General features: G+C 70.0%; 52 protein-coding genes and 1 pseudogene (1 of these 53 cut by a window edge). 21 read left to right on the forward strand and 32 right to left on the reverse strand.

Annotation, left to right across the window (positions count from 1 at the left end; all coding sequences use genetic code 11):
- On the reverse strand, window positions 1–272 hold the 5' portion of the coding sequence (locus J2853_RS17680) for a hypothetical protein (RefSeq protein WP_307559283.1). 322 nt of this gene lie to the left of the window's left edge; 272 of the gene's 594 nt are visible here — the first part of the coding sequence; the start codon lies at window positions 270–272; the stop codon falls past the left edge of the window.
- Window positions 273–531: 259 nt separating this feature from the next.
- Here J2853_RS17680 and J2853_RS17685 point away from each other — a divergent pair, with 259 nt between their 5' ends.
- Window positions 532–1,830, forward strand: a complete 1,299-nt coding sequence (locus J2853_RS17685) for an ISAs1 family transposase (protein ID WP_307559285.1) — start codon at window positions 532–534, stop codon at window positions 1,828–1,830.
- 19 nt (window positions 1,831–1,849) lie between these two features.
- On the opposite strand, the gene J2853_RS17690 is transcribed toward J2853_RS17685, so the two are convergent.
- The 4 genes from J2853_RS17690 to J2853_RS17705 all read right to left on the reverse strand — a co-directional run bounded on the left by J2853_RS17690 (window position 1,850) and on the right by J2853_RS17705 (window position 9,089).
- The gene (locus J2853_RS17690; protein ID WP_307559287.1) at window positions 1,850–2,791 is read right to left on the reverse strand and encodes a hypothetical protein; all 942 of its coding nucleotides are present in this window, start codon (window positions 2,789–2,791) and stop codon (window positions 1,850–1,852) included.
- Between the two features lie 787 nt (window positions 2,792–3,578).
- Window positions 3,579–4,322, reverse strand: a complete 744-nt coding sequence (locus J2853_RS17695) for a polyprenol monophosphomannose synthase (protein WP_307559289.1) — start codon at window positions 4,320–4,322, stop codon at window positions 3,579–3,581.
- Window positions 4,322–5,965 (reverse strand): apolipoprotein N-acyltransferase, encoded by a 1,644-nt coding sequence (lnt, locus tag J2853_RS17700; RefSeq protein WP_307559291.1) that lies wholly within the window; start codon window positions 5,963–5,965, stop codon window positions 4,322–4,324. The genes J2853_RS17695 and lnt overlap by 1 nt, the downstream gene beginning before the upstream one ends.
- A 775-nt stretch (window positions 5,966–6,740) precedes the next feature.
- Window positions 6,741–9,089: a HelD family protein gene (locus tag J2853_RS17705; RefSeq protein WP_307559292.1), complete on the reverse strand. Its 2,349-nt coding sequence runs from the start codon at window positions 9,087–9,089 to the stop codon at window positions 6,741–6,743.
- 174 nt (window positions 9,090–9,263) lie between these two features.
- On the opposite strand from J2853_RS17705, the gene J2853_RS17710 reads away from it, so the two are divergent.
- The 5 genes from J2853_RS17710 (at window position 9,264) to J2853_RS17730 (ending at window position 14,429) form a co-directional block, all read left to right on the forward strand.
- On the forward strand, window positions 9,264–10,466 hold the full coding sequence (locus J2853_RS17710; protein ID WP_307559294.1) for an ROK family transcriptional regulator: 1,203 nt from the start codon (window positions 9,264–9,266) through the stop codon (window positions 10,464–10,466).
- Window positions 10,467–10,583: 117 nt separating this feature from the next.
- Window positions 10,584–11,843 (forward strand): 6-phospho-beta-glucosidase, encoded by a 1,260-nt coding sequence (locus J2853_RS17715; RefSeq protein WP_307559296.1) that lies wholly within the window; start codon window positions 10,584–10,586, stop codon window positions 11,841–11,843.
- Window positions 11,840–12,808: an N-acetylglucosamine kinase gene (locus J2853_RS17720; protein WP_307559298.1), complete on the forward strand. Its 969-nt coding sequence runs from the start codon at window positions 11,840–11,842 to the stop codon at window positions 12,806–12,808. Before J2853_RS17715 ends, J2853_RS17720 begins: the two co-directional genes overlap by 4 nt.
- A gap of 185 nt (window positions 12,809–12,993) precedes the next feature.
- A complete protein-coding gene (locus J2853_RS17725; RefSeq protein ID WP_307559300.1) occupies window positions 12,994–13,860 on the forward strand; it encodes an NAD(P)-dependent oxidoreductase in 867 nt (288 codons plus the stop codon).
- 164 nt (window positions 13,861–14,024) lie between these two features.
- Window positions 14,025–14,429, forward strand: coding sequence for a RidA family protein (locus J2853_RS17730; protein ID WP_307559302.1), 405 nt, complete (start codon window positions 14,025–14,027; stop codon window positions 14,427–14,429).
- Between the two features lie 202 nt (window positions 14,430–14,631).
- Here J2853_RS17730 and J2853_RS17735 read toward each other — a convergent pair whose 3' ends face one another.
- The 3 genes from J2853_RS17735 to J2853_RS17745 form a co-directional block, all read right to left on the reverse strand.
- A complete protein-coding gene (locus J2853_RS17735; RefSeq protein WP_307559304.1) occupies window positions 14,632–15,333 on the reverse strand; it encodes an HAD family hydrolase in 702 nt (233 codons plus the stop codon).
- A 54-nt stretch (window positions 15,334–15,387) separates the two neighbouring features.
- Complete coding sequence (locus J2853_RS17740; RefSeq protein ID WP_307559307.1) at window positions 15,388–15,996, reverse strand: HAD-IA family hydrolase; 609 nt, start codon at window positions 15,994–15,996, stop codon at window positions 15,388–15,390.
- A gap of 141 nt (window positions 15,997–16,137) precedes the next feature.
- Entirely contained in the window at window positions 16,138–16,971 is an 834-nt protein-coding gene (locus J2853_RS17745; RefSeq protein ID WP_307559309.1) for a helix-turn-helix domain-containing protein, read from the reverse strand.
- A 119-nt stretch (window positions 16,972–17,090) separates the two neighbouring features.
- On the opposite strand from J2853_RS17745, the gene J2853_RS17750 reads away from it, so the two are divergent.
- From J2853_RS17750 to J2853_RS17760, 3 genes are all read left to right on the forward strand, one after another.
- Window positions 17,091–17,504 carry a Cif family virulence factor gene (locus tag J2853_RS17750; protein WP_307559311.1) on the forward strand — a complete coding sequence of 138 codons (414 nt, stop codon included), beginning with the start codon at window positions 17,091–17,093 and terminating at the stop codon, window positions 17,502–17,504.
- On the forward strand, window positions 17,501–18,559 hold the full coding sequence (locus J2853_RS17755) for a zinc-dependent alcohol dehydrogenase family protein (protein ID WP_307559313.1): 1,059 nt from the start codon (window positions 17,501–17,503) through the stop codon (window positions 18,557–18,559). The genes J2853_RS17750 and J2853_RS17755 overlap by 4 nt, the downstream gene beginning before the upstream one ends.
- Before the next feature lie 524 nt (window positions 18,560–19,083).
- Window positions 19,084–19,545, forward strand: a complete 462-nt coding sequence (locus J2853_RS17760; protein WP_307559314.1) for a nuclear transport factor 2 family protein — start codon at window positions 19,084–19,086, stop codon at window positions 19,543–19,545.
- 115 nt (window positions 19,546–19,660) lie between these two features.
- Here the strand turns inward: J2853_RS17760 and J2853_RS47925 are convergent.
- Window positions 19,661–20,185 (reverse strand): annotated as a pseudogene (locus J2853_RS47925) (DUF6000 family protein); the annotation flags it as partial.
- 502 nt (window positions 20,186–20,687) lie between these two features.
- Here J2853_RS47925 and J2853_RS17770 point away from each other — a divergent pair.
- The 3 genes from J2853_RS17770 to J2853_RS17780 all read left to right on the forward strand — a co-directional run bounded on the left by J2853_RS17770 (window position 20,688) and on the right by J2853_RS17780 (window position 22,822).
- Window positions 20,688–21,380 carry an HAD family hydrolase gene (locus J2853_RS17770; RefSeq protein WP_307559317.1) on the forward strand — a complete coding sequence of 231 codons (693 nt, stop codon included), beginning with the start codon at window positions 20,688–20,690 and terminating at the stop codon, window positions 21,378–21,380.
- Between the two features lie 19 nt (window positions 21,381–21,399).
- Window positions 21,400–21,879 carry an NUDIX domain-containing protein gene (locus J2853_RS17775; RefSeq protein WP_307559319.1) on the forward strand — a complete coding sequence of 160 codons (480 nt, stop codon included), beginning with the start codon at window positions 21,400–21,402 and terminating at the stop codon, window positions 21,877–21,879.
- 235 nt (window positions 21,880–22,114) lie between these two features.
- Entirely contained in the window at window positions 22,115–22,822 is a 708-nt protein-coding gene (locus tag J2853_RS17780) for an HD domain-containing protein (protein ID WP_307559320.1), read from the forward strand.
- A 319-nt stretch (window positions 22,823–23,141) separates the two neighbouring features.
- Here J2853_RS17780 and J2853_RS17785 read toward each other — a convergent pair whose 3' ends face one another.
- Window positions 23,142–23,429: a hypothetical protein gene (locus J2853_RS17785; RefSeq protein WP_307559322.1), complete on the reverse strand. Its 288-nt coding sequence runs from the start codon at window positions 23,427–23,429 to the stop codon at window positions 23,142–23,144.
- 56 nt (window positions 23,430–23,485) lie between these two features.
- Here J2853_RS17785 and J2853_RS17790 point away from each other — a divergent pair, with 56 nt between their 5' ends.
- Window positions 23,486–24,220, forward strand: coding sequence for a MerR family transcriptional regulator (locus tag J2853_RS17790; protein WP_307559324.1), 735 nt, complete (start codon window positions 23,486–23,488; stop codon window positions 24,218–24,220).
- A 136-nt stretch (window positions 24,221–24,356) separates the two neighbouring features.
- Here the strand turns inward: J2853_RS17790 and J2853_RS17795 are convergent, their stop codons facing one another.
- From J2853_RS17795 to J2853_RS17805, 3 genes are all read right to left on the reverse strand, one after another.
- On the reverse strand, window positions 24,357–25,304 hold the full coding sequence (locus J2853_RS17795; protein WP_307559325.1) for a nucleoside hydrolase: 948 nt from the start codon (window positions 25,302–25,304) through the stop codon (window positions 24,357–24,359).
- A 147-nt stretch (window positions 25,305–25,451) separates the two neighbouring features.
- Window positions 25,452–25,928, reverse strand: a complete 477-nt coding sequence (locus J2853_RS17800; RefSeq protein WP_307559327.1) for an Lrp/AsnC family transcriptional regulator — start codon at window positions 25,926–25,928, stop codon at window positions 25,452–25,454.
- A gap of 127 nt (window positions 25,929–26,055) precedes the next feature.
- A complete protein-coding gene (locus J2853_RS17805) occupies window positions 26,056–27,654 on the reverse strand; it encodes a sensor histidine kinase (RefSeq protein WP_307559329.1) in 1,599 nt (532 codons plus the stop codon).
- Between the two features lie 128 nt (window positions 27,655–27,782).
- Between J2853_RS17805 and J2853_RS17810 the strand changes: the two genes are divergently transcribed.
- Entirely contained in the window at window positions 27,783–28,736 is a 954-nt protein-coding gene (locus J2853_RS17810; protein ID WP_307559331.1) for a pirin family protein, read from the forward strand.
- Between the two features lie 45 nt (window positions 28,737–28,781).
- Here the strand turns inward: J2853_RS17810 and J2853_RS17815 are convergent, their stop codons facing one another.
- Window positions 28,782–31,043 (reverse strand): xanthine dehydrogenase family protein molybdopterin-binding subunit, encoded by a 2,262-nt coding sequence (locus J2853_RS17815; RefSeq protein WP_307559333.1) that lies wholly within the window; start codon window positions 31,041–31,043, stop codon window positions 28,782–28,784.
- Between the two features lie 66 nt (window positions 31,044–31,109).
- Here J2853_RS17815 and J2853_RS17820 point away from each other — a divergent pair, with 66 nt between their 5' ends.
- The 3 genes from J2853_RS17820 to J2853_RS17830 all read left to right on the forward strand — a co-directional run bounded on the left by J2853_RS17820 (window position 31,110) and on the right by J2853_RS17830 (window position 34,076).
- Window positions 31,110–32,012, forward strand: coding sequence for an FAD binding domain-containing protein (locus J2853_RS17820; RefSeq protein WP_307559335.1), 903 nt, complete (start codon window positions 31,110–31,112; stop codon window positions 32,010–32,012).
- A gap of 5 nt (window positions 32,013–32,017) precedes the next feature.
- Complete coding sequence (locus J2853_RS17825; protein ID WP_307559337.1) at window positions 32,018–32,515, forward strand: (2Fe-2S)-binding protein; 498 nt, start codon at window positions 32,018–32,020, stop codon at window positions 32,513–32,515.
- A 151-nt stretch (window positions 32,516–32,666) separates the two neighbouring features.
- Window positions 32,667–34,076, forward strand: a complete 1,410-nt coding sequence (locus J2853_RS17830) for a dihydrolipoyl dehydrogenase family protein (RefSeq protein ID WP_307559339.1) — start codon at window positions 32,667–32,669, stop codon at window positions 34,074–34,076.
- A 196-nt stretch (window positions 34,077–34,272) separates the two neighbouring features.
- On the opposite strand, the gene J2853_RS17835 is transcribed toward J2853_RS17830, so the two are convergent.
- Both J2853_RS17835 and J2853_RS17840 read right to left on the reverse strand, forming a co-directional pair.
- On the reverse strand, window positions 34,273–35,418 hold the full coding sequence (locus J2853_RS17835; protein ID WP_307559341.1) for an acyl-CoA dehydrogenase family protein: 1,146 nt from the start codon (window positions 35,416–35,418) through the stop codon (window positions 34,273–34,275).
- A gap of 78 nt (window positions 35,419–35,496) precedes the next feature.
- Window positions 35,497–36,624, reverse strand: coding sequence for a M24 family metallopeptidase (locus J2853_RS17840; protein ID WP_307559343.1), 1,128 nt, complete (start codon window positions 36,622–36,624; stop codon window positions 35,497–35,499).
- Window positions 36,625–36,863: 239 nt separating this feature from the next.
- Here J2853_RS17840 and J2853_RS17845 point away from each other — a divergent pair, with 239 nt between their 5' ends.
- The 3 genes from J2853_RS17845 (at window position 36,864) to J2853_RS17855 (ending at window position 40,716) form a co-directional block, all read left to right on the forward strand.
- Entirely contained in the window at window positions 36,864–38,081 is a 1,218-nt protein-coding gene (locus J2853_RS17845) for a PP2C family protein-serine/threonine phosphatase (protein ID WP_307559345.1), read from the forward strand.
- A gap of 68 nt (window positions 38,082–38,149) precedes the next feature.
- Window positions 38,150–39,055 carry a 5'-3' exonuclease gene (locus J2853_RS17850; protein ID WP_307559347.1) on the forward strand — a complete coding sequence of 302 codons (906 nt, stop codon included), beginning with the start codon at window positions 38,150–38,152 and terminating at the stop codon, window positions 39,053–39,055.
- Between the two features lie 233 nt (window positions 39,056–39,288).
- Complete coding sequence (locus tag J2853_RS17855) at window positions 39,289–40,716, forward strand: RNB domain-containing ribonuclease (protein ID WP_307568711.1); 1,428 nt, start codon at window positions 39,289–39,291, stop codon at window positions 40,714–40,716.
- 85 nt (window positions 40,717–40,801) lie between these two features.
- Here J2853_RS17855 and J2853_RS17860 read toward each other — a convergent pair whose 3' ends face one another.
- From J2853_RS17860 to J2853_RS17895, 8 genes are all read right to left on the reverse strand, one after another.
- On the reverse strand, window positions 40,802–40,969 hold the full coding sequence (locus J2853_RS17860) for a hypothetical protein (RefSeq protein WP_307559349.1): 168 nt from the start codon (window positions 40,967–40,969) through the stop codon (window positions 40,802–40,804).
- A 185-nt stretch (window positions 40,970–41,154) separates the two neighbouring features.
- Window positions 41,155–43,884 (reverse strand): DEAD/DEAH box helicase, encoded by a 2,730-nt coding sequence (locus J2853_RS17865; protein WP_307559351.1) that lies wholly within the window; start codon window positions 43,882–43,884, stop codon window positions 41,155–41,157.
- 117 nt (window positions 43,885–44,001) lie between these two features.
- A complete protein-coding gene (locus J2853_RS17870) occupies window positions 44,002–44,877 on the reverse strand; it encodes a diacylglycerol kinase (RefSeq protein ID WP_307559352.1) in 876 nt (291 codons plus the stop codon).
- Window positions 44,878–44,887: 10 nt separating this feature from the next.
- Window positions 44,888–45,829: a twin-arginine translocase subunit TatC gene (gene tatC, locus J2853_RS17875; protein WP_307559354.1), complete on the reverse strand. Its 942-nt coding sequence runs from the start codon at window positions 45,827–45,829 to the stop codon at window positions 44,888–44,890.
- A 159-nt stretch (window positions 45,830–45,988) separates the two neighbouring features.
- Window positions 45,989–46,924, reverse strand: coding sequence for a twin-arginine translocase subunit TatC (gene tatC / locus J2853_RS17880; RefSeq protein ID WP_307559356.1), 936 nt, complete (start codon window positions 46,922–46,924; stop codon window positions 45,989–45,991).
- Window positions 46,925–46,982: 58 nt separating this feature from the next.
- Window positions 46,983–47,309: a Sec-independent protein translocase subunit TatA gene (gene tatA / locus J2853_RS17885; RefSeq protein ID WP_307559358.1), complete on the reverse strand. Its 327-nt coding sequence runs from the start codon at window positions 47,307–47,309 to the stop codon at window positions 46,983–46,985.
- A gap of 294 nt (window positions 47,310–47,603) precedes the next feature.
- Complete coding sequence (locus J2853_RS17890) at window positions 47,604–48,560, reverse strand: helix-turn-helix transcriptional regulator (RefSeq protein WP_307559360.1); 957 nt, start codon at window positions 48,558–48,560, stop codon at window positions 47,604–47,606.
- On the reverse strand, window positions 48,557–49,516 hold the full coding sequence (locus J2853_RS17895) for a helix-turn-helix transcriptional regulator (protein ID WP_307559362.1): 960 nt from the start codon (window positions 49,514–49,516) through the stop codon (window positions 48,557–48,559). The genes J2853_RS17890 and J2853_RS17895 overlap by 4 nt, the downstream gene beginning before the upstream one ends.
- Before the next feature lie 40 nt (window positions 49,517–49,556).
- On the opposite strand from J2853_RS17895, the gene J2853_RS17900 reads away from it, so the two are divergent.
- The gene (locus tag J2853_RS17900; protein ID WP_307559363.1) at window positions 49,557–50,690 is read left to right on the forward strand and encodes a DUF3866 family protein; all 1,134 of its coding nucleotides are present in this window, start codon (window positions 49,557–49,559) and stop codon (window positions 50,688–50,690) included.
- Here the strand turns inward: J2853_RS17900 and J2853_RS17905 are convergent.
- The 8 genes from J2853_RS17905 to J2853_RS17940 form a co-directional block, all read right to left on the reverse strand.
- Window positions 50,636–51,112, reverse strand: a complete 477-nt coding sequence (locus J2853_RS17905) for a DUF3291 domain-containing protein (RefSeq protein WP_307559365.1) — start codon at window positions 51,110–51,112, stop codon at window positions 50,636–50,638. The genes J2853_RS17900 and J2853_RS17905 overlap by 55 nt on opposite strands.
- A gap of 32 nt (window positions 51,113–51,144) precedes the next feature.
- Window positions 51,145–51,786, reverse strand: a complete 642-nt coding sequence (locus J2853_RS17910) for a helix-turn-helix transcriptional regulator (RefSeq protein WP_307559367.1) — start codon at window positions 51,784–51,786, stop codon at window positions 51,145–51,147.
- Between the two features lie 220 nt (window positions 51,787–52,006).
- The gene (locus J2853_RS17915; protein ID WP_307559369.1) at window positions 52,007–52,978 is read right to left on the reverse strand and encodes an FKBP-type peptidyl-prolyl cis-trans isomerase; all 972 of its coding nucleotides are present in this window, start codon (window positions 52,976–52,978) and stop codon (window positions 52,007–52,009) included.
- 96 nt (window positions 52,979–53,074) lie between these two features.
- Window positions 53,075–54,433, reverse strand: coding sequence for a Pup--protein ligase (gene pafA / locus J2853_RS17920; protein WP_307559372.1), 1,359 nt, complete (start codon window positions 54,431–54,433; stop codon window positions 53,075–53,077).
- Between the two features lie 372 nt (window positions 54,434–54,805).
- A complete protein-coding gene (gene prcA, locus J2853_RS17925; RefSeq protein WP_307568713.1) occupies window positions 54,806–55,606 on the reverse strand; it encodes a proteasome subunit alpha in 801 nt (266 codons plus the stop codon).
- A gap of 25 nt (window positions 55,607–55,631) precedes the next feature.
- Entirely contained in the window at window positions 55,632–56,450 is an 819-nt protein-coding gene (gene prcB / locus J2853_RS17930) for a proteasome subunit beta (RefSeq protein ID WP_307559374.1), read from the reverse strand.
- Window positions 56,451–56,927: 477 nt separating this feature from the next.
- Window positions 56,928–57,191: a hypothetical protein gene (locus J2853_RS17935; protein WP_307559376.1), complete on the reverse strand. Its 264-nt coding sequence runs from the start codon at window positions 57,189–57,191 to the stop codon at window positions 56,928–56,930.
- 5 nt (window positions 57,192–57,196) lie between these two features.
- Window positions 57,197–57,406 carry a ubiquitin-like protein Pup gene (locus tag J2853_RS17940; protein ID WP_307559378.1) on the reverse strand — a complete coding sequence of 70 codons (210 nt, stop codon included), beginning with the start codon at window positions 57,404–57,406 and terminating at the stop codon, window positions 57,197–57,199.
- Window positions 57,407–57,671: the final 265 nt, after the last annotated feature.

A 57,671-nucleotide genomic window follows, 5' to 3' on the forward strand; every position in this document is an offset into this window, starting at 1 on the left:
AGGTATGAGCCGCTGATGCTGAGGACGTGCATCCAGCCGGGGGCGTGCGCGCCAATCCAGACGATCTCGGTCGAGGAATATGGCTGGTACCAGCGCATCGCCGTGGGGAGATCGCACTCCAGCCGGGACTCCGGGTCCGCCCGCAACCGACGAGCGATCTCGTCTGGGTCGTCGCCCTCGACCCACAGTCCGGAGAACCTTGTCCCGAATCCGTGGGAGACCAGCAGGTCCCACTGGTCCTCCGCCGGGGAACCGTGCCCCATGCCGTTCATATCATCACCTTATGGTCATCGTTAGCAGGAGATCCGCACGGCGTGGGCCGCCACGCTCCACTGCGCGGCGGCCCACTGACAGGGCCCCGGCACATCGAGAATTCGTCCGGGTTTGATTTCTTTGGCATAGCCGGGCGTGAGGCGCGGGCCAGGAACGGCGGTACGGGCTGGGTAATGGCTGGCTCAGTTCGCGCATGAGGAAGGGCACGGTCCCTGAAGATCAGCGGTGTCTTACGCCGTGCGATCCTCGGAGGAAACCGTGCCCGTCGCCCCATCATCACTGATCCATACGCCCGGAGAGGGCGAGATTGCCAAGGACACGCGATCGCGGGTCAGGCATCGGCCTGGACTTCTGGCCAGATTCTCCTCGATCGAGGACAACCGGTGCGCGAGCAAGGTCCGGCACACTCTGGAGGCGATCTTGGGGGTGATGGCCTTCGGCTCGGCCACGGTCGGCGGTAACTCGATCACCGCGATCAGTCACTGGGCCCATGAGGCACCCCAGGACGTGCTCGCCGCCTTGGGCTGCTGGCGTGATCCGCTCACCGGCCGGTGTCTGCCGCCCAGCGAACGGACCCTGCGTCGGGTCCTGGCCGACGTCGACGGCAACGAGGTGGACCGGCACGCCGCCGCCTACCTGGCCGAATCGCCCGATGATCGGGAAGGACAACCTGCCGGCGACCCGCCCGGCTCACCAATGCCGCGCGAGCGCGAGGCCCGCCGTGCCGCCCGGCGGCAACGGCGACAGCTCATGCCCGAGGGGCTGTTGCCGTCAGCGGCGTTCGATGGCAAGGTACTGCGCGGTGCGCGGCTGCCCGGCGGGGGGCAGGTCCGCCTGCTATCGCTGTTCGACACCACCGGCGGCACCGTCGTGGCGCAGCGGCAGATCGGGGCCAAGAGCACCGAAGTGCCTGAACTGGCGCCGCTGCTGACCGGACTCGACCTGGCCGGGATGGTCTTGACCGGCGACGCACTGCACACCGTCCGCGAAAGCGCCCGGCATCTGACCGGCGACCACCGCGCCCACTACGTCTTGCTTCTCAAGGACAATCAGCCCACCCTGCTGGCCGCGGCGATCAGGGCACTGAGCGGGACCGACACCGATTTCGCCACGCGTACTCACACGATGACCGATCGCGGCCATGGCCGGACCGAGACCCGCACGATCCGGACCGCGCCCGCTGTCGATGTCGGCTTCCCCGGCGCCGCCCAACTCTTTCGGATCCTGCGTTATCGCGGTGGCCTGGATGGGGTCCGTATCAGCAAGGAGGTCGTGTTCGGGCTCAGCAGCCTGCCCGCCGACCTGGCCGGACCCGAGCACCTCAATCATTACGTCCGATCGCATTGGGGCGTAGAAAATCGCGAGCATTACGTCCGTGATGTCACCTTTGGCGAAGACGCCGGCCAGGTCCGCACCGGACAGCTCCCGCACGTCATGGCCGCGATCCGCAACCTGGTCATCGGCGCGTTCCGGCAACAAGGCCACAGCAATATCGCACACGCCCGCCGCCACTACGGCTACGCCCCACACCGCCTCTTGACCCTGTTCTCCCTATGAACAACCAACCCTCAACGCATCAAATCCTCGATACGCCGGGGCCCTGCTCGTAAACCAGCGTCGAAGTGATGGGGTCCACACTGACGGACGCCTTGCCGACCTTGCCCTCGTCGATGTCGGCCTTCGGGTCGTTCGCCTCCGCGTCCAGGAGCATCGCGGGCGGAAGGTCGGCGACCTTCCTACCGTTCTCGCCGAGCAGCGTGGCCCGCCCCGAGATGTCCTCTCCGAAGGACATGCCGCTCGGCAGGGTCGTCGGCATGCGGAAGCTGACCGGCCCAGCGATTCGCTCGCGAAGGACGATCTCCTGCCGGAATCCGGTGGAGGTGGCGGTGACGACCAAGTCCACGCTGTCGCCGTACACGGACGCGTAGGTGGCCGCACTTCCGCGGAGCTTGGGCTTGGGCAGCTTGTCCGGAGGCGCGATTTCAGCCGTGCCCTTGACGCCCTTGCTCTTCAGCACAAACGAATCATCGCCCGCCGACAGCGTCAGGTCGCCCTTGATGGCTTTGGGCTTGATGACACCGTCTTTCTTCACCAGCGTGGTGTCGACCGGTACGAAGCCGTCACCTTTAGCGTTCTTGACCCGAAGAGGCTCGGTGTGCAGTTCCATCCGTAGGGTCTTGCCGTCAGGGTTGGCGTACAGCGTCGTCGTTTCGCTGTTGTGCTCGGAAATCTCCACCCGCTTGCCGGTCTTGACAGCCCTGCTCTTGGCCGCCTCGACAGTCTCGTCGACGACCGGGATCCCGCCCTGAGAGGGGGGACCGTTCTTTTCGGGGGCTGTCTTCTCGGGGACGGTCTGCGGTGTGGTCGGCGCGGACTCCCCGGCCCACGAGGGCCCTGCGGCAAGACTGATCCCCATAGTCGCCACGACGCCGATGGCCGTGATACGGGCGAGTTTTCCGCGACGACGCTTTTGGGGTAGGAAAAGGGATAAGTCTTGCTCCCCGGTGTTTAGTGTCACTGATTAGCTCTCCTGCGAGCATGCATGTGGCCCACACTGAGAAGCACGGGCCACTGATCTTGGACAATTTTGGCATAAATTATCAGTAAAGATCACTTAGAAACAGAGGTCTCGGCTAGGGATACGAGAGCGCCGTTGAAGGAGAGCGGCAACGGATTAAAATGCCGGGCTCGCGCCCGGAAGCACGATTTTTTGTCGGACCGTTCCCCGCGGGTTCGGGCACCCAGACGGCCGAGGCGTGCCGTTCCAGGCGGATCTACGAGCTTGATCAAAAGTAGGCTCGTGATGGTGAACGTGACGACCACGCCGACGTCGTAGGCGTGGTCATTGGATTCATGACCAGGGCTGCGGGGATCCCGGGAATGCGCTCCGGCTTGTGGCATCGCGTGAGAGTCACCGCTCAGGTGAGTCGCACGACGGGCGACATCCGGCGGTCGCCGATAAAGACGCGGTCGATGACGTGGAAGTCGTCGGCGGCCGAGCCGCCTAGAGCGCGTACCGGGTTGTGATCAATCTGCGAGATTCGCTCTCGCGGCGAAGACTGATCCGGTAGATCCTCGTGCGTGGCGCGAGAGCAACTGACGGACGTGGAGTGGGAGTTCATCAGGCCGTACCTACCGATCGACAGGTACGGCCCACCCGTACCGCAAGCGGCTGCGCAGCAGTTCGAGGGCGTGATCTGGCGGTTCAGGACGGGCGGGCCTCTCCGGCCTCCACCTTCGCGCCGCAATGATCTGGATCACAGACCTCACCCGGACCACCCCTTGATCACAACCCAATACGCACCCTAATACCGTCGGCGCAGGCGCCGGGGCAGGCCGGAGACGCCCCACGTCGTGACCCGCCACAGCGCCTCGGCCACGATGCCCCGGTTCATCTTGCTGGTCCCGATCGTGCGGTCCACGAACGTGATGGGCACCTCGGCGACGCGCAGCCCGTCGCGGACCGTGCGCAGGGTCAGGTCGACCTGGAAGCAGTAGCCCTGCGACTCCACGTCGTCCAGGCCGATCTTCTCCAGGGTGGCGGCGCGGTAGGCGCGGAATCCGGCGGTGGCGTCGCGGACCGGGACGCCGAGCATCATCCGGGTGTAGACGTTGGCGCCTCTCGACAGGAACTCCCTCGATGCGGGCCAGTTGACCACCTTGCCGCCGGGCACCCACCGGGAACCGATCACCAGGTCGGCCCCGTCGGCCAGTGCCTCCAGCAGCTTCGGCAGTTCCTCGGGCTGGTGGGAGCCGTCGGCGTCCATCTCCACGAGGACGCCGAAGTCCTCCTTCAGCCCCCATCGGAAGCCGGCGATGTAGGCGGCGCCCAGGCCCTGCTTGCCCGGCCGGTGCAGCACGTGGATGTGGTCGTCGTCCGCCGCCAGCTCGTCGGCGACCGCGCCGGTGCCGTCGGGACTGTTGTCGTCGGCGATCAGCAGGTGGGCCTTGGGGACCGCCTTGCGCAGCCGTTCAGTGATCATCGGCAGGTTTTCCCGCTCGTTGTACGTCGGGACGATGACGAGCACCCGGCCAAGCATCCGCTCCATCACGCGTCTCCCACCTGCTGATCGACCTCCCGCTTCGCGGAATGCACCAGGCTACGCGCCCGGCGGCGCCACACGGCCGCCAACGCGCCCGCGCCCGTGAGGATCAGGACCCATTCGGGCAGCGCGCCCACGCGGGTGGCGACCGTCTCCTCGGTCCTGACAGGAACGGTCAGGACCGTCGACGCGGGCACCAGCTCCGGGGTTCGCCAGGCGATCGAGCCCTCCGGGGTCACGTAGGCGGACACACCCGTGATCGCGGCGGTGATCACCGCCCGGTTGTGCTCGACCGCGCGGATCTGGGACATGGCCAGTTGCTGCGCCGGCAGGTTGGTCAGCGCGTAGGTGGCGTTGTTGGTCTGCACCACCAGCGGCGAGGCGCCCGTTCTGGCGGTGCCGCCCACGACGCCGTCGAAGGCCACCTCGTAGCAGTTGATCGCGCCGATGGTCACCGGGCCCAGCTTGAGGTCGCCGTCACGGGTGCCGGGCACCGACTGCTTGCCGACCAGGTTCGCCCGCTTGAACAGGGCCAGGACGAGGTCCTTGAGCGGGGTGTACTCGCCGAAGGGGACCAGCTTCTGCTTGTCGTAGTAGGCGCCGGGCCCGGTGACCGGGTCCCAGACCAGGCTGCGGGTCGCCCGGTTGTTCTCCCCGATGCCGACCACGGCGCCGACCAGGACGGGCACCCCTATGTCCTTCACCGCCGCGTCGATCTCCCGGTAGGCGAAGGCGTCGCGCAGGGGGTCGATGTCGGTGGAGTTCTCCGGCAGCACGACCACGTCCGGCTTGGGCGTCTTCCCCGCCCGTACGGCCTGCGCCATCTCGTGGAGCATGCGGGTGTGGTTCTCGAGGACCACCGCCGGCGTGTCGCCCAGGGGGTCCATGCCGCGCCCGGGGACGTTGCCCTGGATGACGCCGACGGTCACGGTCTTCCCCTCGTCACCGGGCCGGGGGACGGCGAACGCCGCGGCCGGCACGGCCAGCGCCCCGATGAGCGGCAGCGCGACCGCTTTCTCCCAGCGCGGGGCCGGGGTCAGCCGGAGCACCAGCAGCGCGATCAGGGCGCCGCACAGGGCCACCGCGAAGCTCACCAGCGGCGCGCCGCCGAGCGCCGCGTAGGGGGTGAAGACCGACTCGCCCTGGCTGAAGACCACCCGCAGCCAGGGGAACCCGCCGAACGGGAACGTCCCCCTGGCCCACTCCATCGCCACCCACAGCGCGGCGCTCCACAGGGGCCACAGGGGCAGCCGGACGACCAGGGCGGCACAGGCACCCCAGGCGGCGTAGAAGACGCTCTCCATGGCCACCAGACCCAGCCAGGCGTCCGTCCCGATCGGGCTGACCCAGTGCAGGCCGGGCAGCAGGAGCGCCAGCCCGGTCAGGAGGCCCAGCCAGGCGCCGCGGCGCGCGCGCGAGCCGTACACCGACAGGACGGCCAGGGCCATGCCGAACGGTGCGAGGAACCACAGTCCGATCGGGGGGAAGGCGAGGAACAGCAGCAGGCCGCCGGCGATCGCGCCCGCGATCCGGGCGGGCAGCGCCCGGCGAGAGGTTCCGGCGAGTGCCCGTCGGCCGGGCCGGCCGTCGACGGGCTCTCCCGTCACCGCCGTCGGCGACGCCGGGGCGGCCGTCTTGTCCTGCACCACGGCGAGGCTCCTTGGGATGTCGTTCGGGCGGGTGACGCCCGGTGGTCTTTCTAGCCCGAACGGTACCGTCCGGGCGTCGTGCCCCTCAAAGGTCCCTCCGGGCGTCGCCGGAACGTCGCGGGGAACGGAGGCCGTCCGCCGGACCCGGCGAGAGGGCTCCCGGGACGACCCGGCGGGAAAACCGCCTCGCCGTCACGGTTCCCGCGCCCGGACCGGCCGTCGCCCGCCTCGGCGGGAAGGAGCGGCAAAGAACGGGAAAGAGCGGCAGGAGAGGGAAAGCCGCTCCCGGCGGGAGCGGAGGGGCGGGGAACACGTCGGCGCTCGCGAACCCGGGTGTGAGAAGCGGCGGTGAGCGCGGCAACGGGGCGATCCCAAGGCTGATGGACGCCTTGTGGATCGCCCCGACGCTTGCGGCGCTCCGCACGGGAGCGGGAAGAGGGCCCGGATCACCCTTCGGACCGGTTCCGTCCCGTCGGCGGCGAGCGCGGATTACCGTTGTCTACTGGGTGTCCGGACCCCTCCTTGGGTCCAACCCCCCGCCCGGATGGAGTGCCCCGCCTCGACGAACCGCCGGCCCTGCGCCTGGCTGTACGGACGGAGTCACCTCCGTCACGGGCGCAGGAACCGGCGAGGTCGAAAGACGGCCAACCGGCCAGTCCCGTGCTGGACTGGGCAGCAAACTACCGACCCCAGCGCAGATGTCAACCGTGTCACTAACAGCGGAAACATCAAGTTTTCGCAGCTGGGACATGATCGACGAGAGCCGTCAATGGTCTCATGTGATCCGATGTCGCTCAAGTCGAGCAAGCGCTTCGGGTAGTGGTCCGCCATGGACGACGCCAAGACGCTGGGTCGCGCGGGTCAGCGCGACGTAAAGGTCGCTCGCGCCGCGCGGGGACTCGCTCAAGATCAGCTCCGGTTCGACCACGATGACCGCGTCGAACTCCAGCCCCTTGGCCTCGGCGACGGTCAGCACCGCCACCTGCGCGTCCAGGGCCTTGGTCCCGGGCCCGGCGACCGCGCCGTCGACGGACCCGACCACGATCTCGCCGAACTCCTCCACGCGTGACTCCGGGACGATCACGACCAGGCGCCCGCCCTCGACGATCTCGGCCTTGACGACGTCGCCGAGCGACTCCAGCGGGGAGACGGCCCAGGGCCGGGCGCCCGTCTCCCTGACCGAGGTGGGCGCGGTCAGGCCCGGCCCGACCAGGGTGAGCACGTCGGCGGCCACGACCATCAGCTCGGCCGGGGTCCGGTAGTTGACGCTGAGGTGCTCCTCGCGCCAGCGCCCGGCCACGTACGGGTCGAGCACCCGTCCCCAGGAGGGCGCCCCGGCCGAGGAGCCGGTCTGCGCCAGGTCGCCGACGATCGTCATGGACCGGGTCGGGCAGCGCCGCATCACCATCCGCCAGTCCATCGCCGACAGCTCCTGCGCCTCGTCCACGATGATGTGGCCGAAGGCCCAGGTGCGGTCGGCCGCCGCGCGCTCGGCGGTGGTGAGGTAGACGTCGTCGTTCAGGTGCCGGGAGGCGAACTTCTCGGCGTCCATGATGTCGGACAGCCCGGTCATCTCCAGCACCTCCTTGGCGTAGGCCAGCTGGTGCTGGCGCTCGTCAAGGGCGGCGGCGCGCGACGCCGCCTGCTCCTCCTCGGCGATCCACGCCCCGGCCCGCAGCACGCCGGGATCGATGTCGCCGAGCAGCTCGGCGGCCTCGTCCAGCAGCGGCACATCGGACTCGGCCCACCAGTTCTCCCCCTTGCGGGGAGGCTCGCGCAGCAGCAGCTCGCGCTCGGCCTCGGTGAACGCGCCCGCGGCGTAGTCCAGCCGCTCGCGGGAGGTGTACAGCCCGATGAGGAGCTGCTGCGGGGTGACGTAGGGCCACAGCCTGTTCAGCGCGGCCTTGACGGGCCGCTCGGTGCGGAGGTCCTCGCGGAGGTCGGCCAGCTCGTCCTCGTCGATCATGCCCTTGCCGAGCTGCCGGGCGGCCTGCCGGGCGAGCGCGTTGAGCAGGTGGCGCACGAAGATCGAGCGGGCCTCGTTGTGCGCCCTCTTGGAGCGGGCGGCCCGGTTGCGGGCGGCCTCCAGGACGTTGCCCTCAAGCCTGAGGGTGTATTTGTCGAGGCGGATCTCGAGCGGCTTGCGCGGCACCCGCTGCCGTTCCCGTACGGCCCGCTCCACCACCTGGGCCATCCGTATGTCGCCCTTGATCGCCGCGACCTCGGCGCGCTCCCTGGCCTTGGGGACCACCCCCGGGTACAGCTCGGAGACGGTCGACAGCAGCACGTCGGTCTCGCCCAGGGAGGGCAGCACCTGCTCGATGTAGCGCAGGAAGGTCAGGTTGGGCCCGAGGATGAGCACGCCCCTGCGTGCCAGTTTCTCCCGGTGGGTGTAGAGCAGGTAGGCCGCCCGGTGCAGGGCCACCACCGTCTTGCCGGTGCCGGGACCGCCCTGCACGACCAGCACGCCGTTCAGGTCCGAGCGGATGATGCGGTCCTGCTCGGACTGGATGGTGGCCACGATGTCGCGCATGCGCCCCGTGCGCTTGGCGCCGATGGAGGCCAGCAGCGCGGCCTCGCCGTTCAGGGTGGCCACGTCCTCGTCGGTGAGGCTGTCGAGGTCGAGCAGGTCGTCGTCGACCCCGATCACCTTGCGGCCCTTGGTCTGCAGGTGACGGCGGCGGGTGACGCCCATCGAGGCGGCGGGGGTGGCACCGTAGAACGGCTGGGCCACCGGGGCCCGCCAGTCGATCAGCAGCCGCCGCTGCTCGTCGTCGGCCAGGCCGATGCGGCCGATGTAGAGGGAGGTGTTGTCGGCGTTGTCGAGCCGTCCGAAGCACAGGCCGTTCTCGACCGCCCACAGACGGCCCAGGCGCTCGGCGTACATCCCGGCGAAGCTGTCGCGCTCGGAGCGGTTCTGGTGCGTGCCGCCGCTCCCGCCCTGGGCGAGCACCCCGTCCAGCTGACGCTGGGTGCGCACGCGCAGCAGATCAAGTCGTTCGTAGAGCGCGGAGACGTACTCCTGCTCCTTGGCGAGCTCGATTTGACGGGTTGCCGTCGCTCCATTATCGTTGATAGTAATGGGATACTCCGGGCCATTGGGCTGGTTGTTATGACAAACCATCACCTTAGCAGGTCCGTCGAGAAGATTATCCCTCCTCTCGTCATCACAGGTTGATTGCGGCGCCTCCCGTCTCCTTGACGAACATTACGGGTCCTCCTTACATTCACTCGAAGTTAGGAAAGTTTCCTAACTTCATATCAGCGGTCGCATGGACATGTGCGGACGGAGTCACCCGTGAACCAGCCGACGCCGGGCACCCCGAGCCTGCTGCGCGCGATCAACGATCGCGCCGCCCTGCGGGCTCTCCTGGAACGCGGGCCGCTCACCCGCCCGGAGATCGGCGCGCTGACCGGCCTGTCCAAGCCCACGGCCTCGCAGCTGCTCGTCCGGCTCCAGGAGGCGGGGCTGGTCGTGCTGAACGGCATCCGCGAGGGGCTGCCCGGCCGCACGGCGGAGGTCTACCGGCTCAACCCGGACGCCGCGCACGTCGCCGCGCTCGACGTCACCCCCGCGCACATCGACGTCAGGGTCGCCGACCTCACCGGCACGACGATCGGCGAGCACCGGCTGCCCACCCCGGGTCGCGCCGGCGGCGAGGTGGTGGACAGGATCCGCGCCGCGCTGGAGGGGGCGAACGCCACCGCCAGGCTGCGGCGCGCCGTCATCGGCGTGCAGGGCGCGCTCGACCCCGGCACCGGCCGCCTGGGCTACGCCACCAGCAAGGACATGCCGGGCTGGCACATCCCGGACCTGGTTCCCACCCTCCGCGAGGGCCTCGGCATCCAGATCTCCGTCGAGAACAACGTCAACCTCGTCGCCCAGGCCGAGCAGGCGCACGGCGTGGGCCGCGGCCACCAGGACTTCGTACTGCTCTGGGCCGACGAGGGCCTCGGCTCCGCGCTGGTGATCGGCGGCCGATTACACCGGGGCGCCACCGGCGGCGCCGGCGAGGTCGGCTACATGCCCGCCCCCGGAGCCCCGACGGCCAGGGAGACCGGGCGCTACGCCAACCACGGCTACCAGGCCCTCACCGGCGGCCCCGCCGTACTGAAGATCCTGAGGTCGTACGGCCTGCGCGGCGCCACCTCCGCGCAGGCCGTGCGGAACGCCGTCCAGGCCGCCGGGGCCACCGGGTCCGCGGGCAGGCGCGCGGACGACGCGCGCGCCGGGCTTCGCGACATCGCCGCCCGGCTGGCCGTCGGGCTGGCCTCGATCACCTCGGTCGTCGACCCCGAGCTCATCGTGCTGACCGGCGGGACCCTGCTCGCCGGCGGTGACACCCTGCGCGAGCTCGTCGAACACGAGCTGCACGCGCTGACCATCCCCCGGCCGCCGCTCCTGCTGTCAACCGTGGAGGGCAACCCCGTCCTCGCCGGCGCACTCGACCTCGCTCTCAGGGCCACCCGCGACGAGGTCTTCGGCTCCACCGTTTCCTAGCGCGCGGTGGAACCCCACCATGGCGGCGGCCCCGCTCGTCACGGCTCCCGTGATCATTGTGTTCCTCTTCGCCCATAGAGTCCTCATCGAGGGCGTAACGCTGACAGGAGTAAAAGGGTGAAAATCGCCGTTGTCGGGGGCGGCTCGACATACACGCCGGAGCTGATCGACGGATTCGCACGGTTGCGCGACGAGCTTCCCCTCACCGAGATCGCACTGGTCGATCCGGACGTCCACCGGCTGGATCTGGTCTCGGGGATGGCCAGCCGGATGCTGGCCCACGCCGGGCACCCGGCCACGGTCCTCGCGACCACCTCCGTCGAGGAGGGCGTCGCCGGGGCGCAGGCGGTCATGCTGCAGTTGCGCATCGGCGGCCAGGCGGCGCGCGACGTGGACGAGACGCTGCCCCTGGAGTGCGGCTGCGTCGGCCAGGAGACGACCGGCGCGGGCGGGCTGGCCAAGGCGCTGCGCACGGTCCCGGTGGTGCTGGACATCGCCGAGAAGATCCGCACGCACGCGCCCGACGCCTGGATCATCGACTTCACCAACCCGGTGGGCATCGTCACCCGGGCGCTGCTGGAGGCGGGCCACTGGGCCATCGGCCTGTGCAACGTGGCCATCGGCTTCCAGCGCCGCTTCGCCGCGAACCTGGGCGTCGCCCCCGACCGGATCTCCCTGGGTCACGTCGGCCTGAACCACCTGACCTGGGAGCGCTCCGTGCTCCTGGACGGGGTGGACGTGCTCCCGCGGCTGCTGGACGGCCACGCCGAGGAGATCGCCCGGAACATCGGCCTGACCGCCGGACTGGTCCGCCGCCTCGGTGTGGTCCCCTCCTACTACCTGCGCTACTTCTACGAGCACGACCTCGTGGTGGAGGAGCAGAGGAGCAAGCCGTCCCGCGCCGCCGAGGTCGCGGCCATGGAGACCACGCTGCTCGAGATGTACGCCGACCCGTCGGTGAACACCAAGCCCGAACTGCTGGGCAAGCGCGGCGGGGCCTTCTACTCCGAGGCCGCGGTGGCGCTGATCGCCTCGCTGCTCGGCGACCGCGGCGACACCCAGGTGGTCAACCTGCGCAACGACGGCACCCTGCCGTTCCTGGCCGACGAGGCGGTCATCGAGGTTCCCGCCACGATCACCGCCACGGGCGCGACGGCGCTGCCCGTGGAGGAGGTCCAGCCGCTCTTCGCCGGTCTCATCGCCCACGTCACCGCCTACGAGACGCTCGCCCTGGAGGCCGCGCTGCACGGCGGCGGGGAGCGCGTCGCGGACGCGCTGCTGGCCCACCCGCTGATCGGCCAGGCCTCGCTGTCGGACGACCTGGCCCGGCGGCTCATCGACGCCAACCGCCGGTTCCTGCCCTGGGCGAACGGGTGAGGACCGTGCTGGCCGTCGACGGCGGCAACAGCAAGACAGACGTCGCCCTGGTCGGCGAGGACGGCTCCGTCCTCGCCGAGGGCCGCGGCGCCGCCTTCGAACCGCAGAGCGTGGGGGTGGGCGTCGCGGTCGACGTGATCGGCGAGGTCGTGCGACGGCTCGGCCCGGACCCGACGCCCCCGTTCGCCGACCACGTGGCCGCCTACCTGGCGGGCGCCGACCTGCCGGTCGAGGAGGAGGCCATCCACGACGAGATCTCCGCCCGGGAGTACGGCAGGAACGTGGTGGTCGGCAACGACACCTTCGCGCTGCTGCGCGCCGGGGCCTCCGGGCCCGCGGGTGTGGCCGTCGTGTGCGGCGCGGGCATCAACGCCGTCGGGGTCTCCCCCACCGGCGAGGTGGCCAGATACCCGGCCCTGGGAAGGCTCACCGGCGACTGGGGCGGCGGCATGGGACTCGGTGAGGAGACCCTCTGGCACGCCGTACGGGCCGAGGACGGGCGGGGTCCGGCCACCGCACTGGACCGCGCCGTCCGCGAGCACTTCGGCACCCGCACCGTCGAGGACGTCGCCCTGGGCGTTCACTTCGGCGACCTGCCCGCCTTCAGGCTGCACGAGCTGGTGCCGGCGCTGATGGCCGTCGCCGCGACCGGCGACGCGGTGGCCCGCTCGATCCTGGTACGGATGGCCGACGAGGTCACCGTGATGGCGGTGGTCGCGCTGCGCCGTCTGAACCTGCTCGACACCCCGATGGAGGTGGTCCTGGGCGGCGGCGTGCTGACCGCCCGCGACCCGCTGCTGAGCGAGCTGATCGAGCGGCGCTTCGCCGAACAGGCCCCCCAGGCCAAGCTGATCGTCGCCGACGCCCCGCCCATCATGGGCGCCGCGCTGCTCGGCTTGGACGCCCTCGGCGCCACCGAGGAGGCCAAGGCCCGCCTGCGCGCCTACTTCCACACCCCGACGTGACGCCCGTGGGGCTCGTGCCGGGGTACGAGCCCCCACGCCGTGACGCGGGCCGCGTCACGGACCCGCCCTCCGGATCCGGCCCCGGACGCGGGTGTTCGGCGGACCGGCCTCGGGGAGCGCGGGAACACGTCGGGCGGAGCCGTGATCTTGACCTCAAGCCCGGTTGAGGTTCGAGGATCTCCACCATGACGGAAACCACAAGACCGGCGCACCGGGTGTCGGTGATCGGCACAGGGGCCATCGGCGGTGCGGTGGCCCGCCGGCTGCTCGCCGCCGGACACGAGGTGACGGTGTGGAACCGCACCGCGAGCCGTTCGGCCGGGTTGGTGGAGGCGGGCGCGCTGCCGGCGGGATCCCCCGGGGAGGCGGCGTCCTCCGCCACCCTGATCCTCCTCACCCTCACCGACTACGCGGCGGTGCTGCGGTGCCTCGCCGAGCCGGACGCGGACCTGTCCGGGCGAACGATCGTCGTGATGTGCACCGGAACCGCAGGCGACGCGCGGCAGGCCGCCCGGCGGGTCGCGGCCCTGGGGGCGGATTACCTCGACGCGGGCGTCCAGGCCTCACCTGAGACGATCGGCACCGACGCGGCGACCATCCTGTACAGCGGCTCGCGGCCCGCGTTCGAGCGGCATCTCACGACTCTCGGGGCGCTGAGCAGGCCACACTTCGTCGGAGACACACCGGAGGCGGCCGCGATCTGGGATCTCGCCCTCTTCGGCGTCTGGTACGACGCCCAGCTCGGCCTGCTGCGAGCCCTCGACACGGTACGGGAGGCCGGCATCGACCTCACCGAGTTCTCCCACACGGCGGCCGTTCAACTCGGTCACGTGGTCACGGCGGTTCCCGCCACCGTCTCCGAACTGCTGCGGGCCGACTACCCCGCGGGCCCCGCCGACCTCACCGGGCACCTCACGGTCGTACGCCACCTCATCGGGCTTCGGTCCGACCGGCGTCTGGGCGACGGCGGGCTGCCGGCCGCGGCGGCCAGGATCGAAGAGCTCATCGCGGACCGTCGCGGAGGTGAGGGGTTGACCGCGACGATCGGGTAGCGCTCCGTTCACCGGCCCGTCGTCCCCTCCGGGCTCACGCGGCCCGCCGGTTTCTCACCAGGACCACCTCCGGCCGGCCCGCGATCGGCTCCATCGCGTTCGGGTGATCCCGGTGGTCGGAACGTGTGATCGTCCGGTGACCCGTTTCTGGCAGCCTCCTTTGCATGAACGCGCATCCGCAGCCGGAAATCATCACGCACGACCCCGCGACCGGGGTGTACGCCACCACCGATGACTACGTACACGCGGTGGAGGTACGAAACGCGCAGCGACTGCTGTTCGTCTCCGGGACCATGGGCCTGGACGCGTCGGGGGCGGCCGGGGCCACGCTCGACGAACAGCTCTCCCTCATCTGGTCCAACCTGCGGGCGATCCTGGCGTCGGCGGACATGACCGTCGACAACATCGTCCGCCTCACCGGTTATCTACGTGACGTGTCGTACGCGGAGGCGAACGCCGCGGCCAGGGTGGCGGCGCTCGGCGGCCGTACGATCCCCACCACCGCGATCGTCGTGCAGACGCTCGCCAGTGACTGGCTCGTGGAGTTGGAGATCATCGCCGCGGGATGAGCACGGGTGGGCCGCGCCGGATGTTCCACCCGCCGACGGAACCGTCCGGAGGCCGCCAGGCACCTCAACCCCGCCGGCGTCACGGTCATCCGCACCGCGGAACCGACGGCAAGCCCCGGCGAAGGAGGGACACGGCGGTCGATCGCCCCGGCCGCCTGCGGCAAGCACCGAGGTCCGCGATCGTCACGGCCTCACCACAGTCCTACAGTTCCCGCAGCCGACGCGGAAGGTCGAACACCGACGCGAGCCGACGGGTTTCCGGAACCGCGACGCGGTGGTGCGGATCGATGAGGAACGCCGTCATGCCCGCGCGTTCCGGCCCCTCGTAGTCGGGGACGTGGGTATCGCCCACGAAGACGGCCGACGACGCCTGAACGCCCAGCGCGTCGAGTGCGGCAGCGTAGATCTTGGGATGGGGCTTCCGCCATCCGACCTCGACCGAGGTGATGACGGCGTCGAACGACGACAGCACCCCCATCGTCTCCAGGTGATCGGGAACGAGCGTCGGCTGGTGGGTGTTGGTCACCACCGCGAGGCGATACTCCGCCGACAACTCCTCGATCAGGTCCGCGAGCCCCGGGAGATACCGGACGCCGGTGTTCCACTCGCGGATGTACCGAGAGACGAACTCCTCGACCTCGGCCGGGGCCGGCCTGCGGGCCAGGGATTCGGCGAGGAACACCGTACCGGCCTCGGCCATCGAGAACTCACGGTCGTCTCGATCGCTCATGCGGTCGAACTCGGCCAAGGCACGCGACCAGGCGTCGAGGAACTCTTGGTAGGTCAGGGACGCGCCGAGCCGCCGCAGCAGCTCATGGGACGACTCATAGCCTTGTTCGGTACGGCTGGCGGAGTAGTCGACGAGGGTGCCGAAGAAGTCAAGGAAGATGTGGGTCCGGGCCATGTGGGTATCCTGCCGGACCCCGCCCTCGGCAGGAGCGTGCGGGGCATTCGTTCCTCACCGCGCCAGTGGGTGAATCACGTGCGCCAGGTCCGCTCTCTCTCGGTAGACGATCCCGCTCATACCCATGGCTCGGGCGGCCTCGACGTTGGTCGGGCTGTCGTCGACGAACAGACACCGCTCCGCTGGGATGCCCGCCCGCTCGGCCGCGATCTCGTAGATTCGCGCGTCGGGCTTGGCCACTCCGACCCTGGCGCTGTTGACCACGGCATCGACCGCGTCGGCGAGCCCCAGGGCGAGCAGGTCACTCTCCAGGCGGGTGGTGCCGTTGGTGACCAGCACCACCGGCAGGCGACGCCGGGCGACAGCCAGCAGCTCCAGTACTTCATGGTCGATGCGGTGCGGTGCGTCGACAAAGGCGGTCGCCAGCTCGCGTGCGGCCGAAGGCGGTGTGCCCTGCCGCTCCAGCGTCGCCGCGATCCGCGTCTGCCACTGCTCATCACTGATCACGCCGGTGACGGCCTGCGTCAAGAGTGGCGGCGCGAACGCGATCCGGGTGACGGTCCCCTCCGCCAGGCCGTGGACGCGCTCCACGTCGGCGAGTCCGTCCGGCTGATAAAGACGGATCACTCCGTCCAGATCACAAAGCAGGGCATCGAACGACACCCCGGCAGGCTACATCGCCGGTGCGTATGCCGCATCGCCATTCACACCAGTCGGCATCCCCCTGAAGCCGTATCGGGTGAGCGGCGTCGGACAGCAGGCTCCAGAAGCAACCCATCGCCACTCCCTGATCCGGGATCCGTTTTATGGGTCTTGGTGTCTCTTGCGAGGGGCGCCGCCGGGTACGGGCTGCCCGAGTTCGGCGAGGGCGGAAGCGGTCGTCGCGTCGGCCGGCAGGAAGGCCTCCATCCGCAGCTCGGCGACGGTGACGTCGACCGCGGTCCCGAAGTGGGTCAGCGTGGTCAGGAGCCGAAGCTCGCCGTCGCCGAAGCGAAGCCGCAGCGGGACCGCGAAGCCGAGGTGATCGGGTCCCGGTTGCCGGGGGCGGTCGGGTACCAGTCTCATGAGGTCGTTGACCAGTGTCTCAAGCCGGTCATCGGGATTGCGGGCCGCCTCCTGCCGGATGTGGTCGATCACGTGCCAGGCCCATACGTCCAGATTGATGATCCGCGGCGCCATTCCTTGGGGATCCAGCAACAAGCGGGGGATATTGACCGGCGGCGCGAGCAGATGAGACGCCACGCCCTCGGTCAGCATCCAGAACGCGTCGTTGGCCGAGACGAGATCGCCGTGCCGATCGACGATCACCGCGGGATACGGATGGTGCCCTCGCAAGACGCCCTCCAGCGCGGTGCGGACCGGCTCCAGCTCGGGGGCGTCGAGCCGGGCTTCCGGGTAGGCGGGGGCATAGCCCGCCGCCAGCAGCAGCACGTTCCGTTCGCGAAGCGGCATCTCCAGTGACTCGGCGAGCCGTATGACCATGGTCCTGCCGGGAGTCGACCGCCCGCTCTCGATGAAGCTCACATGCCGCTGTGTGGTTCCGGCACGCACAGCGAGGTCCAGTTGACTGACGCCGCGGCGTTCGCGCCACTCGCGCAGGGCGCCGGCGATTCCGCCGCGTTCCGAAGTGATGGTCACCCGACCTTGTCTAACGCAGTGAACGGCATACGGCCATTCCCTCCAGGGAATTGCCGGGCCTCGGCCCCACTGGCCAGGATCGGCGGCGTTCACGAACACATCACGACGAGGGAAAAGCTGTGATCGATATCAAGGAACTGGTCGACCGCTACGTGGCGGTCTGGAACGAGCCGGACGCCGAACTGCGCCGTAAGGCGGTCGCCGCGCTGTGGACCGAGGACGGTGTCCAGATACTCCAGCCACCGCGGGAGATCCGGGAAGCCGCCATCGCGCTGGGCCTCACCTCCATCCTCGAAGCTCGCGGGCATGAGGCACTCGACGTCCGAGTGACCCGCTCGTATGAGAAGTTCGTCGCGCCCGGGGAGTTCGTCTTCAGACCGCGGGACAACGCCGACCGCCTCGCCGACGTCGTCAAGTTCAACTGGGAAATGGTTCCCACGGGCGGTGGTGAGCCGGCAGGCGTCGGACTTGAGATTCTCGTCCTCGACGAGGGCGGCCGGATCCGGACCGACTACCAGTTCATCGAAGGATGAACGCTCAAACGGCACAAGGCCGTACGACCATGCGTTCCTACCGTTTGGAGAAGCTCGGCCACCTCGACGGGATCGTGCCGCGTGAAGAACCGATACCGACGCCTGAACCGACCGACATTCTTGTCCGCGTCCACGCGGTCTCGCTCAACCGGCGCGACGCGCTCATCCTCCACGAGCGGTACCCCCTGCCGTCGGCACCCGGCGTTGTCCCGATCAGCGATGGAGCCGGTGAGGTCGTCGCCGTCGGTAGGGAGGTGACCCGTTTCAAGGTGGGCGACCGGATCGTCAGCGGCTATTGGCCCCGATGGCACGACGGCAGGCTGAAGCCCGAGTTCCTCGACCAGTTCGGCTGCACCTTGGACGGCATGCTGACCGAGTACGTGCTCCTCGATCAGCAGTGGGCGGTCCACGTGCCGGACCATCTGAGCTGGGAGGAGGCCGCGACCCTGCCCTGCGCCGGCGTGACCGCGTGGAACTCAATCGTCGGCGGCGAGCCTCTCCGCCCCGGACAGACCGTGCTCACCCTCGGCACCGGAAGCGTTTCTCTCTTTGCCCTCCAATTCGCGAAAATGCTGGGCTGCCGCGTCATCTCCACCACTTCCAGCGAGATCAAAGCCGGCAAGCTCAAAGAGCTCGGCGCAGACCACGTCATCAATTACGTCGACACCCCCGAATGGGGGCAGGCGGTGCGCGAGCTCACCGAGGGGCGAGGGGCGGATCTCATCGTCGAGACCAACGGGCCCGCCACCATCGAGCAATCGGTCAGAGCCGCAGCCCTCTACGGGCAGATCGTGCTGCTCTCGGTATCCGACCCGACCGGCAGGCACAGGTCCCACATCGAGATCTCCGGTGAAGCCTACGGATCCGCCCTCGCGACCATCAGGCGGATCTTCGTCGGCAACCGCGCTGATCACGAGGCCATGAACCAGGCGATCACCGCACACCATCTGCGACCGGTCATCGACCGCGTGTTCGGCTTCGCCGACACACACGACGCCTTCACCTACTACCTCGGCAGCGAGCCCTTCGGAAAGGTGATCATTCGAATCGACTGACAGGCGATGTCCTGCTCTCGTGGTTCGCCCGAGGATCCAGGAAAGGCCAGAAAAGCCGGCCCAGATCTGCTCATCCCACGCGAAACACAATGATCAGGCGTGTTTCCGGTGAGCCGGGGGTCGTTCCTCACCCCGGCTCACCGGGAAACTTGGTTAATCGCCATTCCGTTTGCACAGCGGGGCGATCAAGCTTCGCGAACTCGTACGACGCCGCGCCTCTCCCCCGCTCGCGCATCCCGTGTGCCATCGACCCACTGTGGTCGTGTTTCTGACGAACCCACAGGTCGCCGACCTGATCGCGCTGCCAGACCCCGTTCGATGGCGCCGGGCCTTTGCGCCGCACTACGGCTCGGCGCCCGGATTCCGGATGCACTACGTCGACGAGGGTGCCGGTCCCGTCTTTCTGGGCCTGCACGGCGAGCCCACCTGGGGCTATCTGTTCCGCGATCTCGTCAGTCGTTTCTCCGCCACCCGTCGAATCGTGGTGCCATCACATGGGCTTCGGGATGAGCGAGACTCACAACATGACCGATCCCCAGTCCCTGATGGACCGTCTCGACCGGGTGGAGAGCGAGCTGGCGATCCAGCGCCTGATTCACGAGTACTGCCACGGAGCCGACAAGCAGGACCTGGAGCGCTTCGCCGCGATCTGGGACGACGACGCGGCATGGGTGACCAGCCCCGACCAGCGTTTCGATGGCATCGAGGCCATCTGCGCAGCCGTGCAGGAGCAGTGGGCGGCCTTCAAGGAGATGCACCACTGGACGGCCAACTTCGTCGTGGACATCGACGGTGATCGGGCTGTCGGTGAGGCGGACGTGGCCGTCCGCGTGCAGTTGACCGACGGCACCTGGGTGAGAGGCGGTGGCACCTACCAGGACGTATATGTCCGCCGGGACGGCCGGTGGCGCGTCGCCCGCAGGGAAGTCGTTTCCTCCTTTGAGGAAGATCCACTCCCGCCGGGGATCGGCAGCCCCGCCGACTGACGACCCGAACCCGGAACTCTCTTAGGATCATGGTCGGCCGCATCGTGATGCGGCCGAGTCCGGCGATCCGGAGGCGGCAGTCGGCCGGGTCCTGATGGGAGAACGAGGAACCGCTCCAGAGTCCTCCAGGGGCGAGAAATCCCGCGGCGCGGTCCGTGCCCAGCACCTCGTCGAGATGGAGCAGCCCTCCGAGGACCCAGTCCTGGTCGTAGTGGCAGTCACGCTGCGGCAGGTACCGCTCCAGATAGGCGGCGAGGATGTCGGCGTCTTCGGGCTGTCCGAACCGGGTGAGGGCGAAGCTGTAGCCCTGACCGGCGTAGGTGAGCTCGCTCTCCAAAAGCAGATCGGCCAGGGCTTCCCGGAACCGGGTGCGCCGGTCGAGGCCGATGAGCCACGCGGCGGTGAGCCGTTCCCGCCAGCCTGCGAACTCTCCCGGCTGGAGCATGCATTCGAGCTCGGCGTCGGTGGCCTGCCGGGCATCGTGGCCCAGCACGCGGAGGAAGTCGGTTCTTTCCCGGTCGGGCATGTCGAGGAAGTTGCCGTGGAGAAGATCGAGGTAACGGGCGGCCCCTGACTCTGGTGCGGCGATCACGTAGCGCTCGATGATCTCGAATGCCGGGTCGCCCGTCGGCTCAGTCATGGGCGCATCCTGACCTACGGCGCAAGAGCACGATCATGCGGGGTGTTCTCGAAGCCGACTCCGCCAACCCTTTCAGCGTGGAGACCTGGCTTAAGGAGAAGGTCGGGTCATGAGGGAGACCAGACGTGGTTTCGATCCGGGGTTCCGGACGCGTAGCGGCTCCAGAGAGATCCGGTTTCGGCAGCGATCCGGGGCGCTCCTGTCGTGGTAGCCGAGTGCCCGGGCCACCACGGGTGGCGGCGCTTGGAGAACGAACTGCCGGATGACGGCGGCGTGAGGATCGGCACCGGCGCCCACCACTCGGCGGCGGATGACCGCCCTCCCCGGGGGTGGAGGAAAGCTCGCGGCAATACTTGGTAATCTTTGCGGGCCGACAAGAAAACAGGAGAGGCGTGGCCCTGATAATCCTCGCCCAGGTTGAGCCGCACGGCCGCCTGGGACACGGAGCCGTGTGGCGACCCGCCGCGAATTCCATCGACAGCGCGCTCTCGGAGGTGCCGGCGTGAGGCTCACCGGACAGGTACTCATCTTCGACGCCGACGACACGCTGTGGGAGAACAACGTCCTCTTCGAGCGCGTCATCGACGACTTCCTGCACTGGCTGGAGCATCCGACCCTCGACAGGGCCGAGATCCGCGCCATCCTCAACGACATCGAGGCGGCGAACGCGGTCGCACACGGGTACGGCAGCAAGATGTTCCTGCGCAGTCTCGGCGAGTGCCTCGAGCGGCTGCGCGAACGGCCGGCGACCACGGAGGAGCTTGGCCACATCAACGAGCTGGCGGTGGCTCTCCTGGAGGGGCGCGTGGAGCTGATCCCCGGCGTCGCCGAAACGCTCACCGACCTCGGCAGCCGGCACGACCTGCTCCTGCTCACCAAGGGCGACACGGACGAGCAGCAGCGCAAACTGGATCTCTCCGGGCTCGCGCACCACTTCAGCAGCATCCATATCGTGGCGGAGAAGGACGTCGACACCTACCGGCGGCTCACGCAGGACCACGAGCTGACGCCCGCGACGACCTGGATGATCGGCAACTCGCCGAAATCCGACATCCTCCCCGCCCGGCAGGTGGGCATGAACGCCGTCTTCATCCCGAACGACAACACCTGGGTGCTCGAGCACAGCGAGCTCGACCCCGACGACGAGGGAGTGCTGCGGCTGCGGAAGTTCTCCGAGCTGCGGGATCACTTCTGAGGGCGAAGGGAGCCTTCCATTGAGCAGCGTCCCGTCTTCGAACGGTCCCGCCCGGCTGTCCGAGCCCGGCACCGAGCAGGTGCGCAAGACGCCCAGCGTCTCCTGCGTGTTCATCTGCCACGACGGCCACGGCCGGGTGCTGCTGGCCCGACGCGGAGCCGGAGCGCGGGACGAGCCCGGCACCTGGGACTGCGGCGCCGGGGCGCTGGAGTACGGAGAGTCGTTCGAGGCGGCCGTCGCGCGAGAGGTCCGCGAGGAATACTCGACCGGCGCGCTGGAGATCGAGACCATCGGCGTTCGCAACGTCCTGCGGGAGGAGCCGGCCTCCCACTGGGTCGCGGTGATCTTCGCTGTCAGGATCGACCGCGCCGAGGCCGCCATCGGCGAGCCCCACAAGTTCGACGAGCTGGGCTGGTTCCCGCCGGACGCGCTGCCGCACCCGCTGCACTCACAGCTCGCGGAGAGCCTCAGGCTCTTCCGCGCGTGGCAGGAGGCGTAGGAAGCCGGCCCGCTCAGAGATGATCAAGATGCTGCCGGTGGCGTAGTCGTGTGACGCCTGCGGCCTTGGCTGCTTCGGCGGCCAGGGCGTCTTGGCCGATGGTGAGCCGGCGGACGGTCTCCGCATGGACACGCACGAGTTTCGTAGCCCGATGTTCTCTTGGCGGACCCCTTTGACAAACGCCAACCGGTCGCCTGGCGGTTCCCCCAAAAACGGATCATGGAACGATGGTGTCATGAGTGATCATCAGTCTGGCCTGCTCATCGACATGAACCCGCTACCGGACGGAATGGGACAGCGTCTCCTCGAACAGCTCACGTTTTTGATCGAGGTGGACCGGTTGAAGACGGTTCTTCGGCAGTCACCTCTGGCGTCGGCGGATCGTCGTGAGAACGATGCCGAGCATTCCTGGCACCTGGCGATGATGGTCGTTGTCCTCGCCGAGTACTCCGACGAGCCGATCGACGTCGGGCACACCGTACAACTCGTGCTTGTGCACGACCTGGTGGAGATCTACGCCGGAGACACCCCACTGTATGACGCAGTGAGCGGCAATGATCAGGAGGAGCGGGAGATCCGCGCCGCGGATCGGCTGTTTGGCCTGCTGCCTGCCGATCAGGGGACACGGATACGGGCTCTTTGGGATGAATTCGAGGCCCGGCGTACTCCTGAGGCGCGCTTCGCAAAGGCAATGGACCGGTTTCAGCCACTGCTCTTGAACTGGATGGCACGCGGTGGAACCTGGCAGAGCCCCGGAGTCACGGCTGAGGACATCAGATCGCGTAAGGCAGTGATCGGGGATGCCGCCTCGTCCCTATGGGACGTGGGCCGTCAGCTCATCGACGAAGGAGAACGACGGGGCTGGGCACGGCCCGGCACACCACCGTCTCCTCAGGAAGCGGAGCGGCCGGCACCGATGCGCAGGACTCCCAAGGTGCCATGAAACGGGCGGGGCAACCTCGTAGACGGCGGTGCGGCCCCAGGGCGGCGGATTGGCTGGGTACGGCGCGTATGCGGTGCGGCGGGCGGCCCGAGCCACCTGCCGACCGGCGCCCACGCCACACGCCTGCACGCCCGGACGACGGGCGACGGGCGGCGGGCAGCGGGCGGCGGGCGGCGGGCGGCGGGCGGCGGGCGGCGAAGGGCCGGGTACGGCGGCGCGATGCCGCTTGATCTACCTTGATCTACACGGATCGACCCGCACAGAGCTTGATCTACACAGAATGGTTCGGCGATGTCCCGTGGCGCCGTGATCGAAGCTGTCAGCCCTCACGCACGTCGATCGGCCCGGCGAGCAGCCGTTCCAGCTCGTGGCCGGCCTCGTCGGACCCGGCGTCCCACAGCCGCTGCAGCTCCCGCAGGTCACCCGCCGCGACCGCGCGTCGTGTGAGCAGGTGCCCGGCCCGCACGCAGCCCTCGTCCAGCAGGTCGCTCAGTTCTTCGAGGTCGCCCCGGGCGTCGGCGAGGTCGGCCAGGCGGCCCAGGGCCGTCTCATTGCCCTCGTCGGCCAGCGCGCGGAGGGTGTCCCGGTCAAGGTTCGTGTTCACCATGGCTCCATGCTGCAACCCTGCCCTTGGGGCAAGGTCAAGTGGGAGAACATGGAGAGGTGATTACCATCGGCCGGCTCGCCCGGTACGCCGGCGTTTCGATCAAGACGATTCGGGTCTACCACGACAAGGGGCTGCTGCCCGAGCCCGACCGTGACTCCTCCGGTTACCGGCGGTACACCGCCCGGCACGCCATCGAATTGATCAAGATCCGCACCCTGGCCGAAGCCGGGGTGCCCCTGGCCCGCATCCGGGACCTTCGCGCCGCCTCCGCTGAGGACTTCCACGAGGCGCTTCGCCACGTGGACGCCGACCTCACCGCCCGGATCCGCGGCTTGCGAGAGACCCAGCGGCGGCTGCGACGGCTCGCGGCCGGCCGCCTCCAGATGCTTCCCCCCGAGGTCGGCGACCACCTGGAGCGGCTGCCCGGACATGGGTTCAGCCCGCGCTGGGTCGCCCTGGAGACCGACCTGTGGATTCTGCTCTTCGCCGCTCACCCCGATACCGCCATCGAGTCGTTCCACGACCAGGCCCAGTCCCTCACCGATCCCGCGCTCCGCCGGCTCTACCTCGAATACGACCGCGCCCACGACCTCGACCCGCACGATCCCCGCGTCGACGATCTCGCCCGGCGCATCGTCCGTGCGACCCGGGGACGATACGGATCCGGCGATCTTCCTGGACAGGACACCGGCTCCGAGATCCCGGCGATGCTCCAAGGAGTGGTCAACGCCTCGTCCCCGGCATGGCGACGGCTCGACGCCCTGATCCGAGACGAGCTCTTCCGCACCTGAGGCCGGCATTCACCGCCACGCCGCCACGGGGCCCGGCACCCGGATCCACGGACCGGACCTCCGTCGGCACGGGTCGTCCCCCGATCCGGTCGATGTCCCGTCGCCGGTCAGGGGGACGGTGAAGGACGAGCCCGCCTCACTCCTGAGGCCGGTCTTCGACGGTCTTCGCGACCTGGGCGTAGGTGGTCAGGAGGAGGTCCCAGAAGCGGCCGGCGTCGAGGGAGGTGCCGACCAGGGCGTTGGGGGTGCGGTCCACGGGCCGGAAGTCGGTCACGGTCATGCCGGAGGTGAAGCGCCCCGCCGTCTCCACGTCGACGACGGCGGGCTCGACCGTGATCAGTGACGGGTCGATCAGGTAGGCGATCGCGCAGGCGTCGTGGATCGCGGGCCCGCTGTCGGCGGTGATCACGCCGTAGTACTCCACGCACGGGATGAGCAGGTCGGTGCCGAGCCTGCCCATGGTCCGCATGCGGTCGGCCACCGCCTCCGTGGTCATGGCACCGCGGCTCACGTCAAGACCGATCATGGTCACCGTCCAGCCGGCGTCGAAGACGATCGCGGCGGCCTCCGGGTCGGCGGCGATGTTGAACTCGGCGGCGGGAGAGAAGTTGCCCCGGGTGTAGGACCCGCCGAGGATCGTGAGTCCCTTCGCCCAGTCGACGATCCTCGGTTCCTTGAGCACGGCGAGCGCCACGTTGGTCAGCGGGCCGATGGCGACCAGGGTCACCTCGCCGGGGGCGGCCCTGAGCGTCTCGACGATGAAGTCGACGGCGTGCCCGCCGGACACCGGGAGCGTCGCCGGGGGCAGCAGCGCGGCGCCGAGACCCGAGGGGCCGTGGACCCTGGCCGCGTCCACCCGGGTGCGCAGGAGGGCGCCCGCGCTGCCCGGCGTGATCGGGACGCCGGTGAATCCGAGGAACTCGCGGAGTCGCAGCGCGTTGTCGGTGGTTCCGGCCAGACCGACGTTGCCGCCGACCGTGGTGATCCCCAGGATCTCCAGATCGGGGCTTCCGTGGGCGAGGACGATCGCCAGCGCGTCGTCGATTCCCGGGTCACAGTCAATGATGATCTTTTGGGGGCGCACCTGTTCAGCTTGAATCAATCAGCCCATATACGGCAAATCGGAAATAGCAGCCGCGAGGACTTCCGAGGTGCCGGCGAGAACACGCCGGGACGCTCGCCCGTAGCGGCCCGGCAGCCGGACCCGGCCGCCCCTCCCCCGCCGGGAAGGTCAGGCGCGTTCGTCCGGCTTGACGACGTCCGGGCTCGCCAGCTCCGGGGACCGGTGCTCGTACGGCGTGCTGAGCACGACCGTCGTGCGGGTGGAGACGTTGGCCGCGGTGCGGATCTGGTTGAGCAGCTCCTCCAGCCCGATCGGCGAGGCCACCCGGACCTTGAGGATGTAGCTCTCGTCTCCGGCCACGCTGTGACAGGCCTCGATGGCGCTCAGATGGGCCAGCCGGTCGGGGGCGTCGTCGGCGGCGGCGGGGTCTATCGGTTTGATGGACACGAACGCGGTGAGCGAGAGCCCGATCGCGTCATAGTCCACCAGCGCGGCATACCCCCGCAGCACCCCGCGTTTCTCCAGCCGACGCACTCGCTGATGCACCGCCGACACCGACAGCCCGGTCTCCCTGGCAAGATCGGTAAAGCTCATCCGGCCGTCGCCGGCCAGCAACGTCACGATCTGGCGGTCGATCTCCTCCACGCGGTCAACGGTAACGGCACCCGGAGGTCATACGCACCGCCCCATGGTCACGGCATGGTCCCAACCATGCCCGTCCTCGGTGAGGCCGGTCTTCCGGGCCGGGCGAGCCGTGCCGTACGGGCCGATGTCAGACGGTGCCGCCGGAGGCCGCGACCGTCTCCTCCGAGGTCTCCGTCTTCGGCGAGCCGGCCGTGACGGGCAGGGTGAGGACGAAGCGGGTCCCGTCCCGGTACTCGGTGTCCAGCCAGATCCTGCCGCGGTGATGCTCCACGATCTTCCGGCAGAGTGCCAGGCCGATCCCCGTGCCCTCGTAGGCGTCCCGCTGGTGCAGCCGCTGGAAGATCACGAAGATCTTGTCGGCGAAGTTGGGCGGGATGCCGATCCCGTTGTCGGTCACGGTCATCCACCACTTCCCGTCACGCTCCTCCGCCTCGATCCGGACGCGGGGCGCGCGGCCGGGACTGCGGAACTTCAGGGAGTTGCCGATCAGGTTCTGCCAGAGCATCACGAGCTTGGTCCGGTCACCGATCACCACCGGCAGGTCTCCGACCTCGACCTCGGCCTCGGATTCCTCCACCGCGGCCGCGAGGTTGGCCAGGGCCCGCTCGACCACGTCGTTCAGATCCGTCTCGACGGGCTCCTGGTTGACCCGGCCCACCCTGGAGAAGGTGAGCAGCTCGTTGATGAGCACCTGCATGCGCTTGGCTCCGTCGACGGCGAAGTCGATGTAGGTGTTGGCCCTGTCGTCGAGCTGGGAGGCGTAGCGCTGCTGCAACATCTGGCAGAAGGAGGCGACCTTGCGCAGCGGCTCCTGCAGGTCGTGGGAGGCCACGTAGGCGAACTGCTCCAGCTCGGCGTTGGAGCGCTTCAGCTCCTCGGCCTGCGCGGCGAGCTGCTGCCGGGAGACGCGGGTCTCCTCCAGCTCGGCGACGATCCGCCTGCGCATCGCCTCCATGTCGCGGGCCAGCTCGGCGAGGTCGGCGGGTCCGCCGGTGTCGACGTGATGCTCGAAGTCCCCGTTGGTCACGCGACGCGACGCCTCCCTCAGCCGGGTCAGGGGGCGGAACACCGCGATCCGCAGCAGCACGGCCATCGTCACGATGGTGATCAGGAAGGCGAGCAAAATGGCGAAGAAGGTCAGGTCCCGTGCCCAGCGGGCGGTGGCCAGTTCGGCGCGCGCGTCCTCCCTGGCCTGGGTCCAGGCGGCGTTCTGGGCGTCGAGCGCCTTTCTGACCATGTCGAAGACCCGCTTGCCCTCCTCGGTCCGTTCCGTGCCGACCGTCTCCGGTCCCGTGCCCCTGACGTCCGCGATCATCGGTTCCGCCTGCTGGAAGCGCCACTCGTCGCTCAGCCGCTCCACGTCGTCGAGCCTCCGCAGCAGCTCCGCGGCCGGTTTCAGTGTCCTGATCTGCTGCGCCGTGTTGAGTTCGTCGCGGCGGCCGTCCACGTACGGCTGGAGGAACTCCTCTTTGCCCGTGAGGACGAAGCCTCGCATCCCGGTCTCCTGGTTCACCAGGGTCGTCTGCAGGCGCTCCGCCTGGATCCTGCCCATCGAGATCCCGTCGATCAGGCGGTTGGAGGCGCTCGCCGCGTTCCCCAGGGCCGCGGCGCCGACGACCGCGGACACGGCCAGCAGCACGGCCATGGAGAGCAGCACGACGTTGAACCAGGTCTGGGCGCTCCAGCGGCTCTGCCGGGTTCCAGAGGGAGGTGTCTCGGTGGTCATGGCCTCACCTCACAGAAAGTCGATCTCGACGGGACCGGGAAACCCCGGTTGACGCAAGATACCGGAACGGCAGACCCTCGGCCGGAGGGGCATGTTCGCCCGCCGAGGCCGGGCCGTACAGTCCTTGGATGAGCGATTTGGAACAGGATCCGCAGGAGTCGGTGTGCGGCGGCCTCGCCGACGTGGCGACGGAGCCGGTGAATGAGCTGCTGATCGGCCGCGACGTGGTGCTGGGCGGCACCCGGGGGATGAAGGTCACCAGGACCCTGCCGAACCGGGATATCCGGATGGTGGGCGCGTGGTGCTTCCTGGACCACTACGGGCCGGAGAAGGCGACCATGAGCGTCGCGCCGCACCCCCACACCGGCCTCCAGACCGTCAGCTGGCTCGTGGAGGGAGAGGTCCTGCATCGTGACAGCGTCGGCAGCGAGCAGTTGATCCGGCCCGGCCAGCTCAACCTGATGACGGCGGGCCGCGCCATCTCCCACGCGGAGGTGTCGCCCTCCGACGGCGATCTGCACGGGGTCCAGCTGTGGGTGGCGCTTCCCTCCGCCCACCGCGAGGTGGCTCCGGCCTTCGAGCATCATCCGGTGCTGCCCGAGCTGACGGCGCCCGGGGTCAGGGTGACCGTTCTCATGGGCGAGCTCGGCGGGGTCGTCTCACCCGCCCGGACCTACAGTCCCCTGGTCGGGGCCGAGGTGACCTTCGACGCGGACGGCGAGATCCTGCTCCCGCTCCGCCCGGACTTCGAGTACGCCGCGCTGGCCCTGTCCGGCGCCGTGCGGGTCGACGAGACGGAGCTCGCCCCCGGGCCGCTGCTCTACCTCGGCACCGGTCGTTCCGGGCTCGACCTGCGGGCCGAGCGGCCGGGCCGGGTGCTGCTCCTGGGCGGCGAGCCGTTCGAGGAGCAGATCGTCATGTGGTGGAACTTCGTCGGCCGCAGCCACGAGGAGATCACCAGGTTCAGGCGGGAGTGGATGGAGAGCGACGAGTTCGGCACGGTGATCGGTGTGAACGACGCCCCGCTGCCCGCTCCGGAGCTCCCCACGGTCGCGATGAAGCCTCGTGGACGCCGCCGCTGAGGCTCCGCCGGGGCTCCGGCCCGAACACCGGACTCCGCCGGGCGGTCACCCGGCCACGCCGGTCATGGCGCGCCACACCGCCTCCGGGGTGAGGGGCATGTCGATGTGCTCGACGCCGAGGGCGTCGCACACCGCGTTGACCACGGCCGGCGGCGTTCCGATGCAGCCGGCCTCCCCCGCGCCCTTCGCCCCGAAGGGCGCGTTGGGATTGGGCGTCCGGGTCTCCTCAAGGGTGAGGGGGGGCATGTCGGCGGCGGTGGGCAGCAGGTAGTCCAGCAGGGTGCGGGCGAACGGCGTGCCGTCCGCGTTGTGGAGGGCGTCCTCGTACAGCACCTGGCCGAGTCCCTGCGCGATCGATCCCTGTCCCTGCCCCTCCACGATCATGGGGTTGACCACGACGCCGTAGTCGTCCACGGCCACCAGGTGCCGCACGTGGACGGTGCCCAGTTCGGGATCGATCTCGACGACGGCGACGTAGGCGCCGAACGGGAACGCCTGCGGGGGGCGGAAGCGTTCCTCGGTGCGCAGCGGGCCGGTCCGGCTGACGAGATCCTCCAGCGTCGTCGACCACTCGCCCGCGATCAGCGTTCCCTCGTGGTATTCGACGTGCGAGACGTCGATGCCCCAGATGTCGGCGAAGCGCCCGCGCGCCTCGGTGATCAGGCTCTCCACCGACCGCCACAGCGCTCCCCCGCCGACCTGCATGGACCGGCTGCCGAAGCTGCCGACGCCGTAGGGCACCTCCCGGGTGTCCCCCTCGATCACCCGCACGCGTTCGAGGTCGATGCCGAGCGCGGACGCGACGACCTGGGCGAAGGAGGTCAGATGACCCTGTCCGGTGGGGGTGGAGCCGCAGCGGGCCACCACCGTGCCGTCCGCGCAGACCTCCACGCTGCCGTACTCGTCGGTGTCGGGCGCGCCGCCGGACCGCTCGACGTAGGTGGCCATGCCGATGCCGAGCGGCGGCCCGCCCACCGCTCGGCGCCGGGCCTGCTCGGCGCGCACCTCGGCGTACCCGACGGCCTCCAGCGCCACGTCGAGCGCCCCGGCGTAGTCGCCGGAGTCGTAGACGCGGCCGGTCGGCGTCCGGTAGGGGAACTGGTCGGAGCGGATGAAGTTGCGCCGCCGCAGCTCCGCGGGGTCCATGCCGAGCCGGTGCGCCAGCCGGTCCACGGTCCGTTCGATGGCGTACGCCGCCTCGGGGCGGCCCGCGCCGCGGTAGGCGGCGGTGGGGGCCGTCGTGGTGAGCACCGAGCGGAGGTGGGCGTGCACGCGCGGCGTGCGGTAGGCGCCGCCGCTCATCGCCGCCGTCATCGTGGGCACGAACGCGCCGGTGTGCGGGTAGGCGCCGATCCCGGCGTCGACCCTCAGCTCGTAGGCGAGGAAGGTCCCGTCGGCGTCGGCGGCCAGCCGGACCCGCTGGTGCTGCCCGCGCCCCCGGGTGGCGGCCAGCATCGCCTCGTTCCGGTCTTCGACCCATCGCACCGGCCGGTTCAGCCGCCGGGCGAGGTAGGCGACGACCACGTACTCGGGGTAGATCTGGCTCTTGGCCCCGAACGCACCGCCCACGGAGGGCACCACGACCCGCACCTGGTCGGGTTCCAGCCCGAAGACCTCGGCCATCGCGTCGCGCAGGCGGTGCTGGGCCTGGTGTGACACCCACACGGTCAGCCCGCCACCGGCCTCGGGGCGCACGAGCACCGCCCGTGCCTCCAGTGACGTGGGCAACAGCAGTTGCTGGCGGTACTCGCCCTCGACGACGACCGGGGCGGTGGCGAACACGTCGTCGGCGGGCTCGCCGAGGTCCTCCTCCCTCGCGATGTTGCCGTGCCCGCCGCCGGGACGGTGATCGCGGTCGGGAAACAGCCAGGCGGCGCCGGCGTCCAGGGCCTGGGCCGCCTCGGTCAGCGGCGGCAGGGGTTCTATCTCGACGCGGATCCGTTCCGCGCCGTCCTCGGCCTGCGCCCGCCGCCCCGCCGCCACCACCGCGATCGGCTCGCCCGCGTAGCGCACGACGCCTCTGGCGAGGGCGGGCCAGTCCAGCGCCGCCTCCCGTCGCGTCCCGTCCGGCAGGGCGGGCAGGGCCGGCAGATCGGGCAGATCGGCCGCGGACCACGCGCCGACGAATCCGGGCGACTCACAGGCGGCGAAGGTGTCGACGCCGAGCAGCCGCCCGTGCGCCACGGGGCTGCGAACGAACGCCACCTCGACCGTGCCGGGTTCGCTCAGGTCGGCGACGGTGACCGCCCGGCCGGTAAGAAGATCATGGTCCTCTCGGCGAGGCACCCGGCTACCGATGTAGGTCATGTTTAGTGCCCCCCTCACCTGGTAGGACTCACATATGCCCATACCCCGACGATCGGGGGCCAGTCGGTGAAAGCGGCTCCGTTCGACTATCAGGCCGCCCGTTCCGTGGACGAGGCCGTCGCACTGCTCGACGAGCACGGCGCGTCCGCGAAGGTGCTGGCCGGCGGGCAGAGCCTGTTGCTCGACCTGCACTACCGGCGGCTCCGTCCCGCCCTGCTCGTCGACGTCAACGGCGTGGAGGAGCTGGCCGGGCACGGCGTCGGCGACGGACGCCTGGTGCTGGGCGCGCTCGTGCGCCACGCCGAGCTGGAGCGGCCGGTGGTCGAGGATCCGGTCGGAGCGCTGCTGGCACGGATCGCGCCCTACGTGGCGCACCCGCCGATCCGGGCGCGCGGCACCTTCGCCGGCAGCATCGCCTGGGCGCACCCGGCCGCCGAGTGGTGCGCGGCCGCGGTCGCGCTGGACGCCGAGATCGGGCTCCACGGGCCGTCGGGGACGCGCGTGGTGGGCGCCGCGGACTGGTTCCGCGGACCGCACAGCACGGGCCGCACCGCCCAGGAGCTGGTGACGGAGGTACGGCTGCCGCTGCTCGGCGCGGGGACCGGGATCGGGTTCACCGAACACCGGCGCACCCACGGCAGTTTCGCGCTCGCGGCCGCCGTCGCCGCCGTACGGGTCGCCGAAGGCCGCGTCGTCTGGGCGAGGATCGCGATGGCCAACGCCGGACCGGTGCCGGTACGCGCGGCCTCGGCGGAGCGGGTACTGGCCGGACAGCCCGTGGCCTCCTGCGACGAGGCGGTGGGCGAAGCGGGGACGATGGCCGCGCACGAGGCCGATCCCCGGCCCGAACCGCACTGCTCGGTCGAATACCGGCGGCACGTGCTCGCGGTGCTCGTCCGGCGCGCCCTGCGCCAGGCCCTCGACTCGGCCGGCGACCAGGCTACGCGCCCACCCGCGGAAAAGGGGTAACCGGCATGAAGACAACGGAGGTGACGCTGTGGGTCAACGGTGATCGTCACCACATCGACGTGGAGCCCCGCGACAGCCTCGCCGACACGCTGCGTGACGACCTCGCCCTCACCGGGACCAACCTCGCCTGCGAGCACGGCGTGTGCGGATCATGCACCGTGCTGGTCGACGGCAGGGCCGTGCGCTCGTGCCTGCTGCTCACGGTGCAGTGCGCCGGCCGGTCGATCCGCACGGTCGAGGGACTGGCCGATGACGGAGGGTTACATCCGCTGCAGGCGGCGTTCGCCGCCGAGCACGGGCTGCAGTGCGGCTTCTGCACGCCCGGTTTCCTGATGCTCTTCGCGGGCGCGCTGGAAGAGGACCCGATGCTGGACCACGATGAGCGGCGTCTGGAGGAGACGCTCGCCTCGAACCTGTGCCGCTGTACGGGCTACGTCAACATCAGGCGTGCCGTCCTGCGGGCCGCCCGCGAGCTGCGCGGCGAGGCCACGCCCGGCGAGTGACCGAACGGCGCCCGCCGCCACGGGTGAGCTGGGAGATCATGCTTTCGTCGTATCCCGGCCTCCTTTCACCGGCGCGGCAGTGCAAAGCTGGTATGACCGGATCACCAGGCCGGCACGCGGTCTGCGGCCGGTTCTTTCTTGGAGGTACGTCGTGGCGGACGAATTCGATGTGATCGTTGTCGGGGCCGGCCCCGCGGGGGAGAACGCGGCGGCTCGCGCGGTCCGGGGCGGGCTGAACGCGGCGATCGTGGAGGGGAACCTGGTGGGCGGGGAGTGCTCCTACTGGGCGTGCATCCCCAGCAAGGCCCTGCTCCGCCCGGTCGACCTGATGGGCGAGGTCAGCCGGGTGCCCGGCCTGACCCTGGGCCCGATCGACTCCGGTGCCGTGCTCGCCCGGCGTGACGAGGCCGTCTCATATTTCAACGACGGCGGCCAGGTCGAGTGGCTCGACGGCGTGCCGGTGGAGTTGGTGCGCGGCCGGGGGCGGCTGGACGGCCCGAAACGGGTCCTGGTGACCGCGCCCGACGGATCGACCCGGCTGCTGACCGCCAGGCACGCGGTCGTGCTGGCCACCGGAAGCCACGCGGTCATCCCGCCGATCCCCGGCCTGGCCGAGGCCGCGCCGTGGACGAGCCACGAGGTCACCGCCACCAAGAGCGTCCCGAAACGGCTGGTCGTGCTGGGCGGAGGCGTGGTGGCCTGCGAGATGGCCCAGGCCATGCACGGGCTCGGCGCCGAGGAGACGACGATGCTGGTGCGCGGCGGGCTGCTCGACAGGGTGGAGCCGTTCGCCGCGGAGTTCGTGGCGCGGTCCTTCGCCGAGGCCGGCATCGTGGTGCGCACCGGCGTGCAGGCGACGAAGGTGGAACGGCCCCGGCCCGGGGGCCCGCTGACCGTCCACCTGTCCGAGGGCCCGCCCATCGAGGCGGACGAGCTGCTGGTGGCCACCGGCAGGCGCGCCGCGAGCGACGATCTCGGCCTGGACACCCTCGGCCTGCCCGCCGGGCGCCCGGTGGAGGTCGACGACAGCATGCGCGCCACCGCGGTCGCCGACGGCTGGCTGTACGCCGTGGGCGACGTCAACGGCCGCAACCTGCTCACCCACATGGGCAAGTACCAGGGCAGGGCGTGCGGTGACGTCATCGCCGCACGGGCCAAGGGTGAGCGCGACGACCTTCCCTCCATGCGCGACGTGGCGGGCGGGTACGGCGCACCGCAGGTGATCTTCACCGACCCGCAGGTCTGCGCGGTCGGCCGGACCGAGGCCGCCGCCCGCGCCGAGGGATTCGACGTGCGCGTGGTCGAGTACGACCTGGGCCGGGTCTCCGGCGCCTACCTGCTCGGCGACGGCTACCGGGGCCGGGCCAAGGCCGTCGTGGACGAGCGGCGGCGCGTCCTGCTGGGCGTGACCTTCGTCGGCCCCGGGGTGGCCGAACTGCTGCACGCCGCGACGGTCGCGGTCACCGGCGAGGTGCCCCTCGACCGGCTCTGGCACGCGGTGCCGTCCTTCCCCACCGTCAGCGAGATCTGGCTGCGGCTGCTGGAGGAGTACGGGCTCTGACGAGCGAGACGGCGCGCCTCCCCTCCGCCTCGGCCCGCCCGGTCGCCTCGCGTCCGTGAGCGGGTCGGGATCGGTGGCTCAGGGCGAGGTCGCCGATCGGGCGGACGTCGTGTCCGGCGTTCTCCGGAACGCGGGAAGATGCGTCAGCGTGGCGCCGCCCTCTCAGGAGTGGAGCGCGGCGCCCGCCCCGGTGCCGTCAGTCTTTGGCGATCGCCCGGCTGATCACCAGGCGCTGGACCTGGTTGGTGCCTTCCACGATCTGCAGGACCTTGGCCTCCCGCATGTACCGCTCGACCGGGAAGTCCTCGACGTAGCCGTAGCCGCCGAAGATCTGGACGGCGTCGGTGGTGACCTTCATGCACATGTCGGTGGCGAACAGCTTGGCCATCGCCGCCCGCGTGCCGTACGGCCTGCCCGCGTCGCGCAGGCGGGCGGCGTCCAGGTAGAGGGCTCGGGCGGCGGCGATCCGGGTGGCCATGTCCGCGAGCATGAAGCCGATTCCCTGGAAGTCGACGATGCGCGAGCCGAACTGCCTGCGCTCCTTGGCGTAGGCGGTGGCGGCGTCGAAGGCGGCCTGTGCGACGCCGACGGCGCAGGCGGCGATGCCGAGCCTTCCGCCGTCCAGGGCGGCCATCGCGATGCGGAACCCCTCCCCCTCGGCGCCCAGGAGCGCGCCGGGTGCGAGCCGTACCCCGTCGAAGCGGACCTGCGCCGTCGGCGAGGACTTCATGCCCATCTTCCGCTCGGGCTCGCCGAACGACAGGCCCGCCGATCCTGCGGGCACGTGGAAGCAGGAGATGCCGCGCCCGCCGGTGCCGGAGGTGCGCGCCATCAGGGTGTAGAAGTCGGCGGCGCCCCCGTGGGTGATCCACGCCTTGACGCCGTCCACGGTGTAGCCGTCGGCGTCGCGGGCGGCGCGGGTGGTCAGTGCCGCGGCGTCGGAGCCGGACTGGGGCTCGGACAGGCAGTAGGCGCCGAGCAGCTCGCCGCCGAGCATCTCCGGCAGCAGTGCCTCGCGCTGCTCGGGGGTGCCGTACGCGGCGACGGGGAAGCACGACAGGGTGTGGACCGACAGGCCGAGGCCGACCGCCAGCCAGCCGGCCGCGAGTTCCTCGATCATCTGAAGGTAGACCTCGTACGGCTGCGCCGCGCCGCCGTACTCCTCGGAGTAGGGCAGGCCGAGCAGCCCGGCCCTGCCGAGGGTGGTGAACACCTCGCGGGGGAAGCGCCCGGCGGACTCGTCGGCCGCCGCCCGGGGCGCGACCTCCTTGCCGATCAGGTCGCGGACCAGGTCCAGCAGGTCGTGGGCGTCGCCGGCCGGCAGAACGCGTTCAACAGACATTTCCGCACTCTCCAGGTAATGGGTGCGAACAACAAAAGGGACGACCGGGGTGACCGGTCATCCCGATTGTGGCATCTGTTACACAATGGTGAGTTCGTGAGGTCGGTGGTTGACCCGTTCGCCGCCGTCCTCGGTGCAGATGAGGATGTCCTCGATGCGGGCGCCGTGGAGCCCCGGCAGGTAGATGCCCGGCTCGACGGAGAAGGCGAAGCCCGGCGCCATCGGCTCGGTGTTGCCGGCGACGATGTAGGGCTCCTCGTGGGTCTCCAGGCCGATGCCGTGACCGGTGCGGTGGATGAAGTACTGCCCGTAGCCCTCGGCCTCGATCATCTCGCGCGCGGCGGCGTCGATCGACTCGCACGACACGCCCGGCCGTACGGCGTCGCAGGCGGCCTGCTGGGCGCGCTGGAGCACGTCGTAGTACTTCACGAAGTCGGCCGGCGGCTCTCCCACGCAGTAGACCCGGGTGGAGTCGGAGCAGTAGCCGCCGGGCATCTGGCCGCCGATGTCGACCACGACGGGCTCGCCCGCCTGGATGACCCGGTCCGACAGCTCGTGGTGCGGGCTGGCTCCGTTGGGTCCCGAGGCGACGATGACGAAGTCGACCGTCGCGTGCCCGGACTCGATGATCGCCTCGGCGATGTCCCTGCCGACCTCGCGCTCGGTCCTGCCGGGCCGCAGGAAACCGGCCACCTGGGCGTGGACGGCGTCGATCGCGGCGCCCGCCTTCCGTAGCGCCGCCACCTCGGCCGGGCTCTTGCGCATGCGCAGCTCGCGCAGGACGCTCCCGGCGAGCACCTGTTCGGCGGCGGGGATCGCGTCGCGGAAGCGCAGCGACTGCATCGCCCACATGCGGTCCGCGAGGCCGATCCTGCCGACCTTGCCCAAGCGCGCCGCGACGACCGCGTAGGGGTCGTCGGTCTCGTCCCAGGGGACGAACTCGACGCCGAGCCGCGAGGCCGGGGAGTGCTCGGCCGCGGGCAGCTCCAGACGGGGCACCATCAGGAAGGCCTCGCCCTCGGCCGGCAGCACGAGGCAGGTGAGCCGCTCGAGCGGCAGTGCCTCGTAGCCGGTCACATAACGAAGATCGGGGCCGGGCGTGAGCAGCAGGGCGTCGATTCCGGCGGCTGCCGTCGCCTCCCGCGCCGCGGCCAGCCGGGTAACGGGATAAAGATCAGAGGACTCCGTTGTCGCATCAATCGTCACAGCGACCAATCTAATCCGGGGCGAACGGACATCGCATCCGGCCCTGGAGCGAGGACCGAAAGTCCGGAAAAGCAGCCGGGGAGCCCACCCCAGCACTACAATCCGTTGAAGTACGATCACATTTTGTTGGCAAAATGTCCGTAAGGCCGATGTCTGTAAGGCCACACATTTCGAGAGCGAGCTACATGGTCGGCGTAGTGGGCGGCCACCAGCCACCCCTCCACCCACGAAACGACCGCGTGACCGATTCGGCCCCGTTGACCACAGCAGAGATAGTGCAGCGGTTGCGCGGAGAGCTGGATGAGCACATGGCCGTGGAGCAGCAACTCCTCAGCGCACGACTCGCCCACGCGGCACGCCTGGGCGACATGGGCTGGGCCGAGTGGAATCTCCAGACCGGAGAGTCCATCTGGTCCGATCAGGTCTACACGATTTTCGGCCGCGACCACGAAGAGGGCCCGATCCACCTGCGTGATCTGGTCGGCCATGCCGAGCCGATCGACCAGGCGGGCCTGGACCAGTTGTTGTGGGCCGTCGTGCACCGGTCCGAATCCGGGGAGGTCGAGTTCCGCATCCGCCGCCGGGGAGAGGTGCGCCATCTGCGCGCGGCGCTCGACCCCGTCGCGACCGGCGGGTGCGCCGCCGTGCACGGCGTCATCCAGGACATCACCGGCCGCCGCCGGGCCGAGCGGATCATGTCGGAGTCCCGGAGCCAGCTGCTGGAGGTCCGGGAGCAGGCGGCCGAGGAGCGGCACATGAGCGTGGCCCTGCGCGAGGCGATCATGCCCGGCCTGGGCGCCACCATCGACCTGCCTCACACCCGCATCGCCGTCCGTTACGTCGCGGCGGGCGTCAAGGCCGAGCTGGGCGGCGACTGGTACGACGCCATCGCCCTGCCCGACGGCCGGGTGGTGCTGGCCATCGGCGACGTGTCCGGGCACGGCCTGCCGGCGATCTCCCGGATGGCCCAGCTCCGTCACGCGCTGGTCGGCCTCGCGATGACCGGAGAGTCCCCCGACCGGCTGCTGACCTGGCTCAACGACCTGGTGCTGCACCGGCTGGTGGAGACCACGGCGACCGCGGTGGTCGGCCATCTCGACCCCATCACCGGCGTGTTCACCTGGGGGCAGGCCGGGCATCCGGCGCCGATCCTGGTCCGCGACGGGGTGGCCATCCAGCTCGATCCGCCCAACGGGGTGCTGCTCGGCGCCACCCTCGACGAGCCGTACGACCTGGCGGGGGTGGCGCTGCGGGAGGGGGATCTGCTGCTGCTGTTCACCGACGGGCTGGTCGAGCGGCGCACCCGCGACATCGACGAGGGCCTCGCGCTGGCCCTGGAGGCGGCGGCGTTGCTCCGGGGGGATCTGGACGACGGCCTGGACCATCTCATCGAGCTGATCGGGGGGCCCAACCCCGAAGACGACACCTGCGTGCTGGCGATCGGCGTGCTGGGCTGATCGTCCGAATCCGTCGATCGACGCGTTCGATCGATCGGCGCGCTCGGTTAGTTGGTTAAATGGTCGCCATGCCCGGCCTGATGCTTCTCGACACCCCCTCTCTTTACTACCGCGCCTTCTACGGGATCCCGGAGTCGATGACCGCTCCCGACGGGATGCCCGTCAACGCGATCCGCGGCGTCATCGACATGATCGCCATGCTGGTCAGGGAGCACTCCCCCGCCGAGCTCGTCGCCTGCATGGACGCCGACTGGCGCCCGGCCTTCCGGGTGGCGGCCATCGCGACCTACAAGGCGCACCGGGTCGCCTCCGGCGACGCCGAGGAGACCCCGGCCACCCTCGCCCCTCAGGTGCCGGTGATCGAGCAGGTGCTCGACGCGGTGGGCATCACCCGCCTCGGCGTGGCCGGGTACGAGGCCGACGACGTGATGGGCACGCTCGCCGTACGGGCCTCGGGACAGGTCGACATCGTCACCGGTGACCGGGACCTGTTCCAGCTGGTGGACGACGCCCAGCCGATTCGCGTCCTTTACACCGCGAGAGGGGTCAAGAACCTCCAGCTCGTCGACGAGGCCGCGGTCACCGCCAAGTACGGCATCCCCGGGCGTGCCTACGCGGACTTCGCCACCCTGCGCGGCGACCCCAGCGACGGTCTTCCGGGCGTGCCCGGGGTGGGAGACAAGACCGCGGCGGCCCTGATCACCCGCTTCGGCTCGCTGGAGGCCCTGATCAGAGCCGCGGACGAGGGAGACGAGCTGACCTCGGGCCAGCGCGCCAAGCTGTCGGCCGCCCGCGACTACCTGCGGGTCGCCCCGGCCGTGGTCCAGGTCGCCCGCCACGTGCCGATCCCGGCGGCCGAGCTCACGCTTCCCGCCAAGCCCCGCGACCCGCAGGCCCTGGCCGCCCTGTCCGAGCGCTACGGCCTCGGCAGCCCCCTGGGCCGCCTGTCCACCGCGCTCGAAACCGCGTCGTGACCCTCGACCCGGCTTTGTGACCCCCGACGCCGCGTCGCGCCCTCGTGAACCCTCGACGCCGCCTCGTGAACCCTCGACGCCGCCTCGTGAACCCTCGACGCCGCCTCGTGACCCTCGACGCCGCCTCGTGAACCCTCGACGCCGCCTCGTGACCCTCGGCGCGGCGCCGTGACCGGAGCGCGGTCCCAGAGCGGCCAGTGAACACCGCCGCAAGGAGCGGTAGGTTGCTCACTGTGCCTCATAAGAGCATCCGGGTGCCCGGAGAGTCCCATCCGCGGCTCGACGACGGTTTCGAACGCATCCGCAGGGAGATGAGGCTTCCGGAGGAGTTCCCCGGGGCCGTGATCGACGAGGCCGAGTGGGTCTCCAGGGTTCCCTCGCTTCCCGAGCAGGACCGGACCGACCTCCCGCTGATCACCGTCGACCCGCCGGGCTCCATGGACCTGGACCAGGCCATGCACCTGGAGGAGCAGCCCGGCGGCTACCGCGTCTGGTACGCCATCGCCGACGTCGGGGCGTTCGTCAGGCCGGGCGGGGTGATCGACGCCGAGGCGCGCGACCGGGGTGAGACCGTCTACATGCCCGACGGCCGGGTGCCGCTGCACCCGGCGGTCCTGTCGGAGGGCGCGGCCAGCCTGCTGCCCGGGGTGACCCGGCCGGCCGCGCTGTGGTGCGTCGACCTGGATGCCGACGGCCAGATCGTGGGCGCCGACGTGACCCGCGCTCTCGTGTGCAGCCGGGAGCGGCTCGACTACGACTACGTGCAGGCGGCGGTCGACACCGGCACCGCCGACGGGACCCTGCGGCTGCTGGCCGAGATCGGCCGGCTCCGGCTCACCCTGGAACGGGCGAGGGGCGGGGTCACGCTGCCCGTGCCCGACCAGGAGGTCGTCGCCGACGGGGACGGCTACCACGTGGAGCTGCGCGTCCCGCTGGAGGCCGAGGCCTGGAACGCCCAGATCTCGTTGCTGACCGGCATGGCCGCCGCCTCGATGATGCTGGACGCCGAGATCGGCCTGCTGCGCGTGCTGCCGCCCGCCCCCGCGGAAAGGGTCGCCCAGGTCCGCCGGATGGCCGCCGCGCTCGGGGTGCCGTGGCCGGAGGGCGCCGCCTACGGCGACGTCGTGCACGCCCTGGATCCGAAGGTCCCCGCACAGGCCGCGTTCCTGCGGGAGTCGACGGTGCTGCTGCGCGGCGCCGGATACGTGGCGTTCAACGGCGAGCCGCCCGTCCAGGCGTACCACGCCGCGGTGGCCGCGCCCTACGCGCACGTGACCGCGCCGCTGCGCCGCCTCATCGACCGCTACGCCACCGGGATCTGCCTGGCCATCGCGGCGGGCGAGCCGGTTCCCGAGGACATCCAGAAGGCCATGGACGAGCTGCCCGACATCATGCAGGCGACCGGGCGGCGGGCGAACGCGGTCGAGCGGGCGTGCGTGGACCTGGTGGAGGCGTTCGTGCTGCGCGAGAAGGTGGGCCAGACGTTCGACGCCGTGGTGATCGACGTGGAGGAGAACCGGCCGTGGGCGCAGGTGCAGATCGCCGACCCGGCGGTGGTGGCCCGCTGCGACGGTGAGCGGCTGCCGCTGGGCGAGACGGTCCGGGTACGGCTGACGCGCGCCGACCCGGCCACCCGGGAGGTCCGTTTCAGCCTGGCCTGACCTACGCCGCCGTGCCCGGCCTGACCGTGCCGGACGACTGAGGCCGCGCCCGGAGCCCGGACGCGACCTCGACCTGCGGGAAGTACTACCTCTTCAGGCTCCAGCCCGCGCCCACACCCATCAGGTGCAGCGCGATGCAGAGCAGCCCGGCGATGGAGAGTGTGGCCGCGGTCACGACGGTGCCGACCGCCACTCCGGCGATATCGAAGATCAGGGCGAGCACGAAGAGCAGTGCGGCGACGAGGGCGAACATCCTTACCTCCCTGTGCGGGGGTCAACTGCTTCCACCAGGGGGATGTCCGGTGCGGCAACCCCGGAAACGGTCCTGGAGGCTACGTTCCGCCGCCTGTTCGTCACAGGGTATTGACCGGGCGGTCAGCCAACGGTCCGCGTCGGCGCCCGACGTCACATCCCACGCCGAATCCTGACGTCGGAACCTCACGTCAAGAACGAGTAGGCCACCACCCCGCGTCGCATGGCGTCCATCGCCTTGCCCGCGTTCTGCTTGACCTTGCTGCCCGCGGGAGCCGCGTCGGAGATCTGGCCGAGCAGGTCGAGCAGCTGCTTGGTCCAGCGCACGAAGTCACCTGCGGCCAGCTCGGAGCCGTTGACCCCGTCGCGGAGCACCGCGTCCAGGCTGTAGCCCTTGGCCCAGCGGAAGGCCGCCCAGGCGAAGCCGAAGTCGGGCTCCCTGATGAACGACAGGCCGTGGTCGCTCTCGATGGCCTCCAGGTCGCTCCAGAGCCGGACCATGTCCGCCAGCGCCTTCTGCACGCCACCGGCGGGGACCTTCGGCTGCCGGGCGTCGTCGGACTGCCGGGACTCGAAGACCAGCGAGGACACGCTTGCGGCCAGCTCGGCCGGGTCCAGGTCGTTCCAGAGCCCGGCGCGCAGGCACTCGGCGGTGAGCAGGTCCAGCTCGGTGTAGAGCCGGCCCAGGCGGCGGCCCTCGGTGGTGACGTTCTCGCCGTCGAGGTAGCCGAGCTGGTCGAGCACCCCGCAGACCTTGTCGAAGGTGCGGGCGATGACGTGGGAGCGGCCCTCGACCCTGCGGCGCAGGCCCTCGTTCTCGCGCAGCAGCTTGTAGTAGCGCTCGGCCCAGCGCGCGTGGTCCTCCCGCTCGTCGCAGCCGTGACAGGGGTGCTGGCGGATCTCCCTGCGCAGGCGGAGGATCTCGTCGTCCTCGACCGCGTGGTCGCGTGCCCTGGCCGGCTTGCCGAAGTCGCGATCACCGATCTTGGCGTGTACGGAGGAGATCAGGTTGGCCCGCTCCTTGGGTGAGCGCGCGTTGAAGTTCTTCGGGATGCGCAGGTGCTCGACCGGCTCCACCGGGACGGGGAAATCGGCCGGCGACAGCTTCTTGACCTGCTTGCCGATGGTCAGCACCAGCGGGGACGGGCCCTCGCCCCGGGAGTTGAGCCCCGCGTCGAGGACGATGGCCAGACCGGCGCGGCGCCCGCCGGGGACACGGATGATGTCACCGGGCTTCAGCGCCTCCAGCGAGCGCACCGCCTGCAGCCTGCGGGCCGAGCCTCGCTGACGCGACAGCTCGGCCTCCCGGTCCGACAGCGCCCTGCGCATCGCGGCGTACTCCTGGAAGTCACCCAGGTGGCAGGTCATCGCCTCGCGGTAGCCCTCCAGGGCCTCCTCGGCGCGGCGCACCTGCTTGGCGAGGCCCACCACGGCCCGGTCGGCCTGGAACTGCGCGAAGGAGGACTCCAGCAGGGCTCTGGCGCGCTCCCTGCCCACCTGGCCGACCAGGTTGACCGCCATGTTGTAGGAGGGGCGGAAGCTGGAGCGCAGCGGGTAGGTGCGGGTGCTCGCCAGGCCGGCGACCTGCAGGGGGTCGGTGCCCGGCTGCCACTGGACCACCGCGTGGCCCTCCACGTCGATGCCGCGCCGACCGGCCCGCCCGGTGAGCTGGGTGTATTCGCCGGGCGTGAGGTCGGCGTGGGTCTCGCCGTTCCACTTGTCGAGCTTCTCGATCACTACGGAGCGGGCGGGCATGTTGATGCCCAGCGCGAGGGTCTCGGTGGCGAACACGGCCTTGACCAGGCCCCGGGTGAACAGTTCCTCGACGACCTCCTTGAAGGCCGGGAGCATGCCCGCGTGGTGGGCGGCCAGGCCGCGCTCCAGGGCGTCGCGCCATTCGAGGTAGCCGAGCACGGTCAGGTCCTCGTCGGGCAGGTGCGCGGTGCGCTCGTCGACGATCTGCCGGATCTCGTGGCGTTCGGCGTCGGTGGTGAGCCGGATCCCGGCCTGCAGGCACTGCATGACGGCGGCGTCGCAGCCGACCCTGGAGAAGATGAAGGTGATCGCGGGCAGCAGGAAGTCGGCGTTGAGCCGCTCGATGGCCGCGGCCCGGTCGGGCGGGCCGTTCCTGCGTGGGCGCGCGTAGCCTCGCCGGCCCTTGCCGAACGCCTGGCGCTCCTCGTCCTTGGCGATCCGCAGCAGGTTCGGGTTGATGTGGGGACGCCGGCCGTCCTCGTCGGTCACGAACAGGTCGTACAGGCGGTGCCCGACGAGCATGTGCTGCCAGAGCGGGACCGGGCGGTGCTCGTCGACGATGACGCTCGTGTCGCCGCGGACCTCCCCCATCCACTCGCCGAACTCCTCGGCGTTGCTGACCGTGGCCGACAGGGCGACCAGCCGCACCGACTCGGGCAGGTGGATGATCACCTCTTCCCAGACCGCGCCGCGGAACCGGTCGGCCAGGTAGTGCACCTCGTCCATGACGACGAACCCGAGCCCGGTCAGGGTGCCGGAGCCCGCGTAGAGCATGTTGCGCAGCACCTCGGTCGTCATGACGACGATCGGAGCCTCACCGTTGACGCTGTTGTCGCCCGTGAGCAGGCCGACGTTGTCCGCGCCGTACCGCTTTACCAGGTCGTTGTACTTCTGGTTGGACAGCGCCTTGATCGGGGTGGTGTAGAAGCACTTGCGGCCCTCCTGAAGGCCCAGGTGCACCGCGAACTCGCCCACGACGGTCTTGCCCGACCCGGTGGGCGCCGCCACGAGGACTCCGTCGCCCGCCTCCAGCGCCCGGCAGGCGTCGAGCTGGAAGTCGTCGAGCTCGAAATCGTACAGACCGCGGAACGAGGTCAGCGCCGGCCCACTCTCGGCCTGGCTCTGACGGAAGGCAGCGTAACGTTCCGCTGGGGTCGTCATGTTCTCCAGCCTACCGATATCGGGATTCCGGTCCGTCCGCCGCGGACGGGGAGCGTGAGGTGTATCCGGTCCTGTGGCGCCGCCGATCGCGGTCGGCGGAGCTCCCGGCCGGAGGCACTAGACGAGAACCCTCAGTGCGCCGGGCACGATCTCACAGGTCAACGGGGTGGGGCCGATCCGCTCGCCGTCGGCGTAGGCGGTCACGCCGGGGGCCTCCAGCGTGATCCGGCGGGCGCGCCTGACGGTGACGGAAGGGTGGGTGACGTGGGAGCCCTTGTAGACGCGGGGAAAGAGGCGCAGGAACTCGCTCTTGGGCACGGCGCCGAGGATCGTCACGTCCAGCAGCCCGTCGTCCGGTAGCGCGTCCGGGCAGACGCGCATCCCGGCGCCGTAGGAGGCGGTGTTGCCGACCGCGACCAGCATGGCCTCGCGCTCGATCACCTCCCCGTCGAGATCCAGCCGGAAGGGGATCGGCCGGAAGGAACTCAGCTCTCCGGCCAGCGCGACCAGGTACTTCGCCATGCCGGGCGGCCACGTCATCCGGTTGGCCCGCTCGTTGACGCGGGAGTCGAACCCGCAGCAGACCACCCCCGCGAACCACTCGTCCCTGCCGATCTTCGCGGCGTCGATCGTGCGGACCCGGCCGCCGAGCACGAGATCCGCGGCGGCCAGGGTGTTCTTCGCCGGGACGCCGAGGGCTCCGGCGATGTCGTTGCCGGTTCCGGCGGGGATGACGCCCAGGGGCACGCCGGTCCCCGCGACGGCCTGGACGGCCAGGTGGACCAGCCCGTCCCCGCCGAAGGCCACCAGCGCGGCGGGATCCTCGGCCACGACGGTGCAGGCGCGTTCCAGGGTGTCGGCGGCGGACTCCCCCATGATCACTGATACCTCGGCGCCGCCCTGCCGGAGCCTGGTCAGCACCGGGGCGAGCAGACCTCGCGAGCGGCCCCCGCGAGCGGCGGGATTGACGAGCACAGCGATCTCTCCGGGCACATCCCGGAACTTATCCTCTACCTGCCGGATCGGCGTCGGTCGTTCTCGAATCGATAGCGGACGGATCGTCGACCGGCGTCACGGCCCCGATCGGACTGTCCTCGTCCCCGAGAGGGGAGGCCTCGTCGTCGTCGAGATGGGAGAAGTCCTCGTCCTTCGGACGTCTCCTCTCCCGCAGGTACATGAACCCCTCCGCCAGGGCGAACAGCACCACCATCGGCAGGGCGAGCGCGATCATCGAGAACGGGTCCGTGCTCGGAGTGGCGATCCCCGCGAAGAGGAACATGATGAAGATGACCATGCGGCGGTGCTTGGCCACCACCCGGTGCGGCAGGACCCCGATGACGTTCAGGAAGACCATCAGCAACGGCAGCTCGAAGGAGACGCCGAAAACGATGAGCATGACCAGCGCGTAGCCGAGGTATTCGTCGATGGTGATGCCCGCCATCGCCCCCGGAGGAGCGAACCCGAGCAGGATCGACAGGCCCTTGTCCATCACGACGTAGGCCAGACCCGCGCCCGCCAGGAACAGCGGGACGGCCATGAGAATGAACAGGATCGAGTATCGCTTCTCGTTGCGGTACAGGCCCGGGGTGACGAACCCCCAGATCTGCCAGAGCCAGACCGGCGAGGAGACCACCAGCCCGAACATCGCCGCGACCTTGAGGTTCACGAAGAACGCGTCGAAGACCCCGAGAATCAACATCGTGCACTGCCCGGACCGCAATTCCTGGGCCTGCGGCAGAGCGCAGTACGGCTCGGCGACGAAGTGCCAGATCGGATCGAAGAAGATGAATCCGATGATGATGCCGGCGAGCAACCCGAGCAGGGCGATGACCAGCCGGTTGCGCAACTCACGAAGATGATCCATGAGCGGCATACGGCCCTCGGCCGAGTCGGCGGGCGGTGTCGCCCCGTTCCGGCCCGGCTTGGGCCACTTCAGCAGCGCCATTCGCGAATCCCGATCTGACGAGTCGGATGATCAGGACCGCTCCTGGGGTTGCCGCCGCCTACCGCATCCCGCATCCCGAGCGCACCGGACCGGGCGCAGAGCCTGGCTGCGGGGTCGACGGGGACAGCGATCTTTCCGGGCACACCCGGAACCTACCCCCTATTTGCCGGGGTCGGCGTCGGTCGTTCTCGAATCGATAGCGGACGGATCGTCGACCGGCGTCACGGCCTCGATCGGATCATCCTCATCGCCGAGAGAAGAGGCCTCGTCGTCGTCGAGATGGGAGAAGTCCTCGTCCTTCGGGCGCCTTCTCTCCCGCAGGTACATGAACCCCTCCGCCAGGGCGAACAGCACCACCATCGGCAGGGCGAGCGCGATCATCGTGAACGGGTCGCCGCCCGGGGTCGCGACCGCGGCGAAGACGAACATGATGAAGATGACCATGCGGCGGTGCTTGGCCACCACCCGGTGCGGCAGCACCCCGATGACGTTCAGGAAGACCATCAGCAACGGCAGCTCGAAGGAGATGCCGAAGATGACAAGCATGATCAGCGCGTAGCCGAGGTATTCGTCGATGGTGATGCCCGCCATCGCCCCCGGAGGGGCGAACCCGAGCAGGATCGACAGGCCCGTGTCCATCACGAAGTAGGCCACGCCCGCGCCCGCCAGGAACAGCGGCACCGCCAAGGTGATGAACAGGATCGAGTATCGCTTCTCGTTGCGGTACAGGCCCGGGGTGACGAACCCCCAGATCTGCCAGAGCCAGACCGGCGAGGAGACCACCAGCCCGAACATCGCCGCGACCTTGAGGTTCACGAAGAACGAGTCGAAGACCCCGAGAATCAACATCGTGCACTGCCCGGGCCGCAGCTCCTGGGCCTGCGGCAGGCCACAGTACGGCTCGGCGACGAAGTGCCAGATCGGATCGAAGAAGATGAATCCGATGATGATGCCGGCGAGCAACCCGAGCAGGGCGATGACCAGCCGGTTGCGCAACTCACGAAGATGATCCATGAGCGGCATACGGCCCTCGGCCGAGTCGGCGGGCGGTGTCGCCCCGTTCCGGCCCGGCTTGGGCCACTTCAGCAGCGCCATTCGCGAATCCTGGTCTGACGAATCGGGTGATCAGGGTCGATCTTAAGGCGACTACCGCCTACTGGGTCTTGGGCGCACCGGCCTGGGCACGGAGCCTGGCGGCCTGCTCCTCAAGGGCGCGGGCCTGCTCCTCGGCGCTCAGCGGGGAGGCCGGGGCCGCGGTGATCGGCGGCGGAACGGGGGCGGCGGGCTGAGGCTGCGCCTGGACGACCGTGGCGGTCGCCGTCTCCGTCTCGTCCTCATCACGGAGTTTGGCGGTCTCCGACTTGAAGATGCGAAGGGAACGGCCGAGGCCGCGGGCGGCTTCCGGCAGCTTCTTTGCCCCGAACAGCAGCACCAGGATCAGCCCGATGATGATGAGTTCAGTGGGTCCGAGGTTGGGCATGACACATCCTTACGCCGAGCGACGTGCATTCTTGACGTGCGTTCTCTGGCCCGATCGTACGCTGCTCAGGGACAGACTCATCCCTTCGGGCCCTGTATTGTCCCGGTCTTTTACCTGAGGAGGGTTTGCGTGGACTCAAGCCTCTCCCGCGTTCTGTTCACCTCACGTCCAAGTTCTGTGGCCGCCCGCAGCACGCGAACACCGAGAAAACCAAGGACGACCAGTCCCGCGAAGGCCACAGCGACCGCGGCCATGATCCAGCTCATTCAGTGACATCCTAACCAACACCGGAAGTCAGGAAACCGACTCGTAACGATTGAGTGCCGACATCGCGGCGGCCCGCACGCTCTCGGCCAGCGAGGCCGGCGAGATCACCCGGCCGCTGTCGCCCAGGCGCAGCGCCAGCCGTACCAGCCAGCCCTGGTCGCGGGCCCGCAGTGCCACCCGCAGACGCCCCTCCCCGAGCTCCTCGACCCGCTCGCAGGGGTAGTACTCGGCCACCCAGCGGCCCTCGGGGGTCAGCTCCAGCTCCACCAGCTCGTCGGTGGGCGAGGGCCGGAACACCCCGGAGGCCACCTCGTCGGGCACGGCGTCGGCGGGCGGGTCGGCGGCCACGTCGAGCACCTCGACGGTGAGCATCCGGTCCAGCCGGAACAACCGCACCGCCTCGGCCCGGTAGCACCAGCCCGACAGGTAGGAGCGTCCGTCCACCACGACCAGGCGCATCGGATCGACCTCGCGCGGGGTGATCTCGTCGCGCCCCGGCACGTAGTACCGCAGGGAAAGCCGCCTGCCGCGCCGCAGCGCCTCGTTGACGGCGGGCAGCGCGTCGGGCGTGGCGTCCACCTCGACCGCGACCTGGTTGCTGACCGCCGCCGCGCCCTCGCCCGAGGCCTGCTCGAACTTGGCGATGACCCTGGCCAGCGCGTCGCGCTCGCCGAACTCGGGCATCTCGGCGAGCATCCGCAGTGCCACCAGCAGGGCGCTGGCCTCGTCGATGCCCAGTCGTAGCGGGCGGGCGATGGTGTCGGCGTTGTCGATGAGGATCTCCCCGCCGTCCCACGACACGTCGATCAGGTCGCCGGGGGTGTGGCCGGGCAGCCCGCACATCCACACCAGCTGCAGGTCGTCGATGAGCTGCTTCTCGCTCAGCCCGAAGATCTTCGCGACCTCGGGGACCTGGGCGCCGGGATGCGACATCAGGTAGGGAACCAGTGCCAGCAGCCTGGGCAGGCGGTCGGCCGTGCTCATAGGAGTGCTCCCTTCAGGCGGCAGATCACGGCGTCTCGGGCGTCCGGCGGCCCGATCACCTCGGCGTCGGCGGCGAAGCCCACGACCCACCCGGCCAGCCGCGCGGGGTCGGTGAAGTCGATGTCCAGCTCGTCCCACCCGCCGGGGCCGGGCCGTACGGCCTTCGCCACCTGGCGCAGCCCCTGGCAGGTGCCCTCCCTGACCCGGATGAGGGCGATGCGCTCCGAGACGTTCAGGTCGTCGCTGTAGCCGACCATCGACGTGATGTCGACCCCCTCGGGCACCACCACGGCCCCGGGCCGGCCGATCGTGGTGACCGCCCCGCTGATCCGGCTGAGCCGGAACACCCGGGGCGCGTCGCGGTCGCGGTCGTGACCCACCACGTACCAGCGGCCGCGGCGGCTGACCACGCCCCACGGCTCCACCGTGCGGGTCAGCACGCTCTGGCCGGTGGCCCCGCGGTAGGCGAAGCGGACCGCGCGCCGGTCGCGTACGGCCTCCCACAGCGCGGGAAAGGACGGGTCGCGGGTGTCCACCCGCAACTCCAGCGCCCCGCCGAGCATCCCGCCCGCCTCGTCGGTCTCCACCCCGCCCGCGCGCAACTTGAGCAGCGCCCCGCTGGCCGCCTCGGCCAGACTGGCCCGCTGCCACACCTGGGCCGCCAGGCCCACCACGGCCGCCTCGTCGGGCTCCAGGGTGATCTCAGGCAGCTCGTAGGCCTGGCGGACGATCCGGTAGCCCGGGTCTTCCTCCCAGGGGTCCTTGTGGACCTCGATCGGGATGCCGATCTCGCGCAGCTCGTTCTTGTCCCGCTCGAACATCCGCTGGAAGGCCTCGTCGTTCTCGGCGTCGTAGCCGGGTACCGCCTGGCGGATGTGCTCGGCGCTGAGCGGCCGCCGCGTGGACAGCAGGCAGATCACGAGATTGAGCAGCCGCTCGGTCTTCCGGCGCGACATCCGGCCTCCTCCCTGTTCGAGTGACGCTACTCTTCCCCCCGTGATCAGATGGCGCAGGGGCGAAGTCGTGCGGATCCGGCGCGAGTGGCCGGGGGCGGTGGAACTCGACGTCACCACCGAGGATGGCAGTGCGCGCGCACTGGCCTATCCCGCCCTGGTGGGACGTCCGGAACCCGGCGATGCGGTGCTGCTCAACACGACCGCACTCGCGATGGGTCTTGGTACGGGAGGTTACGCCATGGTGGTGGCACTTCCCGACCGATTGCCGGAAGATCCGCACGGCCCCGGGCACCTGGTGAAGGCTCGCTACACCCCGTTGCAGGCCACCGTGCTCGGCGCCGACGAGCAGGACTCGCCCTTCCACGAGGTGCTCCGCGAGGCCGACTCCCTGGACGGCATGCCCGTGATCATCGCCGACCTGCACTCGGCGCTGCCCGCGATCCTCTGCGGCCTGTACGGCTCGCATCCCCCGCCGCGGCCGGCCGCCCCCGGGGACGCCGGGCGGGAGCCGCAGGAACCCGGCGGCGGGCGCCCGCCCGCGCGTGTCGCCTACGTGATGCTCGACGGGGGCGCGCTGCCCGCCTGGTTCTCCATGTCCTGCGCCCGGCTCAAGGAGGCCGGCTGGCTGCGCGGGGTGGTCACGGTGGGTCAGTCCTTCGGCGGCGACGTGGAGGCCGTGACGCTGCACACGGGCCTGCTGGCGGCCCGGCACGTCCTGGAGGCCGACGTGGCGATCGTCACCCAGGGGCCGGGCAACCTGGGCACCGGCACCCGCTGGGGCTTCTCGGGCGTCTCGGCCGGCGAGGCGGTCAACGCGGCCGCCGTCCTGGGGGGCCGTCCCGTCGCGGCGCTGCGGGTCAGCGAGGGCGACAGCCGCGAGCGCCACATCGGCGTCTCCCACCACTCGCTGACCGCCTACGGGAGGGTCGCGCTGGCCCCGGCCCAGGTCGCCGTGCCGGAACTGCCCGGCGACTTCGGCAGGCGGGTGACCGAGCAGGCCGAGCCGCTGGCCGTACGGCACGAGCTGGTCGGGGTGCCCGTGGACGGGCTGTACGAGGCGCTGCGCGCCTCTCCGGTGCGGCTGTCCACGATGGGCCGGGGCCTGGACGAGGACCTGGCCTACTTCCTGGCCTCGGCCGCCGCCGGCCGCCACGCGGCCTCGTTGCTGTCGTAGAACTCCTTGAAGGTGAAGGCCTTGGGGGTGGGCCCCTCGGCCTTGAGCAGCTCCAGGCGGCTCATGCCCTCGGCCGTCGTCGGCTCGGACCCCTCGGGGATCCACCACATCACCGTGTACGGCTCCGCCATGCGCAGGAACCACTCCCTGCGGCGCTGCATGACGCCCAGGTGCGCGCTGCGGTAGACGAAGTCCCACAGCGCGTCGCGCGACTCCCACACCGAAAGGTTGATCACCAGGTGGTCGCCGTAGTCGTGCTGGATCAGGTCCTGGGGGGTGTCGCCCTCCTCGAGCCGCCACACGAAGCCGGGTGTCGCGTCGGAGACCTTGTAGATGGGTTCGAGGGCCGCCATGAAGTCGGCGAGTTCGGGGGAGTCCATCGGCGCGCGCATGTGCGCGACATTGAGTTGAGCCAAGTGCATGGGATCAGCAGACCACTGCCGCCCCTTCTATGTCAATTGTCATTAATTTTAGAAAAACTGACGCAGCACTCACCCGGCCGCGCGTCCAGCCGCGCCCCCTCGGCGTCCTCGCCGATCCCCTCCAGCAGACCCCGGCAGAACTCCAGGTTCATCGAGCAGACCAGCAGCGGGTGCTCCTCGGCCAGCACGTGGAACGGGCAGTTGCGCAGCCGCACCCGGCTGCCCTCCTCGTACGGCTCGTAGCCCCGGCGGCGCAGCACCTCGCCGAGATCCTCGCCCTTCGACGCCAGCCTGCCCCCGGCCCGCCGCGCGGCCTCCTCGGCCCGCTCGTCCCCGCCGATCAGCTCCACCGTCTCGGCCAGCGCCAGCGCCAGCGTCCGGTAGTCCCTGGCGGGCACGCTGACCTGCCACTCCCCCGGCGCCCGGCGGTAGACCTTCGCCGGCCGTCCGCTGCCCGGCCCTGTCTTCTCCGTCAGCCGCCGGAAGTTCGCCTCCAGCAACCCGGCCTCGACGAGCTTGTCCAGATGGAACGCGGCCAGGGTCCGCTGGACCCCCACCGCCTCGGCGGCCTCGTTCCGCCCCACCTCACGCCCCTGGGCGGCCACGTAGTCGTAGACGGCCCGGCGCACCGGGTCCTGGAGGGTCGTCACCGTATCGAGGTCGTCACTGCTCACAGCCCGGATTGTAGGCCGAAGACCCGGGCGTCACCGACGCGTCCGGGGCGGATGCCCGTCCTTCAGGGCGGGAGGAGGCACTTCTTGTGTTTTCTCTTGGTGTGCGGGTCGGGCTCGGCACGGCAATCGCCGAAGCCCGGCCGCGCGGACGCGCGGCCGGGCTTCGGCGGTTGATCGGATTCGGAGTGGGAGCGGGCCCGGACGGGCCACGCTCCGTCCGTCAGTAGGCGGCCAGCACGTCCACCAGGAAGACCAGGGTGTCGGTGCCCTTGATCTTGTCGCCGGAACCCGCCTCACCGTAACCGAGGCTCGGCGGGATGCTCAGCAGCACCCGGCTGCCGAGCGGAACGCCGACCAGGCCCTTGTCCCAGCCGGGGATGACCTTGCCGGTGCCGATCTGGAACATGATCGGCTGGCCGCCGCGCGACCAGCTGCTGTCGAACTCGACGTCCGAGCCCCAGATCTTCCCGGCGTACTGCACCAGGATCGACTGGCCGGACTTGACCTCGGGCCCCTTGCCCTTGATCACCGTCTTGACGACGAGGTCCTTGGGAGCCTTCTCCTTGGTCTTGGTGGTCAGCTTGGGCGCGGCGTCGCCGCCCGGGTTCTCCACCTTGACGCCCTTGACCTTGGGGTCGACCGCGGTGCCCTGGGCCGCCTTGCTCTCGGGGACGCCGACCACGTCGACCACGAAGACCTGCGCCTGGCCGGGGGGAACCTGCGCCTGCTGCTCAGCGGGCAGCGCGTCCTTGGCGACGACCGACATGAACCGGCCACCGCCCTTGGTCTCGGTGAAGCCCTTGCGCAGAACCTCCGGGACCTGCGCGTCGAGCGCGATGACCTGCGGGCCGCCATCGTCGTAGGTCGAGCCCGCCATCTTGTTCTCCTTGCCGTCCCAGGTGAAGACGGTGAAGTTGGCCACGACGCTGCCGCCCTCCTTGGCGGGCGCGCCGACGGTGCCGGGCGTGAGCACCTTGTAGGAAGAGGTCTCCACGACCTTGGACGGGAAGGCCACGGTCGGCTTGGCGTTGGCCGCTCCCGTCACCTTCAACTCCGTTGCCCCACCGGCCGCGGGGCTGCTGGAGGCTCCCGCGGGGCTGCTGGAGGCCGCGGTCTCACCGCCTCCGGATCCGCAGGCTGCGGCGAACAACAAAGGCACTGCGGCGAGTACGGCCAGGCTGCGGCGGCGCATAGATATCCCTCAGGCAGACGTCAGGTTTGCGCCACACTACCCGTCCTGACATACGGAAAGGGTAAGACAACGGCTGATCTTGCCGAAGCGTGACCATCACATCCCGGCGATCAGCTTGTCCACTCTCTCGTCGACGCTGCGGAAAGGATCCTTGCACAGCACGGTGCGCTGCGCCTGATCGTTGAGCTTCAGGTGCACCCAGTCGACGGTGAAGTCGCGCCGCTTCTCCTGCGCCTTGCGGATGAACTCCCCGCGCAGCCTCGCCCGGGTGGTCTGCGGCGGAACCGACTTGGCCTCGAAGATCTTCAGGTCGGAGGCCACCCGCTCCACCGCGCCGCGCTTCTGCAGCAGGTAGAACAGGCCGCGACGGCGGTGCACGTCGTGGTAGGCGAGGTCGAGCTGGGCGACCCTGGGGCTCGACAGCGGAAGGTCGTACTTCTTGCGGTAGCGCTCGATCAGCTGGTATTTGGTCACCCAGTCGATCTCGCGGGCGACCAGGTCCAGATTGCCGGTCTCCACGGCGTTGAGCGTCCGTTCCCACAGTTCCAGGACCCGGTGGCTGATCTCGTCGCCGCCGCGGCGGTCGACGAAGTCACGGGCCTTGGAGAGGTATTCCTGCTGGATCTCCAGCGAGGACGCCTCCCGGCCGTTGGCCAGCCGCACGCGCCGCCGCCCGGTCATGTCGTGGGAGACCTCCCGGATGGCCCTGATCGGGTTCTCCAGGGACAGGTCACGCATCACCGTACCCGCCTCGATCATGCGCAGCACCAGATCGGTCGCGCCGACCTTGAGCAGCGTGGTCGTCTCGCTCATGTTGGAGTCGCCGACGATGACGTGCAGGCGGCGGAACCGCTCGGCGTCGGCGTGCGGCTCGTCGCGGGTGTTGATGATCGGGCGCGACCGGGTGGTGGCGCTGGAGACGCCCTCCCAGATGTGCTCGGCCCGCTGGGAGACGCAGTAGACGGCTCCGCGCGGGGTCTGCAGCACCTTGCCCGCCCCGCAGATGATCTGCCTGGTGACCAGGAAGGGGATCAGCACGTCGGCCAGGCGGCCGAACTCCCCGTGCCGGCCGACCAGGTAGTTCTCGTGGCAGCCGTAGGAGTTGCCGGCCGAGTCGGTGTTGTTCTTGAACAGGTAGATGTCACCGGCGATGCCCTCCTCGCGGAGCCGCTTCTCGGCGTCGACCAGGAGCCCCTCGAGGATGCGCTCGCCCGCCTTGTCGTGGGTGACGAGTTCGATGACGTTGTCACACTCGGGGGTGGCGTATTCGGGGTGGCTGCCCACGTCCAGATAGAGACGCGCTCCGTTTCGGAGGAAGACGTTGCTCGATCGGCCCCATGAGACAACACGGCGGAATAGATAACGCGCTACCTCGTCGGGTGACAGCCGCCGCTGCCCCCTGAACGTGCAGGTGACGCCGTACTCGTTCTCAAGCCCGAAGATGCGACGATCCATTGCCTCACACTATTCGCCGAACCCCTCTCGTGGGAGGGATCATGGGGGTTTTCGGTCGTACGGCTTATGCCCCCGGCGACGGACGACTAAGCGTTGACCCGGTCCGCACCCGGGTCCGTCCCCGCTCGCGGACCGCGCGGGGGCCTTCGGCGCCGGACGGGATCGGCCGCCGTCCCGCCAGAAGATCTCGACGACCTTGACGATCCGGCCGTTCGCCGCGGCGCCCGGGACCCCCTGAAGACGCCCTCCAGGCCGCCGCGGGCGGCGTGGGATCGGCCGCCCCGGACCGATCCGATCCGATCCGCGCCATCCGATCCGCGACATGGAAAGGAACCGCCGCCCCGGCGGGGGCGGCGGTTCCTCATCGTGTGGTCAGTTGTCCGAACCGGTGTCGATGTCACCCTCGGGTGCGGTCGGGGGGGCGTCGGTCCTCTCCGGAGCGGGGGCCGGCGGCTCCGCCGGCGTCTCGGCGGACGCGCCGGCCTCGGCGGAACCCGCGGCCAGCAGGCGCTCCAGCCTTGAGCCGTTGAGCCGCAGGAACCTGCGGTGCGGCCGGTTGCGATCGAGGACCGCCACCTCCAGCTGGTTGGCCGGGAAGCGCTCACCGCCCGGCTCCGTCAGCGCGAACAGCGCCGCCTCCAGCGCCTCGGTCAGCGGCAGGCCGTCACGGTAGCGCTCCTTGAGCCGGTTCGCCACCGCCTCGGCCTGACCGCCCATCGCCACCAGGCCCGACTCGTCGAACACCGAGCCGTCGAAGGTCAGCCGGTAGATGTGGTCCTCTTCGGAGGAGTCGCCGACCTCGGCCACCACCAGCTCCACCTCGAACGGCTTCATCGACTCGGTGAAGATCTGACCGAGGTTCTGCGCGTAGAGGTTGGCCAGGCCACGCGCGGTGACGTCGTCACGGTCGTAGGTGTAGCCGTTGATGTCGGCGTAGCGGATGCCGCCGAGACGCAGTGCCTCGAACTCGTTGTAACGGCCGACCGCGGCGAAGCCGATCTTGTCGTAGATCTCACTGATCTTGTGCAGGGCCCGGGACGGGTTGGGGGCGACGAACAGGATGCCGTCCACGTACTGCAGGACGACGACACTACGGCCTCGCGCGATCCCCTTACGCGCGTAATCCGCCTTGTCCCGCATCTGCTGCTCGGGCGAGACATATCCAAAAGGCATGGACACCTGGAGTGATCCTCTCGTGTTAACGCAGCGGGGCGGTCGGGCCGTCGGGAGACGTCATCCGGGAGTCGACGACCGTCTGGACGAATCCGGCGACCTCCTCGTCGGACAACCGGCGGTATCCGTCGGCGGTGATCACCGCGACGACGGGCCAGATCCTGCGGGTGAGGTCGGGGCCGCCGGTCGCCGAGTCGTCGTCGGCCGCGTCGTAGAGAGCCTGGATGAGCATCAGCACCGTGTCGTCGGGCGAGGCCCCCTCGCGGTAGAGCTTCTTGAGCGCGCCGCGCGCGAAGATCGAGCCCGAGCCGATCGCGTGGTGCTGGTGCTGCTCGTAGGGGCCGCCCCCCACGTCATAGCTGAAGATCCGGCCGCCGTCGGCGTCGGGGTCGTAGGCGGCGAACAGCGGCACGACCACCAGTCCCTGCATCGCCATCGGGAGGTTGCCGCGAATCATCGTGGCGAGCCGGTTGGCCTTACCCGCCACCGAGAGCGTGCGGCCCTCCCTCTTCTCATAATGCTCAAGCTCCACCCGGTAGAGCCGCGCCATCTCGATCCCGGTGCTCGCCGCCCCGGCGATGCCCATGCCCGAGTACTCGTCGGTCCGGAACACCTTCTCCATGTCACGCTGGGAGATGATGTTGCCGGAGGTCGCCCGGCGGTCTCCGGCCATCACGACGCCACCGGCGCAGATCGCCGTGACGATCGTGGTGGCATGAGGTATCTGGTCGCCGACCGGAGTCGCCAGGACGTCGTTACGGCCGGGCAACAAGTCCGGCGAGTGGGACCTGACGAACTCGGTGAACGAGGAGCTTCCGGTGTCGGTAAAAATGTGATTCACCATGCCGGCGGGCAAGTCCCTGTGCGATCCCACGCGACTCCCTCCAAAGGTGCGGTCTTTAAGGCCCGACCTTACTCATCTTGCCGTGCTGCTTGCACTTCCCTGGATCAGCTCAGCGCGAACCACCTGTGTACGGATCATTCAATCTTTACGGCCGGGCGCGTCCCCTCAGGAGCCGGGCCTCACGGCCGGGCGCGCCCCCTCGGAGGCCGATCCGGCCTCCCGGAGACCACGGACCCGGGGAGCGCACGAACACGGGCGGACCTCGCGATACGGGAGGTGAGACAGGTGACGCCCTCCCCCGGGGTCGAGGGCGCGACGCTCGCGGCGCTTCCTCGCTCTCCTCACTCGCCGCTCCGCGGCCGCCCGGACGCGACAGGTTTTGCGCGGCGGTCCCCCTTGGATCGCGAAGCGGGCGCGGCCTCGAACGCTCACGGCTCCGGACGGCCGCGGCCGGGTCCGGCGCGCGACGCGGCTCCTTCACGTACCGGCCGGTATCCGCGCCTCCAGGAACCCCCGGGCGTTCCCCGACGGCCTCGCGGCCCTCTGCCCCGCCCCTTCGGCGCCCCGGGCCCGAGCGGTGCCCGAGCGCCCGCGGAAGCCCTCTCCGCGGTAGCGGGCGCGATCGCCCGCCACCCCCTCGTCCCGTCCGAAACGGGTGACCGGCCGGCCGCCCCGTGGCAGGGCCAGGTATCCGGACTCGCTGCCGAATCCGCCCTCGCCCTTCAGCCTAGATTCGGGCACGCACCCTATTGCCCGCCTTTTTGCACGTACGACCTCACGAACTCCTCGGCGTTCTCCTCAAGGACCTCATCGATCTCGTCGAGGATCGCGTCGACGTCGTCCGTGAGCTTGTCCTGACGCTCCTGGACGTCAGAGGTTTCCGCCGCGGCGGTCTCCTCCACCTCCTTGTCGCTCCGGCCTGCCTGCTTCTGCCCGCCGGTGTCCTTGCTTGCCATATCTGTGGCACCTCCGCTTAGGGGGATGTATCTGCTTCGTATCTTTCCCCGAAGTGGCAGACATTGCGCGCGGATCGCCCCGCGATCTTTGCGGAGTTCCCCGAGGTCGCTCCGGGAGTCCTGTACGTCAGAGAACCCCTCTCCGGCTCGAAAAGGCAAATCCGGGGACCGCTTGACTGGATAGTCCCCCTATCCAGGGAAAGGCCCCATGTCACCGTCATCGTCGAGCACCGCCGGGGTGCTTCTCGTCACCGTGCCCGCCGTC

Origin of the sequence: Streptosporangium lutulentum, assembly GCF_030811455.1 — a bacterium.
Lineage (GTDB): Bacteria > Actinomycetota > Actinomycetes > Streptosporangiales > Streptosporangiaceae > Streptosporangium > Streptosporangium lutulentum.

Coding starts and splice junctions, on each gene's coding strand:
- J2853_RS17695 (WP_307559289.1), bottom strand. CDS start 4,322: ATGGAGCGGATGCTTGGCCGGGTGCTCGTCATCGTCCCGACGTACAAC.
- J2853_RS17705 (WP_307559292.1), bottom strand. CDS start 9,089: ATGGTTTGTCATAACAACCAGCCCAATGGCCCGGAGTATCCCATTACT.
- J2853_RS17725 (WP_307559300.1), top strand. CDS start 12,994: ATGACGGAAACCACAAGACCGGCGCACCGGGTGTCGGTGATCGGCACA.
- J2853_RS17730 (WP_307559302.1), top strand. CDS start 14,025: ATGAACGCGCATCCGCAGCCGGAAATCATCACGCACGACCCCGCGACC.
- J2853_RS17735 (WP_307559304.1), bottom strand. CDS start 15,333: ATGGCCCGGACCCACATCTTCCTTGACTTCTTCGGCACCCTCGTCGAC.
- J2853_RS17755 (WP_307559313.1), top strand. CDS start 17,501: ATGAACGCTCAAACGGCACAAGGCCGTACGACCATGCGTTCCTACCGT.
- J2853_RS17760 (WP_307559314.1), top strand. CDS start 19,084: ATGACCGATCCCCAGTCCCTGATGGACCGTCTCGACCGGGTGGAGAGC.
- J2853_RS17780 (WP_307559320.1), top strand. CDS start 22,115: ATGAGTGATCATCAGTCTGGCCTGCTCATCGACATGAACCCGCTACCG.
- J2853_RS17785 (WP_307559322.1), bottom strand. CDS start 23,429: ATGGTGAACACGAACCTTGACCGGGACACCCTCCGCGCGCTGGCCGAC.
- J2853_RS17805 (WP_307559329.1), bottom strand. CDS start 27,654: ATGACCACCGAGACACCTCCCTCTGGAACCCGGCAGAGCCGCTGGAGC.
- J2853_RS17810 (WP_307559331.1), top strand. CDS start 27,783: ATGAGCGATTTGGAACAGGATCCGCAGGAGTCGGTGTGCGGCGGCCTC.
- J2853_RS17815 (WP_307559333.1), bottom strand. CDS start 31,043: ATGACCTACATCGGTAGCCGGGTGCCTCGCCGAGAGGACCATGATCTT.
- J2853_RS17825 (WP_307559337.1), top strand. CDS start 32,018: ATGAAGACAACGGAGGTGACGCTGTGGGTCAACGGTGATCGTCACCAC.
- J2853_RS17835 (WP_307559341.1), bottom strand. CDS start 35,418: ATGTCTGTTGAACGCGTTCTGCCGGCCGGCGACGCCCACGACCTGCTG.
- J2853_RS17850 (WP_307559347.1), top strand. CDS start 38,150: ATGCCCGGCCTGATGCTTCTCGACACCCCCTCTCTTTACTACCGCGCC.
- J2853_RS17860 (WP_307559349.1), bottom strand. CDS start 40,969: ATGTTCGCCCTCGTCGCCGCACTGCTCTTCGTGCTCGCCCTGATCTTC.
- J2853_RS17865 (WP_307559351.1), bottom strand. CDS start 43,884: ATGACGACCCCAGCGGAACGTTACGCTGCCTTCCGTCAGAGCCAGGCC.
- tatC (WP_307559354.1), bottom strand. CDS start 45,829: ATGGCGCTGCTGAAGTGGCCCAAGCCGGGCCGGAACGGGGCGACACCG.
- tatC (WP_307559356.1), bottom strand. CDS start 46,924: ATGGCGCTGCTGAAGTGGCCCAAGCCGGGCCGGAACGGGGCGACACCG.
- tatA (WP_307559358.1), bottom strand. CDS start 47,309: ATGCCCAACCTCGGACCCACTGAACTCATCATCATCGGGCTGATCCTG.
- J2853_RS17890 (WP_307559360.1), bottom strand. CDS start 48,560: ATGAGCACGGCCGACCGCCTGCCCAGGCTGCTGGCACTGGTTCCCTAC.
- J2853_RS17895 (WP_307559362.1), bottom strand. CDS start 49,516: ATGTCGCGCCGGAAGACCGAGCGGCTGCTCAATCTCGTGATCTGCCTG.
- J2853_RS17905 (WP_307559365.1), bottom strand. CDS start 51,112: ATGCACTTGGCTCAACTCAATGTCGCGCACATGCGCGCGCCGATGGAC.
- J2853_RS17915 (WP_307559369.1), bottom strand. CDS start 52,978: ATGCGCCGCCGCAGCCTGGCCGTACTCGCCGCAGTGCCTTTGTTGTTC.
- pafA (WP_307559372.1), bottom strand. CDS start 54,433: ATGGATCGTCGCATCTTCGGGCTTGAGAACGAGTACGGCGTCACCTGC.
- prcA (WP_307568713.1), bottom strand. CDS start 55,606: ATGCCTTTTGGATATGTCTCGCCCGAGCAGCAGATGCGGGACAAGGCG.
- prcB (WP_307559374.1), bottom strand. CDS start 56,450: ATGGTGAATCACATTTTTACCGACACCGGAAGCTCCTCGTTCACCGAG.
- J2853_RS17940 (WP_307559378.1), bottom strand. CDS start 57,406: ATGGCAAGCAAGGACACCGGCGGGCAGAAGCAGGCAGGCCGGAGCGAC.